The organism is Petralouisia muris, from assembly GCF_004793545.1.
Lineage (GTDB): Bacteria > Bacillota > Clostridia > Lachnospirales > Lachnospiraceae > Petralouisia > Petralouisia muris.
In genome coordinates this window covers 1-57,671 of the sequence record NZ_SRYA01000008.1, presented here as the reverse complement: position 1 = coordinate 57,671, position 57,671 = coordinate 1, and the positions used below count along the sequence as shown (strand labels likewise).

Below are 57,671 nucleotides of genomic sequence, written 5' to 3'. Positions count from 1 at the left end.
AGCATTCAGAGGCGGGGAGCACCTAGGCGGGGAACCAGAATCTATTTATATGCCTGTGAAATGGAAATGCGCCTTCGGCCTATACGTTCAGCTTATCCGTAAACGCTGCGCTCCACGGCGGGCACTGGCGCCTGGAATGCATGAAACACACTTGGGCTTATCCCAAAATTGCACAAAAAAATCCATTCTACCCCAGGTATGGAATCCGCAGCACAGCCCGGATGAAACTTATGAAATCCCGATGCGCTTCAGCGCATATGAAATAAAAGAAGCGTCAGAAAAGAAACTTGGATTATAATGGCATATAACGAAATACCCCCGCCAGCTTTCTCTATGTACAGACCCATTGAGCCAACACTCGGGAAAAGTTCAGTTTTTTCAAATCAGTGGGAATTGTTCATCGCGGGGCACATAGGGGTTCCCGCCCAGGCGACTGCCGGCAATCGCAAAAGATTGCCGGCTCTCAGCCTGAATCTGATCCGCAATTTCCTGACAGAATTGTATTTTTTCTATATTAGTCATAAAACTATTTCCCCTCTGCATTATATCGGTATTCCGCAAAAGCAGGATTCATATAGCTCTTGGTATATTCCACAATGTTATAATCCTTATCCGCTCCCTGATACTCCAACATATACACAGCCGTTCCCCGCTTCACCTGCAGGTGTTCCGCCACCTTCCCGCTGGCGTTGCAGACAATCAGGCGGATGGTAAAATGAATGGGCAGACGCCCTTTGGCGTCCATATAATCATACAGCGACACTTTTCCAAAGTCCATTTTTTCCACGTCTTCAAAATAATGCCGGGGCAGATAGGTATACTCCACAGCAAATAACGAGCCATCCCCCAGGCGGACGCGGTGCAGACCCCAGACGGACTGATCCTCCGAAAGCCCAAGCTGGTAATTCAGAAACCTGCTGCCGCAGATTTCCCCACTTCCAAGCACCTGATTTGTCAGCTCCACTCCCATCATTTTCAGCATGGCCGTAATGCCCACATTACTTCCCTGAAGGGCGTCATTGTAGTCAATTTTCTTACTGTCCCGCTTTGTCACGTAAGTGCCGGAACCGGGCTTTCTCACCAGATAGCCCTCTTCCACCAGCTTCCCCACCGCACGCTTTACAGTCATCCGGTTGACGCCGTAGGTTTCCGCCATCTTCCGTTCGCTGGGAATCATTTCCCCCGGAAGAAAACTGCGTTCTTCTATTTTCTTAATAATAATATCCTGAATCTGTATGTACAAAGGCATCCTGTAATCCATATGCCACCCCTTCTATTTTCTTACTGACGTCCAGCATTCAGACATCCAAGTTCATCCCTATGCCGTCTTTCCCATTTCTTTCCTGGTATCGGCATTCAGACATCCAAAATTATTTCCACCCCTTAAGCGCCTCTTTCATTTTCTGCTGAATCCGCTCATTCCCCTGCTCAAAAGCAACCCAGTCCTTGTTCATCACCGCATGGAGAAACTGCAGGATATTGCCCTGGGCGTCGTATGTAACCCCCTCCTTCATCACCAGTGTAGTTCGCTGGTCCACCTGCAGCGTTTTGGCTTCAAACTCATCTGCATACACAATTTCCACCACCTGTTCCTCCCGTTTAGGAACCCGACCGTACTCTTCGGACAAAATCTGAAACAGAGAACGTTCTTCCAAATCATATTTCATCAATTTTCCCGCCACGGCCTCTGGCACATAGGCATACTCAATTGCCACTGGGAACATTTCTTCTCCCCTGCAGATATTACGGACCCTTGTGATCTTATTTAAAACGGTTCCAATAGGCAGCTTCATCTTCCTGGACAGGCTCTTATCCACCTCCACAAGCTCGAACGCCAGCAGCTTATTCTCCTTATCCATGCCCAAATCCTGGGCCTTCTCACTGAAAGACTGAATCTGGCACAAATCGGTGCGAATGCGCCCATGGCCCATATAATGGCCGCTTCTGGTTCGGTTTTCAATGATTCCCTCTTCCTCTAAAATCTGGTATGCAGAGCGCACCGTTACCCTTTGGACGCCGTATTTTTCCGCAAGCTCCCGCTCTGAGGGCAGCTTATCCCCCTCTTTCAGATTTTCTTGTATAAAATAAAATTTCAGTTCATTGGCAAGAAATTCATCCTTGTTCAGCAGTTTCATATCCCTTTTCCTCCCTAATGGAATCAATATACCAGATTTGGTTCTCTTTGGCAACCTGTTTCACCGAAAATTATACCAGATTTCTAAATGATTTCGCACATTTTGAAACAATGGGAACCCGTTGGCAAATCGTTTGGCTCATGGGTATAACTATCATTATACCGTGCAGTAATAAAAAATACAATTACCACCTCCGAAACAAAATCACGCCCCATCCATGCTGTAACGCCCGTTCCATCCATGTCAAAAAGGGAAACCTGCCTGCAGATTTCCCTTTTTGATAATTATTTTTTATCCACTTTTTTGCTTCTCAAGAACCTCCCAAAGCTGATCCAAATCCTCAATCTTAACATCCGCCCCACTTTGGGAAAAACCAAACCGTTCCTCTTTTTTGGCCGCCACAAAAATCCCTGCTCCTTTTGCCGCCTGTATACCATACGGCGAATCCTCAACGGCAATGCACTCTTTTGCCGTAAGTTCCAGCCTTTGAAGAATACGCAGGTAAATTTCCGGATTTGGCTTACTTTCCTCCAGTTCCGCTCCGCTTTCCACTACGTCCACAAAAGGCAAAAGCTCCGTTTCTTTTAACGTTTTCAAAATATCCTTCCGGGAAGATGAGGAGGCCACTGCAATTCGGATTCCCTGGGATTTCAATCTGGAAAACAAGGCGGCAGCATATGGATTTTTTACATCATTTGAAGAAAAACCCTTCCTTTCGCAATAACGTTCAAACCATTCATACAAATTTTCCCGCTCCGGCAAAGGTTTCCCCAAACGCTGCCACCACAATTCCAGATTTTTCCGGTAATTCTGGGAGGAAATTCCTGCCATGCCGGCAAGCTCCTCTTCAGACGCTGTTACCTGATGTTCCCGCAGAAATCCCCGCAGCCATTCCATATATACCGGCTCACTGTCAATGATGACGCCGTCCATGTCAAAAATTACCGCTTTTATCATCTTAGTATGCAAACTGACGATAATATCTTCTGAATTCCAGGCTGTGGCCGGTATTCAGCTCATAGTGAATTGCCAGACGCTCAGTCAGGATTGCCGTAATAATCATAGGTGAGCAAATCACCCGGAATTCATCGTCGATTCCTTCCAGCGCAAAGTCTTTGGTGTCAATAATCACATGCTTTTTAGTATGTTTTTTTACAAACCGCTCTACCCTTTCATCCAGAGGCCGGTATTCATCCTCTCCGATAATGACAAACACCGGAACCCGATCGTCCACCAGCTCCAGAGGCCCATGGAAGAAATCTGCAGAGGTCACCGCCTTAGTTCTCACCCACTGCATTTCCTCTAAGATACACATAGTAAACAGATAAGTTTCTCCCCAGAGAACGCCAGACCCGGTAAACATGGTATAGGGCTCATGGGCATAGGTTTTGGCAATCTCTGCCGCCTGAGGCTCAAACTGCTCCCTTACCTGCACCAATACTTTGAAAATATTTTTCATCTGGTCTGCCCATCTGTCATACTGAGGGAATTCTCCCCTGTTCTTCAAAATCCGAAGCATAACAAAATAGTAAATCAAATAGGAATGCTCGCAGTCCCCGCAGGCATTGTAAATAGGATTTGTCAAAAGCTCTGCCAAAGGCGTTGTGGCGTCCTTGGTAAATCCGTATACCTTCCAGCCATTGCTTTTGCACAGCTTTACTGCATCCAAGATTTCCTTGGTATCACCGGAAGCTGATGAAGTAAAAAATAAGGTCTTATCGGAAAGATGCCTTCTGTCCTTAATCATAAATTCTGCTGCATTTTCAAGGTAAATGGGGAAATCTGTGTATTTCTTTGCCACCTCAATCACCGGATACCACTCTGCCCAGGTGCCTCCGATTCCCAACATGCATACACTGTCATACTCTTTGGCTGTCAGTTCGTCCACAACTTTTTCAATTTCACCTCTTAATGCGTAGGTTTTTTCTCCATCCTGTAAATATTTTTCCATTTTGAAATTTCTCATTGCCATTTTATGATCCTCCTATTATCTATCCATTTTTTCTATATATGTAAACTTTTTCCTAACTCTAACGCATCTTCTTTGCGGGATGCAAATTATTTTTATTCACTTAAATTCCTGACGCTTCAGCGTCTTCTTCCTGCAATGCCATCCATCCGAATGGCATTTTCTTATACCCCCAAGAATCCAAGCCCTGCGCCGGCAATGCCGAAGGCCAGGAGAATCAGCATAATGATCAGCGGATTCATTTTCTTTTTCAGCATCCAATAAACTGCGCCAAACAAAGCCAGTACAGGAAGCCCCGGGAAAATTCCGGTGAGCACATCCTGCAGGGTAGAAGCCTCCTCCCCGCTTCCGATCTGGGTGATAAAGTTGATCGCCGTCATTTCCATGGTCATGGCCCCCACAACCATCATGCCCACAATGGAAGCCGCTTCCATTACGCTGTTCATCAGGCCGGATGATGTAAGCCTGGCAATGGACTCACTTCCCAGCTTATACCCCAGAAAGGTTCCCAGATACCGGAGAATATAGTGGGGAATATTAAACGCCAGCAGGAACAAAATCGGCCCAAGAATATTGCCTTTCATGGCAAGGGCGCACCCAATTCCTGTTGCAATGACTCTCAGTGTGCCCCAGAAAAATGCGTCTCCGATTCCAGACAGCGGCCCCATCAAAGCCGTTTTTACATCACTGATAGCTTCCTCGTCAAAATTCTCCTGGGTGGCATTGGCCTCTTCCATAGCTGCGCTGATTCCCATTGGAAATGTGCTGATATAGGGCGTAATATTATAGACTGTCAAATGCCGTTTCATGGCGCGGGACAAATCTTCTTTTTCCGGATACAATTTCTGCAGAATTGGCAGCATTGCAAAGGTAAATCCCACATTGCCCATACGTTCGTAATTCCAGGAATGTTCATATGGAATAGAACGCCAGAACACTTTTTTTAAATCCTGTTTCGTCAATTTGTTCTTATAATCGCTGTGTATGCTAAAACTCATCAAAATCACCTCCCGGTTCTTCTTCTGCTGAAGCTGCCGTTGGCTTCGGCCCAATGATTCCGAACATCACCATAATCAGCACCAGACAGATGGAAAAAATTGCCACTCCTGTGGTAGTTACGCCTAGATACGCCACGAGAAAGAACCCGAGAAAGAAAAATGGAGCCACTTTCTTATTCATCATGGTCTGGGCCAGCATTGCAAATCCAAGCGCCGGAAGCAGCGCCGCCGTAATATCCATCCCGGTCTGCACAAATTCTGGAATCCCTCCAAGCACCTTTGTCACTGCATCCGCCCCGAAATAAAAGGCGATGGGAATGCAGATAATTCCCCAGATATTCTGCATATACCCGGCAATCAGCATATCCCTGGTAAACGCCTTCACATTGCAGTTTTCCGCGTCCTGGTCACATTTGTGAATAAATAAAAGCATCAGCGGCTGTCCAAGCCCTGTATTCACCGCCAGCATTACAGTTGCAATGGGTATTCCCAGAGTCAGCGCAGCTTCTGGCCCCGCCCCTGCCTGAATCGCCAGGGACACCCCAAGCACCGTTCCGGAAATCAAATCCGGCGGATTATAGGCTCCAACAGAAATCGCCCCAATCATTGCCAGTTCCAGGGTTGCCCCCATCATAATCCCTGCCTGCATATCTCCCAGCACCAGCCCCACCAACGGACCTAACACGATGGGACGCTGCAGGTAGCTGGTTCCGGTCAGCCACTCGGAATAGCCCAGCAAACCAATCAGGAATATCAATATCGTTTTAACAATCATTCCTTTTCCTCCTTATTGTCCACGCTTTTTGCGAGGTCGCCCTAAAACAGCCCTTCACACTTAATCTTTTTCTCTGCAGGAACCATCTGGATAAATACATCCCATCCTTTTCCCAGCAATTCCTTCACCAGTTCCTCTTCCGCCGGAAGCAGGTGCGCACTTTTTCCGTACTGCTTCGTTCCTTCCCGGTATGGGGTATTGCCGATGTTCAGTTCTTTTTCCCCGGAAGCCTCCATAATTTCTCTGGCAATCTCCAGATTTTCACAGATAATAAACAGCTTATATTTCTCTGTCACCCCGCTCTGCAAAGCCTCCACCGCCTCTTTTGTGTTTTTGATAACCACCTTCACTCCGGCCGGCTTTGCAAGCTTCAAAGCATTCATCCGCAGGGGATCATTCTTTACTGTATCGCTGACCAGCAGCAGGCAGTCTGCGCCAAGCGCCGCCGTCCAGGAAACTGCCACCTGTCCATGCAAAAGCCGATAATCAACACGTGTCGCTTTAATCATTCCTTCGTCCTCCTTTTCCAATACACAATTCCATAACGCTTCCCCACCCCTTTTACTTCCATTTGTTTTAACTATTTTCTGGCTAAAATTCTTCGTCCTCCAGCTCTTCTTCCCCTGGATTTTCACAAGAAACCATACCCGCTCTTGCCTCCTGCAGCGCCTCTTCAATCACCGTTTTTGTATCTGCCGCCGGGTCTGACAGCAGCATTCCAATCACCAGAACCAGAGAAATTCCTGTGATCACATGCACCCGTTGATCCCTTGTCAGCATCACTGCGTTGTTGTTGACGCTGCCGCTCATCAAATCCGTCATAATCACGATTTCATCCTCCGGAAATTCCTTCAGGATTTTCTGAAATTCCGGCATAGGGTCCTGGCATTCATCTGTATAGGCATTGATACAGATAAAATTCTCCTGAGGCCCTGCAATCAACTCGGCAGTGGAGCGGATTCCTTCTGCCATTCTCCCATGGGTTGCCACTACATATCTGCGCATCTTTTGCTCTCCTTTCTATTTCTTTTCATATAATTTTCTGTTTTGCAATGTATTTTTTCTTCAAACTTCTCAAACAGCGGATGGCATTTGAACTGGTTCTTTTCCATTGTCACCACTGCTGCAATATATTGAAACAGCACAACAGTAAACAAAGGCGTCACTTCATTTCTTACCGGAATCTCCACGCTGCATACCCGCTCTGAAAATTCCGTCTTTTTGTTGGTGACCATATAAATTTTGTCCGTCACCAGTCCGGTTGCTGCAAAAATTTCCTGCATCCGGTTATGCTTTTCATTGGCGTCAATAAAAAACACTGCATATTCCGGGGTAAGCTGCATATTCGGCCCATGGATGTACTCTTCACTTTCATAATATAATGCAGGAATCTTAAGAGTCTCACCGAATTTCAGCGCCGCTTCCCTTGCCGCTCCCATGCCTGCGCCGTCACTGATGATTATGGCCTTTTCCATTTCCAGAAATTCCCGGTAATATTTTCTGGTAAACAATTCTGCCTGACGGTACATTTCACTGTTTGCCCGGCAGCTTATCCTGATCTCCTCCAAAAGCTTTTGATATGCCCCATCCTTTAGTTTTCCATTTGCCTTTCCCACTTCTAAAGCAAACAGCATCAGATATTCCGTCAAGGTGGAAAATCCAAGGGTCACATATTCAACGGTCTCATTCCCCACGCCGTACTCAATGAAATAATCTGCATCTTTCTGCAATTCCGCTTCCAGGTTACCCGTCAGCACAATTGCCAAAGTCCCATCCTCCCGCATTCCTTTTACCGCCTGAATCGTATTGGTGCTGCAGCCGCTTTGGGAAATTGCTATGCAGAAATATTCTTTTGCCTCTTCCCTCCGGTAATCCAGATACTCTGTGGGGCTTATCAGCAGCACCCTGCAGCCAGAATATTTTCTTAGAAAATTCTCTGCAGCCATTGCCCCGTTCAGGGAAGAACCAGAAGCAATGATGCAAAGATCTTTCCTTTCGCTCTTCCGATACAATTCGGTAAGTTCCGATAGAAGCTCATTTCGCCGTTCCAGGTTCTGTTCCATTCTCCATCCGGAAATTTCCACATAATATCTCATGTCCTTTTCCATCGTCATTCCTCCCTTCTCTTTTTATTTGGTTCTTTAAGTAATCCACTTGTTGATTTTATTGTACCACAATATTTTAATTTTGCAATACCAATTTTTGGAATTACTATACCACATGAAAATTCATTGGTAAATATGCACAAAGCCATGGTATTTTCTAGTATTTCCTTTTCTTTTTCGGTATATTTATTGTTAATTTGGTTCTATAAATCAACAAACTGGTTCTTTTTCAGATACCAATTTTGTGAAAAATGACACCAGTTTTTCTGATTGAACCAGCTGCTGCAAATAAAAATATCCCGCGGAATTCCGCGCTTTAGAGCACAAGATTTTCCACGAGAATAATCATTCTTTCAGAAAATCACAACAGCAGATCCATCTGGACATATTGATACAGATAATGTAAAATAATTTTGATACTTTCCAATCTTTTAAATACTAAAAATTCGGATAAATTTCAGGCGTTTCCTTATTTTTAAGTGAGGTAAAAATGAAAAAATTAATTTATATATGGGTAAACAATTACCGAAACATCGTCATTCAGCAAGGATACCAGCTTTCACCAGAATTCTTTGTCACTGTTACCGTTTTGCCTGCATCGGAACCAAATCTGGAAATCAGCATTACAGACAACAGGAGCAATTCACTGAAACATTTCTATGGTTCCAATATTTCCTCTGTCATTGCTTTCGTTGGCAAAAACGGAAGCGGGAAAACTACTGTATCAAGAATGTTATTGGAATATTTGCCGGACGGCGTATTATCCAACGACAGCTTGAATCATCCGGAATTTTTACAATCCTTACATATGCAATCAAACTGGGATCACAGGGCTTTGTATATCCTTTATGACGATGAAAAAGAAACTATCTCCATTTGTCCAAACGATGTCTCTATTCAAAAAATAAACGCCGACAAAATTGAGGCTAAAATATTTCAGTCAGAAGAAACTCTGCAGGAATTGTCTTCCGCTGTTACATCAGGAATCTATTTAACAAATGTGTTTAATCCCAGTGAATTTTTTGAAACATACCATAGATTAGATTTAGGAGACGGCAGAAAAAGATTCCAACAGTCTTATTCCCCTGCTTTCCTGTTAAAACACGAATTGGAAGAACAGACTAAAAAATTATACGGCTATCGTTTTAATGAAAGAATATATATAAACATCATCCAAAAATACGCAGAAAGCCAAATGAATTCCCTGACTTTCGCCTATTTGAACAAACAAGCCTCCCTCTTTTTAGAAAGTTACTACAGCATTCCTGACAAAATAAAAAACGAACTGAATGTTTATCAGGAATTTAGGCTGGATGTGATAGACTTTGGAACCATCAACGAAGTTAACCCATACTTAACAGAGGGAAAATTTAACGACTCCTTTGAACGTTTAGAACCAGCAGCCCAGCTTTTAATCCACCTGAAGACAATTTATACTTTTTTCAAAGTGAACCTTCCTCAAAATATTTTTATCCAATTATATTTTAATATGCTGTTGGAAGTATATGGGGTAGTCTATAGATCAGACAAACCAATAGAACAAAAAATAGACGCTCTTTTGTCCAACAATATATCTGAAATAGATAGTGACATTTTAAACGAAATCAACACTTTTCTATCTGAAAGTGAACTAAAAACAAGCGGCTGGGCAACACAAATAATTGATTTTATTAATTTTTTACTGTATCAGGAAACCTGCGCCGAACAGGAAAAAATAACAGCGGACATCGGAAACCACTCTTTTAAGGAAGAAAAGCTTCTAAACTGGTATCACGGCGAATTAACAAAAGAAACATCCTTCGTCAAACGGAACCTTATTTTCCGATGGAAACCCACATCCTCCGGAGAAATGTCCATGGCAAATTTATTCGCTTACCTGCATGATGCCATGCAGAATTTAAAACCAAACGAACCGTCCAGGAACGTGCTGCTTATTTTTGACGAATTAGACTGCTACCTGCATCCCAAATGGCAGCAGTATATCGTAAATATGCTATTTGAACAATTGCAATACTATGAATTGTTTACATTTCAAGTAGTAATTACTTCTCACTCTCCGATTATATTGTCCGATATCTGTAAAGACAATATTTTAAAATTCGATAAATTTCAGGCACAGCCTGCAGAAACAAAAACCTTTGGCGCGGACATTTCCCAGCTTTACTATAATTCCTTCTTTATGGATGAAGGGGATATTGGTGAGTTTGCAAAAAAACAAATTTCAGAGACAATTGCATCATTAAAACAAAATGATCTGGCAGAAGAACAGAAACTGCTCTTTATTATTGATAATATCGGGCAGGACGTCATCCGAAAGCAATTACGCCAAAAATTCCAGCTTTTAAAACGCCAGAATAAACATACTACTTTGGATGAACGAATTAACGCATTAGACGCAGAAAAAAGAGAAGAGGTTTTAAATCATCTCAAAAATCTGGAAAGGCAGGTGAAAGAAAACAATGATTAATATTAATCTTGCTCCAGGCAACTTAACAGAATTACTGAAACATCATGCCAATTACATAAAAGAAACAGTTCCCGATAACTGGGAAAAGATGGTGGGAAAGCCTGTAGATAAACAACGGGTAACGCCACAAGAACTTGAGGAAATAGCGTCTGCAACAAACGAACATTTATCTAAATTCCATACCGCAAACCAAAAAAATCTGTTTCTGGAAAATATTGTTCAAATATGCACAACAAAGGATTTAAATACATACGCAATTCCCACTGAAACACTCTTTCCAACAAATACAAACAGATACCGAAACATTTTATTAAAAATAATCGGATATGATAACTTCAGTAAGGGAATCCCTCAGGAAGAAAATACAAACGGCATATCCTGGAACAGGCATATGCTTATTGACAAGCTCAATGTAAGAGTTTGCCCATATTGCAACCGACAGTACATCACATCATTTTATAAAAATGATGTGAGCACAGCAACGGCAGATATTGATCACTATTTTCCTAAATCCCAATACCCTCTGCTTTCCATGAGTTTTTTTAATCTGGTGCCCAGCTGCACTGTCTGCAACTCAAGGCTAAAAGGGGGCAAAACCATAAACCAGGAAAATAAGCATTTACATCCTCTTTTCGATGATTCCGACTGTCTCTTTTTTTCAACCAACAATAATACACTGGAGGAACTCTACAATTTTCCAACATCAAAAACTGAAATTAAGGTAACGATAAACCAGGAAAAAGATCCTGCTGCTCAAAAACGGACAGGCAATTCCATAGAAACGTTCCATCTTTCGGAACTGTACTGCGCCCATACTAAGGAAGTAGACACAATCCGAAAAAATATAAATCATTTTTCGAAAGAATATTTTAATAATATTTTTCAAAAAAATTACGGAGAGCTCTTCGAAACATATGAAGATTTTGAAAAGGTAATCTTCCACTTTAATTATATAGATGACAGCGACGAACCCCTGACAAAGTTAAAAAAAGACATTTACCGCCAACTTTTTTTGAATTGACAATTCCCCAAAAATATGCCATACTAACACCATAAAACCCCTGGAGTGTGTTTGAAACATCCTCTGGAGGAGTGGATTTTTCAAGAGCAATCTTTTTTCGCCACACAATCGCATTACGCAATTGTGTGGCTTTTTTTATGTCATAGAAAGGTGTTGCACCATTTTCTATGACATCAGAAAAATCCGTACATTCTAACGATGGAGGAAAAATTTATGGACCAGACATTTATGAAAGAAAAAAAGATCCTGCCGCTGGTGCTGTCTATGTCGCTTCCCATGGTAATTTCCATGGCGGTGAATTCCCTGTACAATATTGTAGACAGCTACTTTGTGGCAAAGTTAAGCGAGGACGCCATGACCGCACTGGCCCTTGTCTATCCCATTCAGAACTTAATCAACGCCATTGCCATCGGCTTTGCCATCGGAATCAATGCCTGCGCCGCATTTTATCTGGGCGCCGGAAAGCAAAAGCAGGCAGATAAAGCAGCCACCCAGGGAACGCTTTTGAATTTTCTCCACGGCGTTGCGCTTACCATTTTATCCATTGCCGGAATGCCTGCATTTTTGAGGATGTTCTCTTCCGATGAAGCCATAATCCGGCTTGCTCTCACCTATGCCAACAGAGCTTTCCTGTTTGCTGTATTTATTACCCTTGGGCTGTCTTTTGAGAAAATTTTCCAGTCTGTGGGAAGGATGCAGGTTTCCATGTTCTGCATGATGTGCGGTTTTATTGTCAACATTGTGTTAGACCCGCTGATGATCTTCGGCATAGGCCCTTTTCCCGCCATGGGCATCGCAGGAGCCGCCTATGCCACAGGAATCGGACAGTGCTTTTCCCTGGCTGTCTATCTTTTGTTTTACTTTTTTCAGCCAATTCCCGTGAAAATCAGACGAGACGCTGCAAAACCCGACAAAGAGGTGATTTTGAGAATGTATTCCATTGGAATTTCCGCCACACTGAGCATGGCGCTGCCTTCTCTGCTGATTTCCGTATTAAACGGCATTCTCTCTGCTTTTTCCGGAACCTATGTACTGGTTCTTGGGGTTTATTACAAATTACAGACCTTTATTTACCTGACTGCCAATGGAATTATCCAGGGTATCCGTCCTTTGATGGGCTATAATTACGGCGCCGGGGAACAGGGACGCGTGCAGGAAATTTACCGGATTTCCCTGAAATTAATCATGGGCGTTATGCTGATTGGAACTTTACTTTCCTGGATCATTCCCGGCCAGCTGATTGGGCTGTTTACTTCCAATCCAGAAACGGTACAGATCGGCGTTAGGGCCCTTCACATCATCAGCCTTGGCTTTATTATATCTGCTGTTTCCGTCACCAGCTCCGGAGCTTTGGAGGGACTTGGAAAGGGGACTCCGGCTCTATTGATCTCACTGCTTCGGTATACTTTGGTCATTATACCTGCAGCCTTTTTCTTCAGCCGGTTTGCCAAAGCGGATGGCGTATGGTACGCTTTTTGCTTTTCTGAATTTGTGACAGCGGGCTGCTCTTTGGCAATTTACCGGCGGGCTGCGGCCGCATAAACGATCGAGAATCTGTAAACCTTATGCTATAACGTTAAGATACCTGACAAGTTATACGAAAAATTTAGGAGGACATCTATGAACAGAACTTTGGCTTATCTGGAAGAATACAAAAGCGAGCCAAAAATGACCGGGGTTATAAAAAGGATCTTTACGAGTCATGCGGCGTCAAGGAATATTGTTAACTTAAAATACGGGGCTGTCGGGAAATGACAGCCCCTTTCATATAACGACTATTTTTTAGCCATTCTAATTTTTCAGACTTTGTTTCATCAGCTCATAAGCTCCCCGTTCCTCAATCACTTTTAAATTCTGCGCCACTGCATCACACAGCCCGTTCATTTTCGTCAAATCCTCTCCCCAGAATTCCTGATTGGAAAGAACCTCTTTCACAAGGGTTTCAGCATCATCTTTCTGATGTCCGTGAAAAAACTCCAGTACAGGCCGCTCATCATTGATTCTGTATTCTTCCTCTCCCCGGTTTCCATAAAATCCGCTGTCGTCCAGACGGCTTCCTCTGTAAAATGCCAGATAGAACGCCAGAGACGCCGTAATGCATATCGGAAGCTTCTGATATTTTTCCACATATCCTTTCAGAGACGGCAGCACCCTTGCCCGCCACTTGGATGTGGAATTCAGAGAAATTGCAAGCAGCGCATGATCAATAAAAGGATTATTAAACCGATCGGTCACTGCCTTTGCAAAATCCATCAGTTCTTCCTCCGGCAGCGTCAATGTAGGGATGATTTCTTCATAAATCGTCCGATTCATAAATTCCCGAATCACATCATCCTGCATACAATTTCTGACAATATCCTGCCCGGCCAGATACGCCCCCAGCACCATGGAGGTGTGCGCGCCATTCAGAATACGGACTTTCCGCTGTTTATAAGGCTTGTGATCGTCTGTAATCAAAACCGGAAGTCCGGCCTCCTCAAAAGGCAGCTCCTTTTTCAGGCTTTGGGGCCCCTCTATAACCCAGAAACCGAAGATTTCTCCAGTATCAACGATGTTGTCCTCATACCCCAGTTCCTCACAGATTGCGGCTGCTTCCTCTCTCGGATATCCCGTCACGATACGATCCACCAGCGTGGAGCAGAAAATATTCTCCCGCTTCACCCAATTGATAAATTCCTCACCCAGCTCCCATTGCTGTGCATACTGGAGCACACATTTTTCCAGTTCTTTTCCATTATTATCAATCAATTCACAGGAAAGAATCACAAATCCCTTTCCCGTTTCCTTCCCAAACGCCTGATATCTGGCATAGAGGAACTGAGTCAGCTTACCGGGATAACTGGAAGCCGGCTGATCCGCAAACTGGCAGGACTTATCATACTGGATGCCCGCTTCGGTCGTGTTGCAGGCAATAAAGCGAAGCTGCGGATTTTTCGCGCATTCCATGTATGCATCATAATCGCTGTAAGGATTCAGGCATCGGCTGACACTGGAAATCACACGTTTCTCACTGACCTTCTGCCCCTTCTCGCTTCCCCGCAAAAACAGTGTATACAGCCCCTCCTGTTCATTGATAAATTCACGGATTGCATCGCCTCCGCTGATTGGCTGGACTAATACCGCCTTTGCGTGAAACTCTGCTTTTTCGTTCATCACATCAATGAAATAGTCCACAAACGCCCTTAAGAAATTCCCTTCTCCGAATTGAAGAACGCGCTCTGGCGCATCTTCCAAAAGATATCCTTGATAATTTAATTCCTTTAATGTTTGATAAGATAATTTTTTCACGTTTTTCCTCCTTCTGCCATTATAAAGTCACTCCCTGCTTAAAAATCGCCATATCATGAAATCCTGCTTCTTCCGCCTTTACCTTTCTGCCGGAAGCCACCTCCAGCACATAGGAAAATAATTGTCTGGAAACCTCTTCCAGGGTACGATCCTCTGCAATTACTCCGCAGTTAAAATCAATCCAATTGCTTTTTCTCTCTGCAAGCTGTGTATTGCTGGAAATCTTCACGGTAGGCACCGGAGATGCAAAGGGCGTCCCCCGGCCGGTGGTAAACAATACGATATGCGCCCCTGAAGCCGCAAGGGCTGTAGAGGCCACCAAATCATTGCCCGGCGCACTTAGCAGATTCAGCCCCTTTTCCTGGACTGGCTCACCGTAAGACAGCACCCCGCTCACCGGTGCGCTTCCCGACTTCTGGGTACAGCCCAGAGACTTATCCTCCAGAGTAGTAATGCCGCCTTTTTTATTGCCGGGAGAGGGATTTTCATAAATGGTCTGATGATGGGAGGTAAAATAATTCTTAAAATCATTAATCAGGCTTACCGTCTGATGAAACAATTCCTCATTCCGGCATCGGTTCATCAGCAGGGTTTCCGCACCGAACATCTCTGGAACTTCCGTTAAAATCGTAGTGCCGCCTTTGGAAATCAGCAAATCCGAAAAACCTCCCACTGCCGGATTTGCAGTGATGCCGGACAAACCGTCCGAGCCGCCGCATTTCATGCCAATCACCAGCTCGCTGACAGGAATGGGCTCTCGCTGAAAACTTCCTGCATATTCCGCCAGCTGCTCCACCAGCTTCATTGCTTCTTCGATTTCGTCCTCACACTCCTGGGCAGCCAGGAATTTTACCCGTTTTTCCTCATACGGCCCAATATATTTTTTCAGTTCCTCAATATTGCTGTTTTCACATCCAAGCCCCAACACCAGCACTCCGCCGGCATTAGGATGATTGACAAAATCCGCCAGTATCTGTCTGGTGTGCTCCTGATCCTCTCCCATCTGGGAACAGCCGTAGGGATGAGGAAAGGCCACAATTTCCTCTACGGAGCCTTTCACATATTTTTTCGCTCTTTTCTCAATTGCCTGCGCTACATTATTTACACAGCCCACCGTGGGGATAATCCAGATTTCGTTGCGGACGCCTGCCTTGCCGCCGCTTCTTCGGTATCCTTCAAAATACGCCTCTTCTGTTGTTTCCATCCTGATTTCCTGTGGCTGAAACCTGTAGTCCAACACCTCTCCAAGCCCGGTTTTTACATTATGGATATGGACCCAGGCTCCGGGCAGAATATCCTCTTTGGCCCTCCCAATGCTGTTTCCATATTTGATGACTTCCGTTCCCGCCGGAATTTTTTCCAGTGCAAATTTATGACCCTGGGGAATTTCTTCCCTTAATGCAATGCCCTGCCCGTCGATTTGAAATTTCCTTCCTTTTTCCAGAGGCAAAAGAGCTACCGCAACAGAATCCTTCGGATGAATTTTGATAAATTCTCTCATAGGCTTTACTCCTTATCATTTTTAACCGTTCTGCACATCTTGCCATTTTCCCGCAGTCCGCCTGACAAATGCGCAGAACAGATTGTATTAGTAGAACAAATCTACCAGGGCTGTCGTGCAGAAAGGCACATAGGTCAGCAGCAGCAATACCACAAACAGCAGTATGTAAAAGGGCACCGATTCTTTGATAAAATCTTTGGTCTTGCATTTGGTAACGCCGCAGGTAACAAACATCAAGGTTCCCATTGGCGGTGAAAACGCCCCCAATGCGTTATTAAAAATATACACCATGGCAAACTGAATTTCATCTATTCCATAGCTTGCCGCCACCGGAGCCAGCAATGGAACCAGAATAATCATGGAAGCATTGCCTTCAATGAACATTCCCACAAGAATCAGGAAAACATTTACCACCATCAAAAATACATATTTATTCTGAATGGCCGCCATCATCCATTCCGTCAGCTGCTGGGGAATCTGTTCTTTGGTGAGAATCCAGGAAAATACCGCCGCCGCAGATACAATCAGCATAATGGATGCGGTAGAGGTAACGGTTTCCTTCAGCGTCGCCAATACATCTTTCCACTTTAATTCCCTGTAGGCAATTCCCAGAATCACCGCATAAATAATCGCCACCGCGCCTGCTTCCGTTGCCGTAAATGCGCCAAGACGGATGCCTCCGATAATAATAATCGGCAGGCACAAGGGCAGAATTGCCGGTTTCGTGGCTTTGCCCACTTCTTCCATTGTAAGCTTTTCGGCGCGCATAGGCTGATAGCCCCGCTTCTTTGAAATCACAGCCACCAGAATCATTTCAGCGATACAGAGGATTGCCCCAACCCCGATACCTGAAATAAATAATTTTCCAATGGACACATTTGCAATGCAGCCATACAGAATCATCGCGATTCCTGGCGGGATCAAAGGCGTAATCATGGAAGACACAGCCGTCACCACCGTGGAGAAAGATTTGGAAAATCCTGCCTTTTCCATTTCCGGAACCATCATTTTCGCTTCCATGGCAGCATCTGCCAGGTTAGAACCGGACAGTCCGCCCATCAGGGTAGACAGAAGCACATTTACCTGGGCAAGTCCTCCAGTCATCCGCCCAGTCAGCATGGAACAGAAATTCATAATACGGGAAGTGACTCCGGTATAATTCATTACAATGCCTGCGCAAACAAAAAATGGAATTGCCAGCAAGGAAATGCTTTCCACTCCGGTAATGGACTGCTGGGCAAACACCGTTGGATTTGCATAGGGATTCAGTACAAAATAAACTGCCGACGCCGCCAAAACTGCAAGGTAAACCGGAACCTTCAGAAACAAAAATATCAGCATTAATATAGCACAAATTGTAACAATTACGGAACTTGGCATAATCACTCTCCTCCTTTCTCTTTAACCGCAAAATATCTGGAACTGAAATAGCTTACAATCATCAGGATATAGGACACTGGCGCAATCCCGTACTGCACCTGCATCGGAATTCCCAGCATGCTGGTAGTCCTTCCATTTGCAATAAATACATGCAAAAACCGTATGCTGCAATAAAATAAAAACCCCACAACCAACAGAACAATCACATCCACCACATATTCCATGGCCTTCTGAATTTTTTCCGGAAACATTTCCACCACCATTTCAATGGCTACATGGCTCCCGGTCCGGAAGGCTGCGCCTCCTGCCGCAAATACAATCCATACCATGCAAAACAGCTGCAGTTCTTCCATCCAGGTAAAGGGCTGCCCCACCAAATAACGCATAATTACCCCAAGAAATGTCAGAATGATCAGAACTGCCAATGCAGCCGACGCCACAATAATGTCCAGATTCATGACAATTCCTTTCACCGAAATCTTTTTCTCCATCCGTTCTCTTCTCCTTCCTCTATACATATCAGAATTAATACATCAGGCACGCTTCTGCTATTTTCTCAACACTCAGAATTATTTTCCTATTTCTGCTTTTACCTTTTCATACAAGCCCTCAGACCATCCGAATACATCTCCCTGGCTGTAAAACGCTTCCGCCTTTTTCTTAAATCCATCCATAACCTCCTGGGAGGGTTCTACCACTTCCATGCCCTCATCCATCATCATCTGCAGATATTCATCGTTGGATTCTTCCACCAGTTCATTGTTATAAATCCCAGCTTCTTTCGCTGTGGATATCAGAAGCTCCTGCTGCTCTTTGTCAAGCCCCTCAAACACTTCATTGCTCATCACCCAGGTAGTAAAATTCAGCACATGGGCGTCCATAATCAGATATTTTGCCACTTCATGGAGCTTTCTTCCGTATAATGTGGCAAGAGGATTTTCTGCACCGTCAATGGCGCCTGTCTGCAATGCCTGATACACATCCCCCAAATCCATTCCGGTAGAGGTTGCTCCCAATACGTCAAAACCAATGGACTGAAGCTGATTTCCGGGAACACGGATTTTCAAACCTTTCAAATCCTCCACAGTTTCAACCTTCTGTTTCGTCAGTGTATGCCGTTCGCCGTATTTCCAGTTGGAGGTTACGATTTTTAAGCCGCGGCCCTCTAACTCTTCACACTGTCCCTGATACCAGTCGCTTTCAATCAAATCCCAGCACTGTTCCCAGTTATCAAACAGAAACGGCCCGAATACAATACCGAAATCTTTTACCCCGTAATCTGCATAAAACGCGCCGTCTGCCAGCGTAATATAATTTTCCCCAAAGGTCATGCCGTCAATCAGTTCATTTTTGCTTCCCAACTGGCTGTCCGGGTACAGTTCCAGACGGATGGACCCGTCCCCCTGCTCTTCCACCAGCTGCTGCCATTTTACCAAAGCCTGGCCGATGGGCTCGGAGATTGAATTCTCGAATCCAATCTGCAGGATAATCCCGTCTGAATTGGCCGACATGGTTTTCCTTACATTCACCAGCAAAACCGCCACAAGGGCCGCTGCCAGAAACGTTCCCCCAATGGACAATATTTTTCTCTTCTCCACGTTTTCTCCCTCCTACTTTGGATCTGCAAAATGAATCACTACCTTCAGCTTGCTGCCGCCGAATTTATCAAACTCTTCAAATGCTTTCGCCGCTTCCTCCAGCGGATACTCAGATCTCTTTGCACTGTCTTCAGAGTCTGGATTCATCACAATCTTTTCTAAATCAACCGCTCCGCTTTTTACCAAATCAATCAATTCCAGGAAATCTTTTTTCAATGCGTTTCTGGAACCTAAAATCTGCAGTTCCTTTTTCTGTATCATCGTAAAATTAAAATCCAGATTGGTTTTTCCAACGCCGATTAACACCACACGTCCTCCGAAGGCCGCTGCGTCAATGCAGTTCTGGAAGGTGGAAGGAAGGCCCACCGCTTCTATACAGACGTCAAATCCGTGATGATTTCCGGTGACGGACAGCGCCTTTTCCAGAAACGTCTCCGCTCCATCATTCTTGATCACGCCTGCAAGCCCGAAGGTTTGGTAAGCATATTGAAGCTTCTCCTTTGCCACATCTGCGATATAGACTTCTCCGCCCTTTGCCTTTGCGGCAACTGCAGCCAGCACGCCGATGGTTCCTGCTCCGATTACCAGTACTTTGTCGCCCTTTTTGATATCCGCCCGCGCTACGCCATGGTAGCTGATGCAGAATGGCTCAATCAAAGCCAGTTGTTTGGGGTTCAGTCCCTTCCCGTCATAAATACGCTCCACCGGCATAGTAATGTACTCGGAAAAAGCTCCATCTCTCTGTGCGCCCATAGTTTCATTGGATTCACAGCAGTTCAAAAGCCCCCGTTCACAGGAATAGCAGCTTTGACAGTTGAAGTAAGGATTGCAGGTTACCACCATTCCCTCTTTCAGGCCCTTGTCATTCTCTCCGATCTGCACAATCTGGGCCGAAAATTCATGGCCTGGAATGCGGGGATATCCTGCATAGGCAAAGGTGCCCCGGTAGGTTCCAAGGTCGCTGCCGCAGATTCCTCCGTAGAGCACTTTGAGCAATGCTTCCCCTTCTTTCGGCACAGGCAGTTCAGATTCCCTGATTTCCACTTTTCCCGGCTCCGGAATTAAAATTGTTTTCATAAGTTCTCCTCCTTTTGTTTTGTTGTATACAACAGTACTACCAAAATATATTTTAGTCAATGCTTATTTCTATTTTTACGTCAAAACCATCATTATATACAATTTTAAACCCTGGTTTTTAGTACAAATGACGAACAACTTCCTCATTTTTTATATTGTTGTATACATTTATTTTTTTATTTTCCCCTTATAATAATTGATTTTTAAACAATTACAATATTAATTATAAAAAATTGTGTTAAAATTTTATTTTTTTCGCCTTTAATGTATACATTATTTCAACCGATGAACCTTTGCTGCATTTGATGTATACAACACACTTGTTTTCTGGTATATTTAAGATATTTATAAGCACTTGTTACTCAAAAGCATGCTTATTTGCCAAGTGATTTGCTATTCTTCTTGATATAGTGACAACTTGTTGGCAAATCATTTCCGCAATATTTTAATGAAAACAACAGAAAGGAGATCTTCTCCAATGCCCAGAGAAACACTGAAGCATCAAGCCTATAATATTATCAAGGAAAAAATCATCAACTGTGAATACGCACCAGAAATGGTAATTAACGAAGAACTGATCCAAAAAGAAATTTCCGTCAGCCGCACTCCCATCCGGGATGCGCTCAGCCGTCTGGAGCAGGAAGGGCTTGTGAAAATACTGCCCAAAAAAGGCATTTATATCCCCAACATCACCCTGGATGAAATCAATATGCTCTACGAGGCCAGGCATCTGATTGAGCCCTATTCTGTACAGCATTACGGAAACAAAATTCCAAAAGAAACTTATATGAACTATTTCAGACAATATGAGGCCTATTTAAATAAGCCATCAGAAACCGCTTATTCCTTTGAAGAAATGGACGACAAATTCCACCGGATTTTTATTGACGCTTCTGAAAACTCCTACTTCCTCAGCCTGTACACTGCCATCGAAAGCCAGATCCGAAGAACCCGGGTGTTAACCGGAATCATGCAAAAAGGCCGGCTGAAACCTACCGTGGAAGAACATATGACAATTGTGAAAGCCACACTGAAAGGAAACTGGGCTGAGGCAGCGGATGCGCTGCGGTATCATTTATCCCAGTCTAAGGATATTATTTTTGATTATATTTTGCAGCAAAGCAATTGACAGAAGAAGAAGGCTGTGGGGGAATGAAATTTTTACACAAGATATCTTGCAGAAAATCTGTCATTCCCCGACGCAAACTCACTCCCTGCCAATCAGCACTTTCTTTCCCGATTGTAAGAAATTTTATAATTTTCCGCCAGTCAATCTTTAATCATATCTTCAAACATAATCCGGACTTCCCGGTTGGTCAGCGCAAGATGATAAAGAAACCGCCCTGTTTCCCTCTGGAAGACTGCCCTTTGATGTCCGCAAAGGTAAGAAAAATCATCGGATAACTCCCCTGCAGATTACGATATCGCTCTTCTTTCCAAGTTTTGTCAACGTAAAATGCACCTTTTCTACCAGCGATTTATAATCCTGGTTTCCAATTGAAATGGCCTGTTTCATAATATGCACGCCCCTTTCCGCAATTGATTCCATAAAAGCATATCATATTTGTCTTCATCTGCCAATCAGGAAAGGGAAATAAATTCAAAGACACAGGGCTGTGGAGAAAAACCAACATTTTCCCACAGCCCAATAACTACAGCAGTTCCTTCAAAATCTTATTTACCATCCCCGGATTTGCTTTTCCTTTCATGGCCTTCATGGTCTGCCCCACCAGAAATCCAATGGCCTTCTCCTTTCCATTCCGGTAATCTTCCACAGACTTGGGATTGTCTTTCATGACCTGCAAAATGGCGTTTCTTAATTCTCCTGCATCATTGACAGTTTTCAAGCCCTGCTTCTCTACATAGACAGCCGGATCGATGTCTTCCTCAAAAATTTTTTCAAACACTTCTTTTGCCACCGTTCCATTAATGCTGCCCGCTTCCGTAAGTTCTATGAGCTTCGCCAGATTTGCCGGGGCAAAACGAATGTCTTCCGGCTCCATGTCCTGTTCTTTTAACAGACGTATGGTCTCGCCCATCAGCCAGTTGCTTACCTTTTTAGGCTTTTTGCAAAGCGCTGCGGCAGCTTCAAAAAGATCCGCCAGATGCTTGGAACCTGTAATGATCTGAGCGTCATACTCCGGCAGGCCGTATTCTCTTTTGTACCGTTCCATTTTCTCTGGCTGAAATTCCGGCTGACGGGATTTAATTTCTTCCACCCATTCCTCGCTGATTACCAGGGGAACTAAATCCGGTTCCGGAAAATACCGGTAATCCTGCGCGTCCTCTTTGCTGCGCATGGCATAAGAATATTCTTTGAGATCGTCCCATCTTCTGGTTTCCTGAATCACCTTTTTTCCTTCCTCCAGCAAATCAATCTGGCGGTTTTTCTCATTTTCAATGGCTCTTGCTATGGCTTTAAAGGAATTCAGGTTCTTCATTTCCGTACGGGTTCCAAATGCTTCCACACCAACCTCCCGCACTGACAGATTCACATCCGCCCGCATGGAGCCTTCGTTTAATTTACAGTCGGAAGCCCCAAGATACTGAATCATCATCCGCAGCTTCTCCAGATAGGCAATGACTTCTTCCGCCGAACGCATATCCGGTTCAGAAACTATCTCAATCAGGGGAACGCCGGAACGGTTATAGTCCACAAGGGAACAGTCGCCCCGCTCATCATGGATTAATTTTCCGGCGTCTTCCTCCATATGAATCTCATGGATCCTTACAGCCTTTTTCCCTGCGGAAGTCTCAATTTCCACGCTTCCATCTCTGCAAATGGGCAGATATAACTGAGAAATCTGATAATTCTGGGGATTATCCGGATAAAAGTAATTCTTCCGGTCAAATTTACAGTGCCGGGTAATGGAACAATTAGCGGCAAGCCCTACAGCCATGGCATATTCCACCACCTGTTTATTCAGCACGGGAAGGGAACCAGGCATTCCGGCGCATACCGGGCAAGTATGGGCATTGGGGGCTCCTCCAAAGGCTGTTGAACAGCCGCAGAAAATCTTTGTTTTTGTGGCAAGTTCCACATGGACTTCCAATCCTATCACGGTTTCATATTCTCTGCTCATGCTCCCACCTCCTGTTCCGACACAGATTGAAACATATTTTTTTCTTTCAATCCCTTGATGCCCTGTTCTGCCGCCGGGCTGCTTTTCCATTCTCTGGTCTGCTCATAAGCGTATGCCGCCTGCAGAATCTTTTTTTCCTGAAAGCAATCTCCAATCAACTGCAGGCCGATGGGCAGACCCTTTGCATCCAGTCCGCAGGGCAGGGTCATGGCAGGCAGCCCCGCCAGATTTACAGAAACGGTATAAATATCTCCCAAATACATTTTCAGCGGGTCCCTTAAGCTTTTTCCGATTTCTGGCGCAGTGGTGGGCGCTGCGGGACCAAGAATCACGTCATATGTTTCAAACGCACGGTCAAAAGCCTGCTTAATCAATGCCTTAGTGCGCAATGCTTTCAAATAATAAGCGTCATAATAACCGGAACTTAACACAAAGGAACCCAGCATAATTCTCCGCTTTACCTCCGGGCCGAACCCTTCGGAACGGGACTTTTTATACATCTGGTGAAGCCCCTCGAATTCTTTGCTGCGGTAACCATATTTTACGCCGTCAAACCGGGCCAGGTTGGAACTTGCTTCGGCACAGGCAATGACATAGTAGGCCGGAATTGCATATTCCACCAGGCTCAAATCAAATTCTTCTACAAGAGCGCCTTTCTCCTCCAGGGCCTTTGCCGCTGCCAGGACAGAAGTTTTCACATCCTGCTCCAGTCCCTCTCCCAGATAATCCCTGGGGATTCCGATTTTCATTCCTTTTATCTCATCTTTTAAGGCAGAAGTAAACTCTGTATCCTCCCGGTTCAGGGAAGTGGAATCTTTGCTGTCATAGGAAGCAATGGCTTCTAAAATGGCCGCACAGTCCGTAACGTCCTTTGCCACCGGGCCGATTTGATCCAGGGAAGAGCCGTAGGCCACCAGCCCGTACCGGGAAACGGTTCCGTAGGTTGGCTTCAGCCCCGTTACGCCGCAGAAGGAGCTGGGCTGGCGGATGGAACCGCCGGTATCAGAGCCTAACGCATAAAAACATTCCCCTGCCGCCACTGCCCCACAGCTTCCGCCGGAGGAACCGCCTGGCACATGGTTTAAATTCCAGGGATTTCTGGTGATTCCAAAGGCAGAGGTTTCAGTGGTGCTGCCCATGGCAAATTCATCCATATTGGTCTTACCCAGAATCACCGCCCCTGCTTTTTTCAAATTCAAAACTGCCTCCGCTGTGTAAGGCGGGAGAAAGTTTCCAAGGATTTTGGAACTGCAGGTGGTAAGCATTCCTTCCATGCAAATATTATCCTTGATGGCTGCAGGAACTCCGGCCAGCGGGCCTGTCAGCTCCCCGCTGTCAATTTTTTTCTGCACTTCGCCTGCCTGTTTCAGCGCTCCCTCCTCATCTAAGGTTACATAACTGTTTATCTCCGTTTCTACGCTACGAATTTGTTCCAGCGACGCCTGAACTCCTTCGGCAACGCTGATTTCTTTTTGTTTTATTTTCTCCGCAAGCTGCACTGCAGTAAAAGTTCTGATTTCTTTCATTGGCTTTTCCTTTCGTCACTCTACTGTTTTGGGCGCCTGATAACTTCCGTCTTTCACTTCCGGCGCATTTTTCAGCATGTTTTCCCGGTCATTACCATTGGTAACCACATCTTCCCGGAATACGTTATTTACTGGAAAGACATGGGACATAGGCTCTGTTCCTGCAGTATCCAGCTCATTCAGCTTGTCGATATAATCAAGCATTTCCTCCATGTCTTTCTTGGCGTGTTCCTTTTCTTCCAGGGACAATTCCAGCTTCGCCAGAATTCCCACATACTCAATGGTTTCATCAGAAATTATATGTTTGCCTTGCTTCTTTTCAAGTTCTCCCAATGGCTGTTCCTCCTATTCTCTGAATTGCACATACTCTTTCTCATTCGCTTAATTCTTGAATTGCACATATTCTTTCCCATTCGTCTAATCCCCGAATTGCACAGACTCTTTCCCATTTGCTTAATCCCGGACCTTAATATGCACTTCCCGAAGCTGCTGTTCCGTCACCTCACCTGGGGCGCCGCACATCAAATCCTGGGCATTTCCATTCATGGGAAATGCAATCACTTCCCGGATATTTTCTTCTCCCCGCAGCAGCATAATCATCCGATCAATTCCCGGCGCCATTCCTGCGTGGGGCGGCGCGCCAAACTGAAACGCATGGTAAAGGGCGCCGAATTTCTGTTTCAGGACCTCCTCATCATAGCCTGCAATCTCAAATGCTTTTATCATCACCTGCAAATCATGGTTTCGGACTGCGCCGGAGGAAAGCTCCACTCCATTGCATACAATATCATACTGATATGCCAGAATTTCCGTCGGGTCTGCGGTTTCCAATGCTTTCAGCCCGCCCTGAGGCATGGAAAAGGGGTTGTGGGTAAATCCAATTTCTTTTGTCTGGGCGTCCCGCTCAAACATGGGAAAATCATTGACATAGCAGAAACGAAAAGCGTTTTTCTCCAGCAAATCCAACTTTTCCCCCAGTTCCGTGCGCATCATTCCTGCAAAATATGCGGCTCTGGCTTCCCGGTCTGCCATAAAGAAAATGGTGTCTCCCACTTCCAGTCTGGCAAGGCTTCGGAATTCCTCTTTCAGCTCCTCTGGTATGAACTTGTCAATGGGGCCTTTGTAGCTGCCGTCCTTTAACACTTCCAAATAACCAAGTCCTCCCATACCGATTTCCGTGGCAAATTTCAGTAATTTCCCGTGAAAGCTTTTGGACATTTCCGCATGAACCCGAATGGCCCGCACCGTTTTTCCCAAAAAGGGCTGAAAGGTGCATTTCTGGAAAAATTCTGTCAGATCCAGAATCCTCAGAGGATTTCTCAAATCCGGCTTATCGGTGCCGAATTCCAGCATTGCCTGTTTGTAGCTGTAAACTGGATAAGGGGCTTTTGTCACTGCACTTCCTTCCGGTGCAAATTTTTCAAATACGCCGGACAAGACTTCCTCGCCTACCTGGAATACATCTTCCTGATCCGCAAAGCTCATTTCAAAATCAAGCTGATAGAATTCTCCCGGCGACCGGTCTGCTCTGGCGTCCTCATCCCGAAAACAGGGTGCAATCTGAAAATATTTATCAAAGCCTGACGCCATCAAAAGCTGCTTATACTGCTGGGGCGCTTGCGGCAGCGCATAAAATTTTCCTTTGTATTTCCTGGAAGGCACAATGTAATCTCTGGCTCCCTCTGGGGATGAAGCGCAGAGGATGGGCGTCTGGATTTCTAAAAATCCAAGCTCTGTCATTTTCTCCCGCAGATAGGAAATAACCCTGGAACGGAACACAATGTTGTCCCTGACCTTCTGGTTCCGCAAATCCAAATAACGGTATTTCAGTCGGACATCTTCTCTGACCTCCCGGCTGGTCATTATTTCAAAAGGCAAAGCTTTGTATACATCGCCTAAAATCTGGATTTCCTTTGCTTCCAGCTCAATAGTTCCCGTGGGAATCTTTGGATTGTAAGTGTCCTCATCCCGCTTTTCAATCAATCCCTGAATAGAGACTGCCTGCTCCTTGCGAATTCCTTCCAGAAGCTCTCCATTGCGGATTACAATCTGCATCACCGCATACATATCCCGCAAATCAATAAAGGATACACCGCCATGATCTCTGATATTTTCCACCCATCCGGCTACCCGCAATGTTTTTCCGATATCCGCTTCGCTTACCTGCTGTAATGTGACCTCTCTGTAACACATGCTCATAATTCCCACTCCTTTTATTGATATCCATGTTTTATATTCCGAAAAATCCAGAGGATTTTTCATCAATGCAACGTCTCAGGCTCCTGAAAAGATTCCATGCACACAAAAAACCCGGAATACAAATGTATTCCGGGGCGAATCTCTTTCAGAATCCGCGGTACCACCCGCATTGAGAACCGTTTCTGCTGCTGCAAACATTCAGCGATTCCCATCTCATAAAAACGAAAAATAATTGATATTACCTTCCAGTTTCTGATGCTTAACGCGCACAACGTACTGACCTACCTGCTCCGGCTTCTGCCCGCCAAAAACTGTCGCTTATCCGTTCCGGCTTCTGTTCGCCAAAAACTGTCCTGCTTATCCGTTCCAGCTTCTGTCTGCCAAAACTACTCCGGTTCGTGTCTGGCACAGAGCCATTCAGTCAGTCTGCTCCAGAGTGTTCCCTTTGTTTTCTCTTCCAAACAGCGCTCTCAGTCGGTGACGCCATATTCCTGTCGGCCTCTGAAAACAAGAGTCTCCTTCATCGCTTTAATCTGTTAATGTTTTTTAGTTATGGGTAATCTTAGCACATATTATTCCATTTGGCAAGAAAAATTTTATTTTTCCCCATATTTTCTTCTCCCCAGCAGAAAAATCTGCCGCTAAATCAAACAGCACCTAAACAGCTAAATTTCTTTTGCCTGCCGCTTCCCTTTGTTTTGCCGTGTCATTGCCAAATCAAAGGCGGAATTTACTTGCCTGATCGTTCTGTCTGCGGCTTAATTCCACAAGTCCCTGGGTATCCTCCGTGCATTCGTCAATGGTCTGGGACAAAAGCGTCATGCTGGCGCTGGTTTCCTGTGTCGAAGCCGCATTCTGTTCTACCACACTGGCAAGACTATTGGCAGAATCCGTAACAATCTCCTTCAGAGAATTCAAAATTTCTGTCTGTCCGCCGATCTGCCTTGTAACCTCTTCTACCATGGCAACTTCCCGTTTCAGGCTCTCAAACGCCACCCTGGTCTCCTCCAGGCACTTCTGCTGTTTCTGGACATTGTTTATCACTTCCTGCATCTTGCTGACGGAAACCTCTACATTGCCCACCAGTTCTTTCACAATCCCTTCAATCTCCTGGGCATTGCCGGAAGATTCCTCAGAAAGATTCCTGATTTCCTCCGCCACAACCGCAAAGCCCCTGCCTGCCTCTCCGGCTCTGGCTGCCTCAATGCTGGCATTCAAAGAAAGCAGATTGGTCTGGGAGGCTAACCCTTTGATAATCTCTATGGTCTTATTGATATCGGCCGCAGAATCATTGTTTCGGTTGGTCTGCTCAGACACCACATCAATGGCTTCTATTGTCGTTCTGGTAATCCGATCCAGCTCCTGAATGCTTTCCGAAGCTCCGGCGGAATGTTTCGCCATGGCGGAAACTGCTTCCTCCAGCTTCTGCACGCCGCCTTTTTCCACCTCAATCACACCGCCCAGTTCTGTGATCTTCTCATTCATCGTCTCTGTTTCATTGGCGCTGTTGGTAGCTCCCTGGGCCAGATCATCAATTGCCTGATTGGTATTCTGAATGCTCTCTGATATGTATCCGAACTTCTCACTGAATTTCTCGCTGCTCTGGTTCAATGTCTCACCAGTCTGAATCACACTGCCAATCATATTTGCCAAGGACTGGCGGACATTTTCCAGAGAACGGGCCATCTCTCCAATCTCATCGCTTCGTTTGCGCAAATCAGGGCTGATGGTAAAACTCAAATCTCCCGCAGCCACCTGATGGAGATGGCCTTCTACAACTGTAATCCCTTTGGTAATCCGCGTCCCGCTTAAAGCAGAAATAGCCAAAGCTGCCAAGAGCATTACAACTGCCGCAATGCCATAAATTGTCAACATACCTGCAAATTCCTTCTCAATCGCCGTTTTCCTGCTGTCAATCTTTTCATTCATTTCATCCACATAGTTCCCGGTAGCAATTGCCCAGCCCCATGGCTCGAACATTTCCGTATAGGCAATCTTAGGCGCAACCGTCACTCCATCTGATTTGGTAAAATAAAATTCGTTATATCCGCCGCCGGCTTTTGCGGTGGAAACAACGCTCTGGGTCACTTTCACGCCGTTCTGATCCGTCAAATCATACCGGTTGGTGCCCTCCTGTTCAGTAAGGATCGGATGCATTACCAATACATGATCTTCTCCGTCAATCCAGATATAACCGGAATCATCATCCCGGTAACGGATGTGGCGGACAGCTTCTGCGGCCCTTGCCTTCGCTTCCTCTTCTGTAAATTCGCCATTCTGGCTCCTGTCATAATAACTCTGCACCAACGATATGGCTCCTTGCACCTGGGACTTAATCTCCATGGAATAACCGTCATTCATAGTCTCTTCATACTGCTCTGAAGATTCATCCATAGACTGTTTTAAATAATGGACTCCTAAAAGCGCCAGTCCAATTGTCGGAATGGAAACCATAATACAGATGATGGAAACCAGCATCACCGTTAAACTTCGGTATCCCTTTGTCTTTGTCGCCTTCTCAGCTTTTTTCTCTTTCATGTAACCCCACCTTCCGATTTCTTTTACTTTTCACAGTAATACTTTTATTATACACAATTTTCCTCCGAAGTCAATGAAACGGCATGATAAGTTCACTTTTCTATTGATCTTGACACGAAAATATGATATAATATTGAAATATAAATAATCTGTTACCGGATAGGAAATGTGAAAGCATTCGGTACGCATCGTTAGATCTTAGAAGATGCGTATGCGAGTGCTTATTTTTGTTTTGGAGGCCTTGATAATAAACAGATTAGATAAAAGAATTTATTAGTGGTTCATCAGGCTATTATGATATGGCGTCTGATGCAGCGTTAAGCATATTATTTTCGTTACGGTTAATTCTTCCTGCCGGGCCATAAAACCTTCGAAGATATTCCATCATACTGGCTTCGGAAATCACCTGGCGGGAAGGCATACGCAGATATCTGAAATCTGATACCTGGCTCTTCCCTTCACATTTCAAACACAGCATCTGGATAATCCCCATGGAAAAGGCTGCTGTTTGAGGGGCGGACGGCATACCCAAACCGGACACCACACCGCTCCTGTCAGACGCAGCCGCCTGGGTGATAACGTTTTACAATCTGATAATTATTCAGCGCCCAGGTAAGATTCCGGGCAATCCCTTCTGCCGTGGATGAAAAATATATGCCGTTCTGATTTATTTTTTCCTGGCACATGGCAAGATTCCTTGGGTTCCCGCAAAAGGCTTCTTCATTCTTTCCAAGTCTGCCTGGATCTAATCCTGCGTCCGCAAAGGCCTGACGGACGGTTTCATAAGTATTCTTCTCATTGGGAGAGCCAAAATTATAGACGCCGCCTAAAAGCTCAAATGTCTTCTCAAGATTCTTTACTACTTCGCTGACATCTGTAATTCCCCGTCTGTCGTGAACAGGAAATTTTATGATTTCTGCGCCTGCTATTTGTGGAAGAAGGGTACGGAAGAGATCGCCGTGTTCCCCCTCCCGTCCCGGTTTCGCATCATACATCCAGGACAGCCGCAGCAGTACGCAGTCCGGATTGATGTTCAGGCATTCCTGCTCTGCTTTTAATTTTTCCCGCCCATATAAATTGCCAGGACAAAGCTCCTCGTCTTCACGATGGGCCTGACTCATGTCAGACTTCCGTTTGGATTCCGCTCCGGTAAAATACGCCTGATCGGAACTGCACAAAATACATTTCGCATTGATTTCTTTCGAGGCTTTTGCAAGATTAATACTGCCTGTTACATTGATGTTCCATGATTGTTCCGGCTCTTTTTCACACATTCCCACGTCCGACATAGCTGCGCAGTGAACGGCGAAATCCGGCTGATACTTCCTGAAAAAAGCAACTGTGCCGTCTGCTTCTGTAATGTCCATTTCCCCATGGGTGGGCGCAAATACCTCGTATGTTCCAGTATAGAAATCAACAATTCTTCTTCCCAGAAAACCGGACGCTCCGGTAACCAGCATTTTCTTCATTTTCTACCTCCCGCCAGGTTTGCCTGCAGATTTTTTCTATTTTGTTCTTTTGTTTCCTGCACCAGATCTATCTCCTGGCACTGATACGGTATAGGGCCGAAACTTTTTTGAAACTGCTCCTTTCGATTATCTACAAACCCGGGCCTGACAATAAGATCTGAACTATTCTGATAATACACATCTAAAATCTTTTGCAGCATCAACTGAAATCCCATTGCGCGTTTCTCTGTATCATATTCAAAATATAAATAGCGGGCTTCTTTCTTTTCCTTCACGTTATCTTTATACAATCCCCATTCTGCAAGGGAACCTACAAAGTCCGCCATTTCATCGTAACAAAGCAGTTTTCTTCCATTGTAAACTTTCTCCAGCTTGTCGTATGTCCTTTTCCCTTTTTCTTCTTTTGTCATAGGAGTCTGATTCTTTTCCCCATATTTATCTTCTATGGAAATTAAAGCGGTAAATGGACTTTTCGCTTTCTTCCCATTTCCCAACTTGTGGGGACACAGCCTCGCTGCATGCAGCAAGCTTTTCGCTTCCGGTTTTATATATTTTGGACTCAGATACTTCTTCACAGACAAGATAGCCGCCACCCCTTCCGGCGGTACAATGACACTGTTTCCAAACCGCTGATACACCGGATAATGAGCGGTATCATATACAATAATATCCAATTGACCGGATACTTTATGCGCATCTTTTTTTCTGGATCTATCATTTTTCCCGCATAAAACTGCAGGCCGCAGAATAAAACCGGTCAATACTTCCAAATCTTTCGGCAAATAACGTTTCAGATATTCCCGCACCAAATGCTCCACATATCTTCCGTCTTCCCCTTTGTGGGCAGCCCCGCAGTCTTTCTCCGAGGGAATCAACGTTTGAAATTGTTTGTAGGTTTCCAATAAAGCGTCCATTTCTCTGGACCAATATTGTTTAATTCGATCATCCGCCATTTTGCATTTCTCCTAATTCTTCCTTCTGGCAATTTCCCGTTTCCGCTCTTCTTGCGCAATGATAGCAAATGAAACATTCTCAATCAGCTTCAGTATACGCATTAAAATCCAATTTTGATTGTCTGTCCTTCCACATAAACTCCCTCTGAGCGCGTCAGGGACAGTTTCTGATCGGCAGAAAATCCAATGGTTTCCCCATCCCGCAGAACTGCGCCTTCCTCTAAAATATATGCGGAAATATCCATCATCAAATCATAAACTTCCGAAGCCGGCTGGCTGCTGCCAACCACTTCCAGTTCATCTTTTCCGAAAGAACGCAGTCCGTTGGTCCAACTGCTGACCCCCTTTTCATCCTGATACAGACCCACAAACACCAGATTTCCCAACGGCAGTTCTCCCTCTTTCATCACCATTGCCATCTGAATAAAGTGTTCCGGCAGCCATACTGTGCCGCAGTCATAGATTCCCAGAGCATTGGGTGCTTTCAGGCAGGCGCAGGCAATTTTTACAAAAAGCTCTCCCGCTTCCAAAGGCGCCGCATCCCTGCCTAGTACAGCCACCAACAAATGCGCTTTATGGTTTTCGGCTGCGGCAACAGACTGTTCCCGGGTCATAAAGTTACTGTTGGCCCAATATTCTGCTTCGCCATTCGGAACCTTCATATCCATTAACCCTACTGTAACCATCATTCCCTCCACTTCAAAAGCAATGGCGTCCTGTTTGCTTTCCGGACGTTCTAGTTCTTCCGGGCATTCAATCCCCCAGTCTTTTTTTAAGGCTGTGCGGAATTCTTTTTCATCAAACTCTGCCGCTGACAAAAGGACAAATCCTAAAAAATCTCCGCCTATATGCTCTGTGCCCTGATTTCCTTCCTCCTGCTCTTTTGCACGTTCCATCCAATACTGACGGATTTGTTCTACCATTTCTATGCATTTTTCCTGGGCTGTGGAAGGATCATAGGGTTCCATTTCACTGTAAATATGGCCGCAGTGTCCCAGGCTGTCCCCTTCATAGCCTCCGCAAACCGCCACCTTCCATGAACCTACAAACGATTTTTTAAATTTGAAAATATAGTAATGCAGATCGTGCAGATCAAATTCTCCTGCTATCTCCAGCTTTGCAGGCTTTTTCCCCAGTTCTTGAGGATGAGACAACCATTCCTCCATTACTGCCTGGGCTGCTTTCCTCTGTTCGTTCATTTGTTTTCCTCCCAATCATTTTCTCTGAATTTTCCTTTATCTGCAGACATAAACCAATTCCATGATTCCGTTATACGTCTGGCTGCGCACCAACCGGAGTTTGATTTCATTTGGAATTTCCTCAAACAGGCGAATGCCGGAGCCTAAAATTACAGGTATCACAGAAATATAATATTCATCAATCAAGTCATTTTGGAGTAAAGGCTGAATCACATTGCTTCCGCCGCAAAGCCATATTCCTTTTCCCTGATCCTGCTTTAACTTTCTGACAATCTTGCATGGATTGTCCTGCACAAATTTTATATTCTCTGTGGAAGGCAATTCTCTGTGAGTGATCACATAGCTTGTCAATTCCTGATAAACCCATTCTTCTGGCGACAACTCTGTTGCAACCTGATGATAAGTATTCCATCCCATAACAACTGTGTCAATATTTTTGACAAAATCAGAATAAGTATCTATATTTTCCGCATCGCTGCTTTGTCCGTGAAGCCAATCTACGGTTCCGTTACGATCCGCAATATAGCCGTCAAGGCTCATTGCAATATAAAGGGTAACTGTTCTCATTGTTGTTCACCTGCTTTCTTGTTCTATGCACATGCCAAAACAGCAGTGGGTGCGCCGGCATTGGCTGAAATACTCTAAATGGATTGGATGGCTGCAGTTTATGATTCCCTATCAGCTCTTTTCAAATAGGTTTCATATTTTATACACCATAATTCACCCCACTATTCCACAACAGAATTTACAATAATTCCCACAAATGTTCATTCATTGTATTGTATATTTTCCTGTCCTCAGCAGAAATATCAAGTCCTGCATATTTACCAAACGTAAACAGCATATCCATGATTTGTTCGGGTTCAAACTTCGTCCGGTTTTTTATCCACCCTTTTGTGACTCCAACTATCTCATGTGCCGCTAAATTCCGCACCTCCCGCTCCACAGTCCGTATGTTTTTCATTAGTTCCAGCACACGTTCTTCCTTACATTTCTGTTCCATTATTTTAAAAATCACAAAAGAGGAAATATTTGTATGATTTCCCCATCTTTCCTGAGGTTTGATCTTCTGAGTTCTCAGCTTATCCAAAGAAAGACAAAAGACGCCCTCCCTGTTTTTCTTACCAATATCCTCGAACCGTAATTTACAGTATTTTTTCAATACCTTTTCTGACAAGGAAAAAAAGATTGGCGTTATGTCCCTGATAAAATCCATATATTGTCTTTTCCAAAGCTTTGTCTGCATGGATAGCATATATTCATATTCCTTCATTTCTCTGTCCTGTACAATGGGGAACCAGTCAGACACTTGACATTTGCCCCGCATTCCATTGACAAATTTCAAGTTCAGTCTGTTGCGTTCAATTGCAAGATTCAAACAATCTAAAAATTGTTTCGAAGGCTGTACAGACAATGTATTCGCCATCATTTTTGCCGCTTCATAATCATAGACTTCCAGATACTTGTGTATATTTTCCTTACGGATACGATCTAAAAGATATTTTGCGTCAGACACACTGCAGCGATTTTCAAACCCTTCTTTCCTATCTTCATTGCATTCCCACTGTACAGCCAAATCGTAACTGTCTTTGTCCTCATGATATTTATTGCTGGATTTCTGAGGAGTTGACACCTGAATTGCCTGAATATTATTCCAGAGCATGGAAATAATCTGCAAAGAACATTTCATTGCAGGAGTTCCGGAAGAAACATTCAAGTATAATTGTTCTGGCTGATCCTTCTCCCTGATAGCGCTGATGATCTTTTCAAAGGAAATAATAAACGCGTCAAAAATCTGAACATTTTCCATGGTTTCATCACGGATAACTTCAATCTCACATTGCCACTCCATTTCTTCTTCCAGTAAACGGACAGCCTTACAATATCGATCATCCATATCATGATACTTACACATTTCTTTCGACAAATATAAATATATTTTATCTGGATGATAAACTCTGCAGATATGCAGCATTCCTCCATCTGCACAATTTGAAATGGGATCTGTGCTGCCAATCGCACTGAATAATACTTTCATTGTACCCTCCTTAAATTACAATCACATCTTCGGTTTCTATATCCATATTTTTTCCAAAAGCTGTTACCTGCCCGCTGCCAATTATTTTATATACCTTAACACTATCACAATCGTCTATATAATTGGGTATTTCCCGCAGCAATTTCTGATATTTCCTTTTGGGAATTTTTGCTTCAAAAGCTGATTTCTGAACGCGGAAGCCGTAACCCTGAAGATATTTCGCCAGTTTTATCCGGCGTTTATTGTCTACAATATCGTAAATAATCAGAACAAATACTTCATCTCTTGCCACTTTCTCATCAATCTCAAAAAAATAATTTTCCATATGGCCTCCCAATAATAATCTCAAACCGTAAAATTTATTCTCTCATCTCAACCATATGGGATGATACATAAAGGCATCCTCATTTTCTATAGCTTTGGTCAATTCATTGATTTGCAGATCAATTGCTTGGCGAAAAGTAACCGCATAATCAATATAATCCAGATACTGAGTTGCTGTTTGCATTTTTTTCTCATACTTTTTCAAAAAAATATTCATTCCTTCTGTTGTTAGATAATAACCAGGCTTATCTCTGTTGTGAAAAAAATGTTCCGTATGTATTTCATGCCCATTTACAAGACTCATAACCAGAGAGTCTACAAGAGTTGCTCTCCACTCTTCCATCATATCGCTTGCCAACGTAGGATGCTTTTCCCTGTCACTGTGAATAAACCCAAAGTATGGATTCAAGCCTTTATTTTCTAATCTTCCATAGATTTCATTCATTAAAATAGAATATCCTAAACTCAACATGGAATTAAATTCATCTCTTGGCGGCCGTCTGCTTCTGCCCTTAAAAGCAAATTCTTCATGAACTACTCTGCTTAACCCATCGAAATACAGTTTTGCAGCATTGCCTTCATATCCCATAATCTCAGTAATGGTTTCACAATTTCCAATTTTTTTCAAGGATTGGCGCATACGCACCAAGAGATCTTTTACATCTTTTTCTTCACTTCGTGCATACCGTCTCAGTATAATTTCCTGATTGTGAATTTTTCCGCCGACAATACTTTTGGCTAATTCCAGGGAAAATTCCGAATCTGCCAAAGCTGCCTGCTTTCTCTGCCTTTGTACATTTATATGATTTGTAGACTGCAGCCTGCCAAAATAAGAACCACCTTTGGAATAATACGAAATATTGATTCCACGTTTTAAACATTGCACCACACATTGAGATGTAATTTGCACACTGGTGAATATATAAATTGCTTCTAAATTTTCCACAGGGATTTTTCGAATGGCTTCTTCTCCATATTTAACTACTATATAATTTGCATCATAATTGATATGGGCACCATTCGAATTTACAAACAAGTAACTCATTCTATTCCCCCTTATCGTATTGTATCGAAGTGTCTCGGTATAATTTTCTTAAAAATTATACCATAGATTCATTCGTTCTGAAAATAGTTCATTCCAATGTATTTCATTGTTTATCTGGATTTGTAAACTATTATTTTCTAATGCACATTCGTTTTTAGGAAAAATATTATAAAACTGATTCTGTCCACTTTAAAGGTCTTCTTATTTCTAATGCAAAATCTGAGTTTCATATTTAGGAAAAACAGTAATTTCGTTTCCCTTTTGGGGGCTTCTTATTTCTAATTAAATGGAAACCGGAAGTGAAAAGCTCCATAATTATGTTTCCGTCCTCTCCCGGAAGCTTCTTAATTTGTATTAAATCTGAAAAGTCAGCAAAAGGCGCATGACTGCTGGTTTCCGTCCCCTTCTGGGGTCTTCTTATTTCTAAATTATAAGCAGAATTATGCCATATGCCCTATATGCGGAAAGTTTCCGTCCCCTTCCGGGGGCTTCTTATTTCTAAATTAAGTTTAAAATACACAAGAAAAAATTTTTTTGGAAGGTTTCCGTCCCCTTCCGGGGTCTTCTTATTTCTAATGACCTTGAAAGAGTTTTAAATTTCCCTTTTTCTTGGGTTTCCGTCCCCTTCCGGGGTCTTCTTATTTCTAATAACAACAAAACTTAAACGAAAGGCAGGTACATAGCGTTTCCGTCCCCTTCCAGGGTCTTCTTATTTCTAATTGACATTTGAAAAATTAAAAAAAATCGGAACAATGTTTCCGTCCCCTTCCGGGGTCTTCTTATTTCTAATACGGTATATATCTTTATACTGTGTCATATTGGGGTTTCCGTCCCCTTCCGGGGTCTTCTTATTTCTAATAACAGCTCACAGAAGATCTGTTAAGTACTGCTTATCCTTGTTTCCGTCCCCTTCCGGGGTCTTCTTATTTCTAATGCGGTAACAATATGAGTAAGCACACAATCACAATGGTTTCCGTCCCCTTCCGGGGTCTTCTTATTTCTAATAATTCTGGAAGCATTAAGCAAAAAAGAATTTGAAAAAGTTTCCGTCCCCTTCCGGGGTCTTCTTATTTCTAATTGTTCGCTGTTATTGGTTCGTTGCCGTTCCTTTAAGTTTCCGTCCCCTTCCGGGGTCTTCTTATTTCTAATGGCTACCACACCCCACAGGTCACGGTTTCAGAATCAGGTTTCCGTCCCCTTCCGGGGTCTTCTTATTTCTAATACAGGGAGTATTCAACCATTATTGAAAAAAGACACAAGTTTCCGTCCCCTTCCGGGGTCTTCTTATTTCTAATCCCATCCGCCGCATCCCAGTAAAACCAACACCTCCCAACATGGTTTGCGGCGGAAAACTTTTTTCTCTATTCCTTCCCTTTTTTCCTGCCCAATCAGCCCAAAATTTCCAGTAAAATCAGGCAGCGGGGCAAATCATTGACATTTCGTTATTTTCGCACGGCACAATCCCATCTGATACCGTTTTCCTTCATAATAAGCCACTTTACAGATATGCGGTGAAACGCCTCGCTTTCTATCCAAATAATGTTTATGATTTTCCGGTACTCCAGTCGCCTTGAAAAGGTTCACCACCGTCTCCACTCCTTCTTCTTTGCCAAACAATGGATAAACTTCCGTCTTTGTCACAAAACCTGTTCCTCCGCCTAACCAGACCGAATCCTCAAATGGCATGTCCATATCCGGATATTTTCTCAGAAAACATTCATAATACATCTCTCCAAAAAATGCCAAAGCCTGTTCTAAATACTCTTTTGTAATCCCACAAATACTTGAATCAATGGTAATCGTAACATGAATAACGGTTCCCGGACGCAATGCCTCACGCAATACATTTAATTTTTTCTCTCTGCCATCTGCATGTAATTCTGTTCTCTGACACAACACCAACTCTTCCACTGACAAAGGCTTACTGTCACTAACGATCATTCCCGCCATCGCATCGTTCACCGCATGTCGTGGTTCTTTTTGAAGTCTGTTCAATGTTCTGTAGCAAGCATATTCCATTGCAGCTGATTCCCTCTTGCAAATGTTCCTATTCCTTCCTTTATTTCTCTTAAGCGCGCCTGAAATATCATTTTTTATTTGCTTATATTTTTCAAAATCATGTGCGATATCATATGCCAGTAAAATCGTTCTGAGCATTCCTTTCACAGAACTTCCAGGCACATAAGGCATGCCATATGCGTCCTTTACAAATTCCAAAACAGACAACTTACTGCGGGAATCAATCACTGCATCTTGACATTCCAGCTGGTAACGGACGCATTTCTGATATTCTTTTTTTAAAACCTTATTCTTTTCCAACCACTTTCCCACATCATCCCGACTGTTCCCCAACATAAATTTCTCATACTGGGACATCAAATTTTTCCCATTTAATAGCTGACACAGCTTTGCCATATCCATTACCGATATCTTTTTTTCCCATGGTGAAAAAGCATATTCTTTTTTTCCTATTTCTTTTCCGCTTCCGATATATACTGGCCCTGCCGCTGTCAATTCCAGATCATACGTTTTCAATATATTGCTCAAGAAATCACCTCCAGAAACATGGGCTTGGCATACCGATACACTGGATGTGAGCCTCCGTCGCTGACATCATATATATCCCCTTCAAACCGTTTTCTAAAGCAAGAACCCGCCTGCATCACATACATATCACGTTTTCTTAATTGCTCCTTAGCGTATGTTTCGGAAGCAACAAATCCGCTCCTTTTTAACAACAGGTACCCTGCCTGTTCTAAAGCCCCCTCTAATTCTTCTTCTCTGGGAAGACAAACAGATAACGCCATAAATGCCGCTCCTTCCTGCGCTTCGTCAGGACGCTCCAAATTCTTTGAGTTCTTTTCTCCATCCACCATCATTTTTCCACAAGCCAGACGACATTGCAACTCTTTAAGAACATTCTCCCGTTTCAATTGATATCTCCCCAGGCCAGCATTTCTTTTCCCGCCAATCCCTGACAACTCTAACGAAGCAAGTCCAGTTTCCAATAACTGTATATCCTCTTCAGATTCCCCTCCTGCTATGATATACAATCCATTCCCAGAACAAAAATGATAAATTCCAACCCTATAGGGCTTTGTTTCTTCCATGCCCCGAACTGCCGCACTGGTTTTGATCTCCCTATATCCCAAACTTTCCTGAAATCGGTTAAATTCATGAATTACATCTAATTTCCCGGCAATATAATCCTCCCATTTATCGGCTGGAACATAAGCCAGCTTTTTATAAGCTTTTTTCAATGTAGAATCTCCCCTCTGTTCCTCTGTTTCTATTTTCAACACAGGTTTGGGCAGATAATATATATTTTCGATATAAGGAAATGCATCTGTTAAGCATATCTTCCCTTCTCTTGCTCGGCTGACCAACTGTTTTAACTCGCGCGGCCCCTGTTTGATGCACTCCTGACACAAAGCAGAGAATAATGTATCTGCACACAAAGTAAATCCTCCATGTTCCAGAGAATTTTCTCCAAAATGCACCCCTGCCGTAAAATCAAACTTATAAATTCTGTACTCCATCCCTACACACCCTTCAACAATTTGTTGCACTTCTCCAGAATATTATCCGATATCTCCCCAATCACCACATCTGCCGCCAGAGCATGAAATTTAACTTTTCCATATCCTCTGGAACCATTGCCACCCAGATAATCGTACTGCAATAATTTCAGTCCCTCCGCCAACACTTCAAAATCTTCCAGGATTTCCTCTTCTTCTGCCACTTCATAAATAAAATCCAGATCAAATTCAGATCCCCGGATCACACGCTCAATCTGTCTGGGATTGGCAACTGCAGTAATCCGATCAATAGTATTTTCAAATTTTACTTCTGTAAGACTCTGCAGCCCCTGCTTTCTCAGTTCTTTTTCATTGGCAAGCATCATATCGGATATAATAATACGGCTTCTTTTTACCTGCCCCTTTTTGGCAGAGCCAAATACTCTTGTAAGACGTTCATTGTCATCATCCGGCTTTCCGGCAATTCCCTCATTGTATGCCTTCGCCAGCAGCGCACGCATTTTCCCTTTTAGGGAACTCCCTGGTATCATAGGGCGATTGGTGCCTGCATCTTTGATCACTGGAGCATCCACTGCTCCAATAGCTGCAAATGCAGAAGATCCTCCAATATGCATTCCTGTTACCACTTCAATTCTTCCTGTAATCTGTATTTTCGCATACATGTAATTTCCTCCTTAATTATCCTTTCCACCATAAAATCTGTGATAAGCCACCAGAGCTTCCATATATCTGCTGAACAACAGATAATTTTTCTTACTGCCGCCTATCTCACTGATACATTTCAACATGTTTGTATCCTCCACAAATTCTCTTACCACAGGTTCTCTCCCGGCTTCATACAAGACACGCACTTTCAGATAATCAATTCTCCCACACAGTTCGTCGTTTAATTTTTCCTCTTTGCAATCCATAACCTCATTACAGATATCTGCCGTCATAGATAGAAGATTCCTGATTTTTGATGTGGTTACCATAGGCTTTTTTTTCTTCGTTTTTTCATTTATTTTATTTTTATGTAACTGAATTGCCGCCTCCGCTTTCTCCACATAATTTTTTTCCGTGATTATCATTCTGTTTCCTCCTTCTCCCGTATCTTATATGCATATAAATTAATTGCTGTCTTTAACTGTCTGCAATCTTTTTCCTGTTTGATCCACTGGTACATTTTCCTGGAAAATTCCTGATACTGCGCCTTTTCTTCCTTTTCCGCCCTTTCCCCTGGTTCCATCCTGGCCAGAAGATACACAAACCTTGCCAAATTAATTTTATCCTCCTGTCTGCGCACCAGCTCAAGCAAATGATAGAGAAAATTTTTACCGCGATCTTCAGATTTCTGGAAAAAAGCTGCGATTGTCCGATACTTTTCTTCGATAACTTCATCCAAAAATACTTCCCAGGAATATGTGCCATCACTAACTTTATAAACCTTGCCTGTTTCCTGATCCAATTCCTCATGGATTTTCCCATCCGGTAAAAACGTTATGGCATTCTTACCCGGTATCATTTTAGATTCATCTTCCAGTTTTGCCGTTTCTCCTGCGCTTACATGAATTGGAAATTTAGGTTGATACAGTCCAATTCCTGTCGACAAAGATAAGGTTCCCTCCGTAAATTTTTTAAATTCCTGCCGGATATCCACTGCCAGTTCCAGAATATCATCCCAGGCTCCTGCCAGAAAAAGATCGTCTCCTCCAGAATACACCACCGCAGCTTTCCTGTTCTTTTTCACTTTTCCATCCAGAGAATACCGGGGCTGTTTCAATATGATATTGATATAATGCCTGAAAAACAAAGATAACTGCCTGGATAAAACTGCTGTCCTGGTCAACGTCACATACCGATTCCCATATTTTTCACTTTCAAACCCTGATACAAAAGCTTTGCCCAGATTATCCACATCTGCCCGGAGAATCCCAATCCTTTCTATTCCTTCTGCCTGGTTTGCCAGTTCTTCAAAAGTCTCTCCGGTAGTATAATTCCCCACCCAAATCTTTGTGGCAATATGCTTTCCGGAAAACATCTTATTCTTACCATATGCCCTGACATAGCCTGGATCTTCTGTCATCCGCTTCCGTAAACTGTCCGCATTTTCCGCCGCCAGACAGACGTCAAAAGGCAACGGAAGCGCCTGTTTCTCCTTCGTTCCTGTAATAGAAAAGAAATCTGTATACAAAATGTCTTTGGACATATTAAGTATAGATGCGCAAATTTGGCAAATCCCCTCTCCTGTCAAATGATCTATTCTTTTACATACCTTGCATTCTCTCGTATAATCTGCATTTCGCTTTCCATTCAGCTTTCGGATCTGCTTCGCATCATACCGGGCTGATTTTTTCCTGGATATCTCATTGCTGACAGACTTGAAAATTTCTGCATATGCCCCAACAGGCTTATCCTTCAATGCATTTCCGCTGCATGCCTGCCATCCTGCAGCCACATACAAAGAAATGTCAAACTGTTCTAACATCCACTGATTCAATTCCTGTTCAAATTGTAAAACTGTTTCTATGGTTTTTTCCGTATTTGCTAAAAGCAGGTAACAATGTCCTCCTCCCGCATAAATTAAATTTGCCCGTGACAATTCCAACCGTTCCAAAAGCGTATCTATCATATGCTCCATCATAATTTCCAGATAAAAAGAGCGGGCCCTTAAATTCTTCAGCGCCCCCTCACTGTGTATCGTATAAATAAAATTCTGAATTCCTGAAATATCCATGGAAAACAGAAGAAAAGCATTTTCTTTCTGAAAATCACTGCCATGCAGAAACAAAGAAGTTTTGTAACTTTCTATCTGCTTTTCATGCAAATAGTCAAAGATACAAGAACTCAAGGCCGCTGTCAATTTCAAATGATCATAAAGTGAAATATCCGCCAATTCATCTTTTGCTGTGGATGAAGGCACCAGGCTGAGATTTCCTTCCAGAATTTCCAGTAACGAATTTACATACTCTGCCTCCCAACGTATTCCCTTAAAATTATCCATAAGTTTCTGTTTTATCATCAAATAAAAATGCTCATCATACAGCTCTGCCTGCTCTGTCGGATAACTCATAGTCTCTTCTGGATTCTGGGTCTGTGAATAATACATCTTCTTTTCATTGCCATTTAAAATATTGAAAACAGATTCCAGAGCAACTTCCCTGACAAACCCTTTTTCCCCACTCTCATTCTTCCTGCGATCAGCCGAAGCCGCAATATTATCTGCCAGATAGGTGATATAAGCAAAAGAATTGTTGTCAATCCGGGCGGCGCCCAGTTCCGCACCATGATGGTATCGGACAGAATCCAAAACTTCTTTTTCCTTCAAACCCACTTCTTCCTTTAAAAATTCATATCCGCTGATACTGTGCTTTCTCCCATCTCCTTGTCGGTAGATTACTTTTCCAATATCGTGAAGCAAGCCTCCTACAATTAACTGTACTTTCTCCTTAGTCATCCTTTTCTCCCTTCTATGAGCTTAACGGCTCCCATTCCCATTGCAGTTTTGATTCCAATTCCCGTGTATTCCCCAAAATGAAACAGAAGATTTAAAAAATTTACCATCGCCTGCGGCCCACTGACTTTTATTTTCATCTGTCCCATAAATGCAGGAATCCGTTTTCCATGAACAGAATAACTGCTGCTGCGAAGCTGATATTGTACAATTCTGCTGTATTCTAAAAGTTGTTCTAAAACTTCCCCACTTTCCACAGTCTCATCGTCGGATGCTGCATCATATTTTTTCATCAAACTTTGATAGATCAACTGCAAGGTAGGCATACAAACGTATTCCCCCTGACTCTTAAAAGCAGTTGGAGTTTGGAAGGACACCTGGATATACCGGTCTGAGTTTTCAAAATAATATTGTTCCATAAATTCTTTTTTTTCAATCTTAAAAAGCTGTTTTTGGACAACAGACACCTTCCATTTGTCATCTTCCATATAAAAATCCGAAAACCGTTCTTCCTGGAAAGGAAGCATGATTTCCTGAAATGCTTCCTCATTGGCTGTACAAATATTCCAGATATTTCTCCCATTCAGATTCGTTATTGACTGACTGTAAGGATGCAGACCTGTCACATGTAATTTTGCAGCGTACTCCTCTCTCACTTGCTCCATCAATATTCCCTGAAGTATCACCGCTTTTTGATATGGAATGAAATCATTTTCTTCTGTTTTCAATTCCATCTTCAAATTTGCTAACATATTGTTTGTTCTCCTAATCTTTCAAAAAATCTCAATTCCAGAATTCAATATCTATAACGATCCAGAATTTACCAGCCTTATCCATTATACCTCTTTTTACTTCCCCTGTCACCCTTGAAGATCACCTACCTTCCTCAGCAAATAAAATAATACAGTCCTCTCATAATTTTTCATAACGGGATATGAGATTAAGAAAAGAATGGACACAACGCTAAAATATTTCTGGAGTGCAAGCTACGGCAGTATCTATCCCGCGTTAAGTGATTTAGTTCAGCGCGGATTGGCTGTGAAAAGGGAGGATTCTGAGAGTAAAAGAAGCAAGCTGATTTATACCATAACAGATGATGGAAGGAACTACCTGAAAAAATGGCTTACACTGCCTGTCCAAAAAGATGAACTCCATTATGAAACACTGCTGAAATTATTTTTTGGAAATGAACAGGGCGCCCAACAGGCAATCTCGCATATTGACGCCTTTCAGGAAAAAATTCAAAAAGAACTGCCTTATCTTTTGGATGCAGAACAGATCTTACAGAAAAATCTGGATCAGGATACTGCCCACAGATACTATTTGCTTACTGTGAAGTTTGGAATCAAAACCTACCGCACTTATTTCGAATGGTGCGAAGAAGCAAAAAAAAATTCTGATGGAGGATGGAGCGTGAATGTATGTTAGGACATTTTGGTTTTTCATATTTGGGGCTGATATTTTTATTGCTGCTGTTTATTCCCAATATCCTGTGGGTAGGCAAACAACCCCAGGGATATACTGCTCAAAATGAAAATAAATTTTTGCTGATTTTGGAGCGAATGGGAGAAGCGCTGACAACAATCTGCGCCTTGATTTTTAAAGATTTTAATTTTCATGGCTGGTCCTGGCAGCTGATTGGGGCCCTTGCATTAATGATAATGTATGAATTATGGTGGATACGCTATTTTCAAAGCGAACGGAAGCTGTCAGACTTTTACAGCAGTTTCTTAGGGATTCCCCTTGCAGGAGCAACATTGCCTGTCATTTCTTTTTTCCTGCTGAGCATATACGGCCGAGTCATATGGCTGACAGCCGCTGTAATCATCCTGGGAATCGGACATATCGGCATCCATATACAGCACAGCAGAGAACTTAGAACATCAAATTAAGAAAACAGGCAATGCGCTGAGCTTCAATTTCCAAAGCTGTACGCATTGCCTTCTATCTTCTGCCGCTTATGTTCCATTCAGAAATTACTGAACCGCCCGGAACGCTTCTTCTAAATCTTCGATAATATCGTCAATGTGCTCTGTTCCAATGGATAAACGAATGGTATTTTTGAAAATCCCCTGTTCCGCCAGTTCCTTCTCATTTAATTGAGAATGGGTGGTAGACGCCGGATGAATGGCAAGGGATTTTACATCTGCCACGTTTGCCAACAAGGAAAATACTTCCAGATTGTCAATAAAATCCTTTGCGGTGCGGTCATCTCCTTTGATTTCAAAGGTAAAAATAGAACCGCCGCCCTTTGGAAAATATTTTTGGTATAATTCCTTCTGCTTTGGATCTGTGGAAATAGAAGGATGATGTACCTTTTCTACCTGCGGATGGTTATTCAGGTATTCTACCACCTTCAATGCGTTTTCCACATGCCGTTCTACCCTTAAGGAGAGTGTTTCTAACCCCTGCAGGAAAATAAAGGCATGGAAGGGGGAAAGAGTTGCTCCCGTATCCCTTAAAAGAATCGCACGGATTTTCGTAACAAACGCTGCCGGCCCTACCGCCTTTGTAAAGCTTACTCCATGATAGCTGGGATTTGGTTCTGTAATAGAAGGGAATTTTCCAGATGCTTCCCAGTCAAACTTTCCACTGTCTACAATCACGCCGCCGATAGCCGTTCCATGGCCGCCGATAAATTTCGTGGCAGAATGCACCACAATATCTGCGCCATATTCAATGGGACGTACCAGAAATGGAGTTGCAAAGGTACTGTCTACCACCAATGGTATCTTATGGGCATGGGCAAGCTTGGCAATCGCTTCGATATCGCTTACATCAGAATTGGGATTTCCAAAAGTTTCTATGTAAAGAGCCCTGGTGTTTTCCTGGATTGCCTGTGCAAAATTATTTATGTCTGACGGATCTACAAACGTAGTAGTAATTCCATACTCCGGCAATGTATGCTCCAGCAGGTTATAGGTTCCTCCATAGATGTTGTTTGCCGCCACAATATGCTCCCCGTTTTTGGCAAGATTCTGAATGGTATAAGTAACTGCTGCAGCGCCAGAAGCTACTGCAAGGGCGGCTACTCCTCCTTCTAACGCCGCAATTCTCTGCTCAAAAATATCCTGGGTTGGATTGGTGAGCCTTCCATAAATATTTCCTGCATCCTGCAGGCCGAACCGCGCAGCCGCATGATCTGAATTATGGAACACATAGGAAGAGGTTGCGTAAATGGGGACTGCCCTTGCATCGGTCACTGGATCTGCCTGTTCCTGCCCTACATGCAACTGTAATGTTTCAAATTTTAATTCTCTGTCTTTGTATGCTTTTTTGCTCATAACGATCCGTTTCTCCTTTTTCCTTATTTCATATCTGTTTAGTGGGTTATTTATTTGCATATACTATACCCTATATTTCCCAGTAAGTCAATAGGGAATTTATTTTTCAGCCTCTTTTTCCTGCGAAAACATAGCTTCATCACAATTATTCATCGTTCTGTATCCCATAATTTTCCAAAAAATGATGCCTCACTCCCTGTTCTTTGTAGGCAATTACGGTGCTCAAATTCACATTTTCCACGCTTCGAAAAATATTTGCTTCTACAAAAGGATTGATTTTCTTTAATTCTTCAATGAGCCTTTTCACTTCCAGCCGTTTTGAAGTGGTTTCATTGTCTGGCAAATTAGCGGCACAGGCTTCTGTAAACCGGCAGGCGCATTGCAGAAATTTCAATCCATTATAATCCCGCCAGTGTTTGATATCCGCTTCCCGAATATAGTACATAGGGCGGATCAGCTCCATTCCCTCAAAATTCGTACTGTGCAGTTTGGGCATCATAGTCTGTATCTGTCCGCCATAGAGCATTCCCATCAAAATCGTTTCAATCACATCATCATAATGGTGCCCCAGCGCAATCTTATTGCAGCCAAGCTCCTGCGCCTGATGATAAAGGTGCCCCCGGCGCATCCGTGCGCAGAGATAGCAAGGAGACTTCTCGACGTCATATACCGCATCAAAAATATCTGATTCAAACACAGTAATGGGAAGGTCCATCTTTGCTGCATTGTCTTCAATCATCGTCCGATTTTCCGCCAGATATCCCGGATCCATCACCAAAAATTCCAACTCGAAGGATACCTTTCTGTGCTTTTGTAATTCCTGAAACAGCTTTGCCATCAGCATGGAATCTTTTCCGCCAGAAATGCAGACTGCAATTTTATCCCCTTCCTGTATTAATTCATAATCCCGGACTGCTTTTGCAAAACGGGAAAATAATTCTTTATGAAATTTTTTTTGAATGCTTTTTTCAATTTCTTTTGCCTGATTTATCGCTTTTTCCATAATAGCTGAACCTCGTTATACAACAATTTCCAGCGCATTGCACAGAAATGGCATGTCTAATGACTCACCGGGCAATGCGTCGGCTTCCATATTATATTCTTTTCCCCCTAAAATGGCAACAGCCACTTTTGCATCTTCTGCAAAGCGGCTGCGGCTAACATACAGGTTCTATTTTTCTTGTCCATCTTTGTACCAATATACTTTCAACGTTATCGTTCCATCTTCATTCCGTGTAAATGTTTCTAGATATGCCGCTTCTGCATCTGCGTCATTTTGTTCCAGATCTTCCTCTTTCCAACTTGCGATACAGGACGCCATCCTGCACAAATTCTGAATATCCGCCGCTCATGGTCACTGCGTTAAAAAAGCTGGGATTCTGCCCTTTAATCAAAGGGGATACGGCGTCCTGGCTTTGAAACGCTGCTGCAAGCCCCTGATCCTCTACTTCTTCTTCCACGTTGTCCGTGGTCAAATATTTCCATGCTGCAACTGCAGTTCTGTCTCCTTTGCTTTCCTTACAATTTGCTGGTTTAACCAGTAATCCGTTTCTTCTTCTGGAGAAAGGACCCGCCGTAACAACTGTTCCAGATTTTTATCATCCTTTTCTTCTATCAATTCTTCCATTCCTGCAATTCGATTCCGCCAGGCGTATTTTCGTTTTCTATTTTTCCAAATGCGCAGTACAATGGAAACCAGGTAGCTTCCCGGATTTCCTTCCCAGTCCATTATTTCCTTCAGCTCTACCGCTTTCAGAAAGGTATTCTGGTAAAGCTCTTCTGCCTCCTGTTTGTTCTGGGTAAACTGGCTGCAAAATGCATAAACATTTTTTCTTTTGATTCGCGGAATTTACTTTTTTCTGGATATATTATATACTGTGACATAGAAAGGATGAGAAGAAATGAATACGATAAAAACTCCCATTCTGGGAAAAAATGTCTATCTTGCGCCTGGCGCCATTGTACGGGGAGACGTCACCCTTGGTGATAACTCAAGCGTCTGGTTCAATGCAGTGGTACGTGCGGAAGCTGGAGCAGCAGTAATTGGAACCGACACGAACATTCAGGATAATTGTGTACTCCATGTGGATCATGGCGCAGATGTCAGCATCGGAGACCAGGTCACCATTGGCCACGGAGCTATCATTCATGGATGTACCATTAAAAGCAATACTTTAATTGGCATGGGCGCCATTATTATGAATCATGCTGTCATTGGGGAAAACTGCATCATCGGGGCTGGAGCCTTGATTACCCAAAACACAGTGATTCCTGATAATTCTCTGGTACTGGGCAATCCTGGAAAAGTAATACGTTCTGTAACTAACGCTGAAAAAGAAAATATCAAACATAACGCCGCTTATTATAAGGAAGAAGCGGCAGCTTATGCCAGACAACCATGAGTTCCGGCATAAGCTTGCTTTCCCAAAAACTTTTATTGCAAATGCTCTCTTTTTATTTTTGCAAGAAGCCCTCCACAGCCTGCTACTACGTCTTCGTAAGTTTTTTCAAAATCTCCTGTGTACCAGGGATCTGCCACATCCCTGGGGTGATCGGTGTAATCTAGCAGCAGGCTGACTTTGCGCTCTTTATCTTTCCCTACGATCCGGAGTATATTTTTGTAATTCCAATGATCCATTCCTACGATGTAATCATATTTCTGGTAATCACTGCGTTGCATGCGGATGGCGTATTTTCCTGCTGTGGAAATCCCCTCCTGGGCCAGCCTGTTTCTCGTGCCGTGGTGGACTGGGTTGCCAATTTCTTCCATGCTGGTGGCTGCGCTGGCGATATAGAACTCGCTGGCGATGCCTTGTTTTTCTACCATATCTTTCATTACGAACTCGGCCATTGGGCTTCTGCAGATGTTGCCGTGGCACACAAAAAGTATAGAAATCATAATATTTTCCCTCCTAAAATGCCGTGATTTGCCGTGTTTTGGGGACTTTTGCACTACCTGTAAAATCCACATAAAATCTTCGAAATGTGGTACATTACGCAAAATAAGGCAAATCGGTGCAAAATGTAATAATGAGTAGTAGTCAAATGGTAGTCAATTTTACGGTTGCAGACTACCAACCTTTTAACGGTATTATCGTTAAAGGGGTTTCAAAGGGTGTGCATAGTTTAACGATAATACACAGTAATACTTCAAACCCTTTTATTATTCAATCAGATTATAAATATGTTTCTTTTACCTTTTTTGCTGCATACTGCAATTCAGGATATACATAAGATTCATCAATCCCCAATGTACATAACTCTTTTAGAATTTCCTTCTTTTTCCTCTTATCAATTATTATGCTGCAAAATTCCCTTTTCATTGTTTCTGAATCAATATTTTGAAGTCCACTCTCAAATTGAAACCTTTTCTTCAGCGGATTACCCCAATCATTTACTATTTGCTCCCCTATCGTGCTCTCTTTATAATAATCAAAAAGGAGTTTAATTGAACGATGCGTAACATAAAAATCTCTTGAATCAAAATCAAGCGGTCTAACAACACCATTTGGATACATTTTTTTTAAAGGTTCTTTTTCTACCATTTCTAAAATTTTTCTAAAACTATCATCTCCCCAATGATCACTATAGGCCTTTCTTCCTCCAGACACATACAATCCAAAATGGTCAAATAATTTATTAGGGAATATCATAAATACTGCCGCTTGCCTACGAATTCTCTCATTCCAGCAAAAAGGGTGCGCAACCAAGAACCTATAATCCTCATTTCGATACAATGTTTGTAAATATTTTTTTGGAGATATACTTAAATCATCTAGCCATACATCTTCTTGATAAAAGCATTTATAAAAGCCACAAATTTCTTCAATAATTGGATTTTGGGCAACATTAACAAACGCTCTATGGCAAACCACTCTTGCATCTTTCGCACCTATAAATTCATTGCAAGCAAAAAATAGTGCAATTAAAGGATTTGTTGTGAAATCCAAAAGCCGTGTAGGTAATCCGTAATGTTGCATCTTTGATAAGATTTCAAAATTAGTGTTTAATTCCTGAAAAGCTTCTGGTCGTAAAGCAAGAAAACTATTTACTAAATTAAATTCCTGCCCATCACTTAATTCCGAATACCTTCCAAGATATGGCATGAGTTTCCATTCTGCATCTGACATCCCACGATAGATTATTTCTCCCCCAACAAAATTTTCAAATTTTGTTTTGGACAATAATTCAACAATCCTCAAATAGTCAACTACACTTTTTACTCGAAAGGTTAGATGTGGATAATCTTCATTATTACTTTCAATAATACAATCACCCAATTTTTTATACATTCTGCGTGATTTAATATCTGCAATAAAGGTTCTATTATTCGACATAATCCATCCTTTCCTTAATATCCTACGCTCGGCAATTTTTGTTTATAGCCTTTCCACTTACTGCTGACATACTAGCAAAAACAATCTACACTAAATCTTATTATACCATAACATCTGTATTTTTCCACGAAAAAAAGAAACCCCGGATGGCATTTCTGCACCCAGGGCTTTATTTTCATTCCTCGTATTAGATTGCTTTGAACATCTTCTGGCTAATCGGTTTTTCGCCCGCTACCTTCTCAACTTCTTTCTTGGCCGCCTCCAGTTCTTCCAAGCGGATCATTTCGTCCTTGGCATCATCAAATCCAAGATGGGTATAAGTATTCATCGTAACCGAGATGTCCGAATGCCCCATAAGGTACTGTAAGGTTTTGGGGTTCATTCTCGCCCTTGCCATATTGCTGCAGTAAGTATGCCTGCAAACATGGGGTGTAATGTTCGGCATCTGTATCTTAAAGATATCATTGTACCTCTTTACTGCGTGATTGAAGCGGTGCTGCCAGTGCATTGCCACCTCTGGCATTCCATTCTTATCCCGGAAAAGAAATCCGCCATAACCCTGAACTATGATCTCCGGCAGGTCTGTTGGCCTGTCCTTGATGATTGCCTGGAACATTTGGTAGACATCATCGGTCATCGGAAGTTTTCTTGTTCCTGCATTGGTCTTTGTTGCCTCAATAACATACTCTCCCCACGATGTTCTCTGCAGCTGATGGTTAATATCAATCACCCTGTTCTTCATATCCACATCCCTGAGGGTCAGCCCGCAAAACTCTGAAATCCGCATCCCTGTGTGGAAAAGGATATAAAAGACTTCATAATACTTGCAGTATACATTATCATCATGCACAAACTTAAGGAACTTCTTCATCTGCTCCTTGGTGATTGCCTCTCTTGTTTTTTCATCATTATAAATGACCCCGGCAAGCTGGAATCCAAATGGGTTCTTTACAAGCATATCGTCATCAACCGCCATCTGGAAAGCCGGGCGGAGAACTCCCCGCACCGTTTTGATGGTGCTTGAGCCTTTCCCATCCTGCTGCAGCTTGATTAAAAATAATTTTGCATCTGATGTCTTTACCCTGCTTATCTTTCTTGAGCCGAATTCTTCCTTTAAAAGGATGTTCTTTACAAATCCGTAATTCATAAGCGTATTGGGTTTTACCCCCGTCCTTGTTTTCAGGTATCTTTCCACCAGTTCGTTTACTGTCATATTCCTGCCCATCGGGTCAAGCAGCGAATCCAGATCCCTGCCGATTTCCTTTTCAAGTTCCCGGAGGGAACGGCATGGAGCCTTTCCGGCTGGCTGAGGATCTGTAGGCTCCAGTCTCCAGCTATATACGAAGTGTGGCTTCCCGTCAACATGATACTTAAACTGGTATTTTCCGTTTGCCCTGATCGACTCCCCTTTACGAAGGATTCTGTGTTTTGAGTCTCTTCTTATCGATGTACCGCTCATCTCTTGCTAACGCCTCCTTTACTCCAGGCTGTGCCAGGTATTTCTTAAAATCATTCTTAATGATAAGTTTGCGTTCTCCATACATAGCCATAAAATCAAATGTGCCTCCTTCCAGAAGTTTATAGAACTTTCTCCTGCTAAGCCCAAAGAATATAGCCGTCTCTGTCGGAGTCAGGAAATCCTTATCTTCAAGTGTCGGTTTTGCCATTGTCTCACCTCCAGTGTTTTGCTCATACCATATATCACTCTAAAACCCTGAAATAGCAACTACTATTGGCAGATGAATGCAATTTATATCGTAGAGGTTTCCTGTAAGAACTCCTCAAATTTTGTGCGGATGATAAGATATCTGTTGCCACTCAATACGGCAAAGGAACTGGTGTGTTCTTCAGCCAGCCTTCTCATTTTCTTGATGCCGATGCCAAAGTATGCGGCTGCTTCTTTAATCGATAATGTGTACTTCTCATTCATTGGTATCTCTTTCATAATTCCCTCCAAATCTGTCCCTGATATAACACTCATGCGAACAGTACTTCCTGTTTTTATTGCCATAAGCCGTAAAAGACTTCTGGCAGCACGGACATACATATTCATAATTGGCTTTGCGGTTAACTTTATCGAGATTCTGATTCCACCATTTGTTTCTGCAGCGGTCTGAACAGAATCTCTTTTCTTTTCTCCCGGATGACTGCACAACAGGGATGCCACAGCAAAGGCAGAAATGTTCTGCTGCATCCATCAGTGCAGGCGTTTCAACCAATCCACCAAGTCCGTGTCTCCTGCAGTAGGTTTTTATGGTATTGATGCTGAGTCCAAGTGCCTCAGATATCTTTCCGTAGCTTAATCCCTCTGCCCTTAACCTCTCTATCTGTTGTCTTTGTGTATCGTTCATTGTATCCACCTCCATCAAACCTGAAGGGAATAACTTTTATGGTTTCATCGTTATGATGTTTTCCCTTCACAATCCCACGGACATTAAAATCAAAAATGGGCGTTAGAATTTTTCCCTTCTAAATGGGTTAGTAAGGAAAGCCAATACTTTCCTGTTTTCTGTGAAACATTTTCCCTCCACAGATGGGAAAATCTATAACCCTTACAATCCTCCCAATTACAAAACAAATAGAAATGGACGAGAAAATCCACAAAAAAATAAGGCTGAGCCGATAATTCACCAACCCAGCCTTCATATAGATAAACCCTATTTTAATTGAGCATTTCATTGACCTTCTTCTGAATGGCAGAATAATCATATCCGGCAGCCGTAAGTTTCTGCTTACGCTCCTGTCCGTTGCCCCAATCTCCACGGATGACTTCTTTTGCAATCTCGTCTGCCGATTTGGCACTTGAGGTCTTTGGTGTTTCTGAAACTGTATCCTGAACGGTACAGTATGACGGATTCCCAAGCCAGATCCAGCCTGCCCCACTCTTAAGTCTGCCCCATCCATCGTTCACTTCCATAATGGTAAATACACCCTTGCCAGTCTGCCCTTTAACTGTTCCATTCATGGAAGGTTCTGAACGATAATTCAAATCATCAATGAGAACCTTAACTGTAAATGGGGCAGCCGGGAAGTTCGTGGCAGTATCTGATGTTGATGGTTTAGGTGCAGGTGTTCCCAAAACATCATACTGTGTCAGATTCCACTTCTCAATAATGGAGCATAATTTCTCCACATAAGTAAGCGAAGTCGCATAGCCTCCATCCTTAATAAGCTGTGCCACAGCCTTGTAATCTGTCATGCCTTTAATTCCCTTATAACGGAGAACTTTTCCATTCTTTGCACCAAGAAGATATGCCGAATGGTCTGCAATCGAATCTTCCACGCAGGAATACTTTCTAAAATCCGCTGTAACGGTTTCATATGTACCGTCTGCATTCTGCTCCTGTGTTTTCTTGGTATAAACAGAACTGCCGTCCCATGCAGACCCGCCCCAGGAATTTCCTGAAAGAGACCTCTTCATGCCAAACATATTATTGGCATTTTGTCCGAGTTCGCTCTTTCCATAACCACTTTCAAGAATGAATTGTGCAGCAGATACAGATGCAAGAATACCACTCTTCTTCATATCCTCACGGCACAATGCCCCGATGATAGGGACTGCATCCTTTTCAGAAAGTCCTGCAAACACACCCGCCTGTGTTTCAGCCTTTGTCTCTGCCTTTCCACCCATCTGCTCTTTTACAGCTTTACGGAAGGTATCCATTGTATATCCCATACCAAGCTGTGACCACAAATGCTCCGGGTCACCGTGATTCGAGGCGATGCCCCGGCTATGCCCTTCCTTATGGCTGATGATAACTCCGTCAACCGCGGGATCGAGATTATACTTCCTGCATAGCATTGCAAACAGTTCCACGGCAGCCTCATAGGTTCTCTTTGCCACCGCCTTTGCTGTATCCGTATCGCTGCACTTAAATGCCGAACCACCCGTATAAGTAATACACCCCGGCTCACACATTTCTATACCGATATGGGTATTATTTGCCGAACCATTGATAGATGAACCACAGTGCCATCCTCTATGGTTCCAAGGGAGAGTCTGATACACAGTTCCATCATTCCCATCAATAAATCCGTGGACGCAAGCCCGGTCAAACGACTCATTGTTCCATGAAAGAATAAAGGCCGATGCACTCGGCTGGGGGCAGCCAACCGAATGTAACATCAGCCCTTTCACAGTAATTTTCTGCCCCTTCTTATAACAGGGGTTATTTGTCATGATTGATTCTACAAGATTCATATTATTTCTCCTCACTTTCATCAGACTCGCTTCGTTTATGCAGCTGTTCCAGAACATCCTTCATTTTCTGAGGGATAGGCAGTCCAAGATGCCCTGCATTCTCCAAAAGGCTCACTCCCTCATTAGAGATATAGAAAAAAATAATCGCCGTACGGAGTACGCACCCCGTCCCGATGATTTCCATGTCCAGAATGTTTGCGATCCCCACAAGCATAAAAATCAGCACCTTCCGGCATATACCCTTAAATCCGACCCCGCTTGAAAGCTTTTTGTCCGCCACGCCACACATAACTCCCGTAATGTAATCGATAACCACAAACGCTATGAGTGCATACAGCAGACCATCACACCCGCCAAGAAACCACCCGAGCCATCCTCCGACAGCAGAAAAAACAAACTGGACCATATTCCAAAATCCTTTCATAACGCATTCCTCCTATCTCAATATTTGAAATTTGTCAATATATCTCCCGATATATTTTTAAATTTATATATCATCATCCATAAATGGATGTAGTTACTGGTAAATAATGTTCTGCCGATGTATATCCATATACTTACCCTATCAGTTCTCGCTGGGTCTGTGCCCTGACATTCCTTCATTCTGCTTTATGGATAAAGGCACGGGGCAGACTTGTGCTTGATTGCTGCCTCGTTGGGCTGATGGAGGACTCATCCTTGTCCCCGTGCCATTACCGGCTTATTCTTTTCTCATGCAGCCGCTTTCAGCTGCTCCCTGCGGACAGGTCCGAAGACCTTCCCCGGATCGTAGTTTTCTTTCTTTTTTGCAAGCGCATGGATCAGCGCCAGTATCTTCTTGCTGACTACGATCAATGCCTGCATCTTCCTCAGAGGGGCTTCCTCCCTCGTTTTCAGGTAATGGTAAAGTTGTTTCATCTCGTCATTTGTCGCTACCATTATCAGCGCCATCTGGTAAAGCACGCTCCGCAGATTCTTTCTTCCACGTTTGGATATCTTTGTCCCGCTTTTGTTTTTCCCGGAACTGTCCTCTACAAGGTTATAGCCTGCCATTCGGCTCATCTGGCGTGGGTTCTCAAATCTTGCCGGATTGCCAAGTTCCCCCAGACATGCCGCCAGCGTCACAACTCCTATTCCTTTTATGCTTAGCAGGAATCCCGCATAGTCTGTCTTCTGTAATGCAGCTTCCATCTGTACTTCCAGTTCTTCCGCCTATTTCTCTAAAAGCTCCAGTTCTTCCAGCATAAGCCGCAGTTTCAGCCTTGCCGCTTCCTCCCCGTAATCCACCCCGATGGATTCCTTTGCCGTCTCTATAAGCTGTGCTGCCTTCTTTCTCCCAACGGTTTTCTTTACTGCCTTTTTTATCTCATCCGTAACCCCGTCTTCCCCCAGTTCAAGGATGAACTTCGGAAACGGGCACGTCTTTAATATATGCCGGGACGCCTTTCCTGAAAGGGGACATTTAAACACTTCTTCATACTCCGGGAAATACTCGTCCATTACCGCCGTGATGGTATTCTTTAATGCATTCTTTCGCTTGTTCAGCCCGGTTCTGGTGGTGGACAGTCCTCTCAGTTCCGCATAGACGTCATGGGGCAGGTACAATTCAAAATACCTCCCGTCTTTCACCAGCTTTGCAATCGTCAGCGCATCCTTTTTGTCGGACTTCGTCTGGCTGTTGTCATCCAGTTCCTTCGCCTGTTTTGTTGCATATGGGTTCACCAGAACAACTTTTATCCCATCCTGTTTCTCAAGCCAGTTCGCAAACGCTTTCCAATAATGTCCTGTCGGCTCCATCCCGACAACGGCCTTTGCAAAATTTTCTTTCTTGCATATCTCCCGGATCCTTGCTAAGATAGTCTCGAAGCCGCCTTTGCTGTTTTTAAATTTCAGGGCACGGTCATGCTCTATGCCCCTGAAATCAACAAACCTTGCCCACTGGTAGTTTTTAGCAATGTCCACGCCAACTACGAGGGTGTCTGTTGTGATTGCGATTACTTTTTGTTTCTGGCGGTCTTCGTACTTTACTTTCATTGTTATAAAATCTCCTTTGTTTTCTGATGTATTAAGTCGCGAAACTCATATACATCATACGGGGAGATTTTATTTTGTCAAAGTTCAATTTTCATTCTCTATAGGAATGCTTAAATTTTTTATAAAAAAGTGTCTTCGACACTTCAGCCCCCTAGCCCCCATTCATGGGGGAATTA

General features: G+C 43.3%; 57 protein-coding genes, 1 pseudogene and 1 CRISPR repeat array. Of the genes and pseudogenes, 8 read left to right on the top strand and 50 right to left on the bottom strand.

Going from position 1 to position 57,671, the window contains the following annotated elements; translation table 11 throughout:
* Nucleotides 1-378: 378 nt before the first annotated feature.
* The 10 genes from E5329_RS29630 to E5329_RS05240 form a co-directional block, all read right to left on the bottom strand.
* Nucleotides 379-522 (bottom strand): hypothetical protein, encoded by a 144-nt coding sequence (locus E5329_RS29630; RefSeq protein ID WP_168356529.1) that lies wholly within the window; start codon nt 520-522, stop codon nt 379-381.
* Between the two features lie 4 nt (nt 523-526).
* Nucleotides 527-1,261: a GntR family transcriptional regulator gene (locus E5329_RS05280; RefSeq protein ID WP_135988551.1), complete on the bottom strand. Its 735-nt coding sequence runs from the start codon at nt 1,259-1,261 to the stop codon at nt 527-529.
* 109 nt (nt 1,262-1,370) lie between these two features.
* Nucleotides 1,371-2,135, bottom strand: a complete 765-nt coding sequence (locus tag E5329_RS05275) for a GntR family transcriptional regulator (protein WP_135988550.1) — start codon at nt 2,133-2,135, stop codon at nt 1,371-1,373.
* Nucleotides 2,136-2,426: 291 nt separating this feature from the next.
* Nucleotides 2,427-3,092: an HAD family hydrolase gene (locus E5329_RS05270; protein ID WP_135988549.1), complete on the bottom strand. Its 666-nt coding sequence runs from the start codon at nt 3,090-3,092 to the stop codon at nt 2,427-2,429.
* Between the two features lies 1 nt (nt 3,093).
* A complete protein-coding gene (locus E5329_RS05265) occupies nt 3,094-4,107 on the bottom strand; it encodes an SIS domain-containing protein (protein ID WP_135988548.1) in 1,014 nt (337 codons plus the stop codon).
* A 161-nt stretch (nt 4,108-4,268) separates the two neighbouring features.
* Entirely contained in the window at nt 4,269-5,102 is an 834-nt protein-coding gene (locus tag E5329_RS05260) for a PTS system mannose/fructose/sorbose family transporter subunit IID (RefSeq protein ID WP_135988547.1), read from the bottom strand.
* Nucleotides 5,092-5,877, bottom strand: coding sequence for a PTS mannose/fructose/sorbose/N-acetylgalactosamine transporter subunit IIC (locus E5329_RS05255; RefSeq protein ID WP_135988546.1), 786 nt, complete (start codon nt 5,875-5,877; stop codon nt 5,092-5,094). Before E5329_RS05255 ends, E5329_RS05260 begins: the two co-directional genes overlap by 11 nt.
* 41 nt (nt 5,878-5,918) lie before the next feature.
* Nucleotides 5,919-6,386: a PTS sugar transporter subunit IIB gene (locus E5329_RS05250; RefSeq protein ID WP_135988545.1), complete on the bottom strand. Its 468-nt coding sequence runs from the start codon at nt 6,384-6,386 to the stop codon at nt 5,919-5,921.
* 82 nt (nt 6,387-6,468) lie between these two features.
* Nucleotides 6,469-6,882 (bottom strand): PTS sugar transporter subunit IIA, encoded by a 414-nt coding sequence (locus E5329_RS05245; protein WP_135988544.1) that lies wholly within the window; start codon nt 6,880-6,882, stop codon nt 6,469-6,471.
* A complete protein-coding gene (locus E5329_RS05240; RefSeq protein WP_168356528.1) occupies nt 6,867-7,985 on the bottom strand; it encodes an SIS domain-containing protein in 1,119 nt (372 codons plus the stop codon). Before E5329_RS05240 ends, E5329_RS05245 begins: the two co-directional genes overlap by 16 nt.
* A gap of 487 nt (nt 7,986-8,472) precedes the next feature.
* Between E5329_RS05240 and E5329_RS05235 the strand changes: the two genes are divergently transcribed.
* From E5329_RS05235 to E5329_RS30425, 4 genes are all read left to right on the top strand, one after another.
* On the top strand, nt 8,473-10,449 hold the full coding sequence (locus E5329_RS05235) for an AAA family ATPase (protein WP_135988542.1): 1,977 nt from the start codon (nt 8,473-8,475) through the stop codon (nt 10,447-10,449).
* Nucleotides 10,442-11,470, top strand: a complete 1,029-nt coding sequence (locus E5329_RS05230) for an HNH endonuclease family protein (RefSeq protein WP_135988541.1) — start codon at nt 10,442-10,444, stop codon at nt 11,468-11,470. The genes E5329_RS05235 and E5329_RS05230 overlap by 8 nt, the downstream gene beginning before the upstream one ends.
* Nucleotides 11,471-11,683: 213 nt before the next feature.
* Nucleotides 11,684-13,012, top strand: coding sequence for an MATE family efflux transporter (locus E5329_RS05225; RefSeq protein WP_135988540.1), 1,329 nt, complete (start codon nt 11,684-11,686; stop codon nt 13,010-13,012).
* A gap of 78 nt (nt 13,013-13,090) precedes the next feature.
* Nucleotides 13,091-13,225, top strand: coding sequence for a hypothetical protein (locus tag E5329_RS30425; protein ID WP_275443036.1), 135 nt, complete (start codon nt 13,091-13,093; stop codon nt 13,223-13,225).
* A gap of 36 nt (nt 13,226-13,261) precedes the next feature.
* Here the strand turns inward: E5329_RS30425 and E5329_RS05220 are convergent, their stop codons facing one another.
* The 6 genes from E5329_RS05220 to E5329_RS05195 all read right to left on the bottom strand — a co-directional run bounded on the left by E5329_RS05220 (nt 13,262) and on the right by E5329_RS05195 (nt 20,314).
* Nucleotides 13,262-14,758 (bottom strand): tagaturonate reductase, encoded by a 1,497-nt coding sequence (locus tag E5329_RS05220; protein ID WP_135988539.1) that lies wholly within the window; start codon nt 14,756-14,758, stop codon nt 13,262-13,264.
* Between the two features lie 19 nt (nt 14,759-14,777).
* Complete coding sequence (locus E5329_RS05215) at nt 14,778-16,259, bottom strand: UxaA family hydrolase (protein ID WP_135988538.1); 1,482 nt, start codon at nt 16,257-16,259, stop codon at nt 14,778-14,780.
* A gap of 87 nt (nt 16,260-16,346) precedes the next feature.
* Complete coding sequence (locus E5329_RS05210; protein WP_135988537.1) at nt 16,347-17,639, bottom strand: TRAP transporter large permease; 1,293 nt, start codon at nt 17,637-17,639, stop codon at nt 16,347-16,349.
* 2 nt (nt 17,640-17,641) lie between these two features.
* Nucleotides 17,642-18,130 carry a TRAP transporter small permease gene (locus E5329_RS05205; RefSeq protein ID WP_135988536.1) on the bottom strand — a complete coding sequence of 163 codons (489 nt, stop codon included), beginning with the start codon at nt 18,128-18,130 and terminating at the stop codon, nt 17,642-17,644.
* Between the two features lie 78 nt (nt 18,131-18,208).
* Nucleotides 18,209-19,237, bottom strand: a complete 1,029-nt coding sequence (locus tag E5329_RS05200) for a C4-dicarboxylate TRAP transporter substrate-binding protein (RefSeq protein ID WP_275443035.1) — start codon at nt 19,235-19,237, stop codon at nt 18,209-18,211.
* 12 nt (nt 19,238-19,249) lie between these two features.
* Nucleotides 19,250-20,314: a zinc-binding alcohol dehydrogenase family protein gene (locus tag E5329_RS05195; protein ID WP_135988535.1), complete on the bottom strand. Its 1,065-nt coding sequence runs from the start codon at nt 20,312-20,314 to the stop codon at nt 19,250-19,252.
* A gap of 478 nt (nt 20,315-20,792) precedes the next feature.
* Here E5329_RS05195 and E5329_RS05190 point away from each other — a divergent pair, with 478 nt between their 5' ends.
* Nucleotides 20,793-21,443 carry a GntR family transcriptional regulator gene (locus E5329_RS05190; RefSeq protein WP_135988534.1) on the top strand — a complete coding sequence of 217 codons (651 nt, stop codon included), beginning with the start codon at nt 20,793-20,795 and terminating at the stop codon, nt 21,441-21,443.
* A 264-nt stretch (nt 21,444-21,707) separates the two neighbouring features.
* On the opposite strand, the gene E5329_RS30420 is transcribed toward E5329_RS05190, so the two are convergent.
* The 20 genes from E5329_RS30420 to cas6 all read right to left on the bottom strand — a co-directional run bounded on the left by E5329_RS30420 (nt 21,708) and on the right by cas6 (nt 44,412).
* Nucleotides 21,708-21,830, bottom strand: coding sequence for a hypothetical protein (locus E5329_RS30420; protein ID WP_275443034.1), 123 nt, complete (start codon nt 21,828-21,830; stop codon nt 21,708-21,710).
* A 136-nt stretch (nt 21,831-21,966) separates the two neighbouring features.
* A complete protein-coding gene (gene gatB / locus E5329_RS05185; protein ID WP_135988533.1) occupies nt 21,967-23,397 on the bottom strand; it encodes an Asp-tRNA(Asn)/Glu-tRNA(Gln) amidotransferase subunit GatB in 1,431 nt (476 codons plus the stop codon).
* Complete coding sequence (gatA, locus tag E5329_RS05180; protein WP_135988532.1) at nt 23,394-24,923, bottom strand: Asp-tRNA(Asn)/Glu-tRNA(Gln) amidotransferase subunit GatA; 1,530 nt, start codon at nt 24,921-24,923, stop codon at nt 23,394-23,396. Before gatA ends, gatB begins: the two co-directional genes overlap by 4 nt.
* Before the next feature lie 15 nt (nt 24,924-24,938).
* Complete coding sequence (gene gatC, locus E5329_RS05175) at nt 24,939-25,256, bottom strand: Asp-tRNA(Asn)/Glu-tRNA(Gln) amidotransferase subunit GatC (RefSeq protein ID WP_275443030.1); 318 nt, start codon at nt 25,254-25,256, stop codon at nt 24,939-24,941.
* A gap of 120 nt (nt 25,257-25,376) precedes the next feature.
* Entirely contained in the window at nt 25,377-27,122 is a 1,746-nt protein-coding gene (gene aspS, locus E5329_RS05170; protein ID WP_135988531.1) for an aspartate--tRNA ligase, read from the bottom strand.
* Between the two features lie 717 nt (nt 27,123-27,839).
* Nucleotides 27,840-29,660, bottom strand: a complete 1,821-nt coding sequence (locus E5329_RS05165) for a methyl-accepting chemotaxis protein (protein ID WP_135988530.1) — start codon at nt 29,658-29,660, stop codon at nt 27,840-27,842.
* Nucleotides 29,661-29,952: 292 nt separating this feature from the next.
* Complete coding sequence (locus E5329_RS05160; RefSeq protein WP_135988529.1) at nt 29,953-30,153, bottom strand: hypothetical protein; 201 nt, start codon at nt 30,151-30,153, stop codon at nt 29,953-29,955.
* A 61-nt stretch (nt 30,154-30,214) separates the two neighbouring features.
* Complete coding sequence (locus E5329_RS05155) at nt 30,215-31,129, bottom strand: SDR family oxidoreductase (protein WP_135988528.1); 915 nt, start codon at nt 31,127-31,129, stop codon at nt 30,215-30,217.
* Nucleotides 31,126-32,082 (bottom strand): DUF6602 domain-containing protein, encoded by a 957-nt coding sequence (locus tag E5329_RS05150; protein ID WP_135988527.1) that lies wholly within the window; start codon nt 32,080-32,082, stop codon nt 31,126-31,128. Before E5329_RS05150 ends, E5329_RS05155 begins: the two co-directional genes overlap by 4 nt.
* 101 nt (nt 32,083-32,183) lie before the next feature.
* The gene (locus E5329_RS05145; protein WP_135988526.1) at nt 32,184-33,281 is read right to left on the bottom strand and encodes a DUF4261 domain-containing protein; all 1,098 of its coding nucleotides are present in this window, start codon (nt 33,279-33,281) and stop codon (nt 32,184-32,186) included.
* 36 nt (nt 33,282-33,317) lie between these two features.
* Nucleotides 33,318-33,848: a dihydrofolate reductase family protein gene (locus tag E5329_RS05140; protein ID WP_135988525.1), complete on the bottom strand. Its 531-nt coding sequence runs from the start codon at nt 33,846-33,848 to the stop codon at nt 33,318-33,320.
* A gap of 178 nt (nt 33,849-34,026) precedes the next feature.
* Nucleotides 34,027-35,319, bottom strand: a complete 1,293-nt coding sequence (gene csm6 / locus E5329_RS05135; RefSeq protein WP_135988524.1) for a type III-A CRISPR-associated CARF protein Csm6 — start codon at nt 35,317-35,319, stop codon at nt 34,027-34,029.
* A gap of 10 nt (nt 35,320-35,329) precedes the next feature.
* A complete protein-coding gene (gene cas2, locus E5329_RS05130; RefSeq protein WP_135988523.1) occupies nt 35,330-35,644 on the bottom strand; it encodes a CRISPR-associated endonuclease Cas2 in 315 nt (104 codons plus the stop codon).
* Nucleotides 35,645-35,686: 42 nt separating this feature from the next.
* On the bottom strand, nt 35,687-36,688 hold the full coding sequence (gene cas1, locus E5329_RS05125; protein WP_135988522.1) for a CRISPR-associated endonuclease Cas1: 1,002 nt from the start codon (nt 36,686-36,688) through the stop codon (nt 35,687-35,689).
* A 391-nt stretch (nt 36,689-37,079) separates the two neighbouring features.
* Nucleotides 37,080-37,983: direct repeats of the CRISPR family, unit length 36 nt; unit sequence GTTTCCGTCCCCTTCCGGGGTCTTCTTATTTCTAAT.
* Nucleotides 37,984-38,116: 133 nt separating this feature from the next.
* Nucleotides 38,117-39,235 carry a type III-A CRISPR-associated RAMP protein Csm5 gene (gene csm5 / locus E5329_RS05120; RefSeq protein WP_135988521.1) on the bottom strand — a complete coding sequence of 373 codons (1,119 nt, stop codon included), beginning with the start codon at nt 39,233-39,235 and terminating at the stop codon, nt 38,117-38,119.
* Nucleotides 39,232-40,227 carry a type III-A CRISPR-associated RAMP protein Csm4 gene (csm4, locus tag E5329_RS05115; protein WP_135988520.1) on the bottom strand — a complete coding sequence of 332 codons (996 nt, stop codon included), beginning with the start codon at nt 40,225-40,227 and terminating at the stop codon, nt 39,232-39,234. Before csm4 ends, csm5 begins: the two co-directional genes overlap by 4 nt.
* 2 nt (nt 40,228-40,229) lie before the next feature.
* Nucleotides 40,230-40,889 (bottom strand): type III-A CRISPR-associated RAMP protein Csm3, encoded by a 660-nt coding sequence (csm3, locus tag E5329_RS05110; protein WP_135988519.1) that lies wholly within the window; start codon nt 40,887-40,889, stop codon nt 40,230-40,232.
* Between the two features lie 12 nt (nt 40,890-40,901).
* Complete coding sequence (gene csm2 / locus E5329_RS05105; protein ID WP_135988518.1) at nt 40,902-41,297, bottom strand: type III-A CRISPR-associated protein Csm2; 396 nt, start codon at nt 41,295-41,297, stop codon at nt 40,902-40,904.
* Nucleotides 41,294-43,663, bottom strand: a complete 2,370-nt coding sequence (cas10, locus tag E5329_RS05100) for a type III-A CRISPR-associated protein Cas10/Csm1 (protein WP_135988517.1) — start codon at nt 43,661-43,663, stop codon at nt 41,294-41,296. Before cas10 ends, csm2 begins: the two co-directional genes overlap by 4 nt.
* Nucleotides 43,660-44,412, bottom strand: coding sequence for a CRISPR-associated endoribonuclease Cas6 (gene cas6, locus E5329_RS05095; protein WP_135988516.1), 753 nt, complete (start codon nt 44,410-44,412; stop codon nt 43,660-43,662). Before cas6 ends, cas10 begins: the two co-directional genes overlap by 4 nt.
* 172 nt (nt 44,413-44,584) lie before the next feature.
* Here cas6 and E5329_RS05090 point away from each other — a divergent pair, with 172 nt between their 5' ends.
* Both E5329_RS05090 and E5329_RS05085 read left to right on the top strand, forming a co-directional pair.
* The gene (locus tag E5329_RS05090; RefSeq protein ID WP_330571982.1) at nt 44,585-45,088 is read left to right on the top strand and encodes a PadR family transcriptional regulator; all 504 of its coding nucleotides are present in this window, start codon (nt 44,585-44,587) and stop codon (nt 45,086-45,088) included.
* Nucleotides 45,082-45,552: a hypothetical protein gene (locus tag E5329_RS05085; RefSeq protein WP_135988514.1), complete on the top strand. Its 471-nt coding sequence runs from the start codon at nt 45,082-45,084 to the stop codon at nt 45,550-45,552. Before E5329_RS05090 ends, E5329_RS05085 begins: the two co-directional genes overlap by 7 nt.
* A gap of 84 nt (nt 45,553-45,636) precedes the next feature.
* On the opposite strand, the gene E5329_RS05080 is transcribed toward E5329_RS05085, so the two are convergent.
* The 4 genes and pseudogenes from E5329_RS05080 to E5329_RS05065 all read right to left on the bottom strand — a co-directional run bounded on the left by E5329_RS05080 (nt 45,637) and on the right by E5329_RS05065 (nt 48,784).
* Nucleotides 45,637-46,944: an O-acetylhomoserine aminocarboxypropyltransferase/cysteine synthase family protein gene (locus E5329_RS05080; protein WP_135988513.1), complete on the bottom strand. Its 1,308-nt coding sequence runs from the start codon at nt 46,942-46,944 to the stop codon at nt 45,637-45,639.
* A gap of 145 nt (nt 46,945-47,089) precedes the next feature.
* Nucleotides 47,090-47,920, bottom strand: a pseudogene (locus tag E5329_RS05075) (tRNA 2-thiocytidine biosynthesis TtcA family protein); the annotation flags it as partial.
* Between the two features lie 295 nt (nt 47,921-48,215).
* Nucleotides 48,216-48,419, bottom strand: a complete 204-nt coding sequence (locus tag E5329_RS05070; RefSeq protein WP_135988511.1) for a hypothetical protein — start codon at nt 48,417-48,419, stop codon at nt 48,216-48,218.
* Entirely contained in the window at nt 48,416-48,784 is a 369-nt protein-coding gene (locus tag E5329_RS05065) for an RNA polymerase sigma factor (protein WP_275443051.1), read from the bottom strand. The genes E5329_RS05070 and E5329_RS05065 overlap by 4 nt, the downstream gene beginning before the upstream one ends.
* Before the next feature lie 61 nt (nt 48,785-48,845).
* Between E5329_RS05065 and E5329_RS05060 the strand changes: the two genes are divergently transcribed.
* Nucleotides 48,846-49,346, top strand: a complete 501-nt coding sequence (locus tag E5329_RS05060) for a gamma carbonic anhydrase family protein (RefSeq protein ID WP_135988509.1) — start codon at nt 48,846-48,848, stop codon at nt 49,344-49,346.
* A gap of 32 nt (nt 49,347-49,378) precedes the next feature.
* Here the strand turns inward: E5329_RS05060 and E5329_RS05055 are convergent, their stop codons facing one another.
* The 10 genes from E5329_RS05055 to E5329_RS30410 all read right to left on the bottom strand — a co-directional run bounded on the left by E5329_RS05055 (nt 49,379) and on the right by E5329_RS30410 (nt 57,495).
* Nucleotides 49,379-49,843, bottom strand: a complete 465-nt coding sequence (locus E5329_RS05055; protein ID WP_135988508.1) for a low molecular weight protein-tyrosine-phosphatase — start codon at nt 49,841-49,843, stop codon at nt 49,379-49,381.
* A gap of 277 nt (nt 49,844-50,120) precedes the next feature.
* The gene (locus E5329_RS05050) at nt 50,121-51,281 is read right to left on the bottom strand and encodes an FRG domain-containing protein (protein ID WP_135988507.1); all 1,161 of its coding nucleotides are present in this window, start codon (nt 51,279-51,281) and stop codon (nt 50,121-50,123) included.
* Between the two features lie 187 nt (nt 51,282-51,468).
* Nucleotides 51,469-52,740 (bottom strand): site-specific integrase, encoded by a 1,272-nt coding sequence (locus E5329_RS05045; protein WP_135988506.1) that lies wholly within the window; start codon nt 52,738-52,740, stop codon nt 51,469-51,471.
* A complete protein-coding gene (locus tag E5329_RS05040; RefSeq protein WP_135988505.1) occupies nt 52,691-52,948 on the bottom strand; it encodes a helix-turn-helix domain-containing protein in 258 nt (85 codons plus the stop codon). Before E5329_RS05040 ends, E5329_RS05045 begins: the two co-directional genes overlap by 50 nt.
* An 83-nt stretch (nt 52,949-53,031) precedes the next feature.
* Nucleotides 53,032-53,226 carry an excisionase gene (locus tag E5329_RS05035; RefSeq protein ID WP_135988504.1) on the bottom strand — a complete coding sequence of 65 codons (195 nt, stop codon included), beginning with the start codon at nt 53,224-53,226 and terminating at the stop codon, nt 53,032-53,034.
* Nucleotides 53,204-53,632, bottom strand: a complete 429-nt coding sequence (locus E5329_RS05030) for a helix-turn-helix domain-containing protein (protein WP_135988503.1) — start codon at nt 53,630-53,632, stop codon at nt 53,204-53,206. Before E5329_RS05030 ends, E5329_RS05035 begins: the two co-directional genes overlap by 23 nt.
* Nucleotides 53,633-53,943: 311 nt before the next feature.
* Entirely contained in the window at nt 53,944-55,482 is a 1,539-nt protein-coding gene (locus tag E5329_RS05025) for a glucosaminidase domain-containing protein (RefSeq protein ID WP_135988502.1), read from the bottom strand.
* A 1-nt stretch (nt 55,483) separates the two neighbouring features.
* Entirely contained in the window at nt 55,484-55,906 is a 423-nt protein-coding gene (locus E5329_RS05020; protein WP_135988501.1) for a phage holin family protein, read from the bottom strand.
* A 287-nt stretch (nt 55,907-56,193) separates the two neighbouring features.
* The gene (locus tag E5329_RS30415; protein ID WP_275443019.1) at nt 56,194-56,652 is read right to left on the bottom strand and encodes an IS110 family transposase; all 459 of its coding nucleotides are present in this window, start codon (nt 56,650-56,652) and stop codon (nt 56,194-56,196) included.
* A gap of 21 nt (nt 56,653-56,673) precedes the next feature.
* Nucleotides 56,674-57,495 (bottom strand): IS110 family transposase, encoded by an 822-nt coding sequence (locus E5329_RS30410; RefSeq protein WP_275443017.1) that lies wholly within the window; start codon nt 57,493-57,495, stop codon nt 56,674-56,676.
* Nucleotides 57,496-57,671 lie beyond the last annotated feature (176 nt).

Excerpts from the sequence above, each read along its gene's own strand:
- E5329_RS05215 (WP_135988538.1), bottom strand. The coding sequence starts at position 16,259 with ATGAGAGAATTTATCAAAATTCATCCGAAGGATTCTGTTGCGGTAGCT.
- E5329_RS05270 (WP_135988549.1), bottom strand. The coding sequence starts at position 3,092 with ATGATAAAAGCGGTAATTTTTGACATGGACGGCGTCATCATTGACAGT.
- E5329_RS05275 (WP_135988550.1), bottom strand. The coding sequence starts at position 2,135 with ATGAAACTGCTGAACAAGGATGAATTTCTTGCCAATGAACTGAAATTT.
- E5329_RS05190 (WP_135988534.1), top strand. The coding sequence starts at position 20,793 with ATGCCCAGAGAAACACTGAAGCATCAAGCCTATAATATTATCAAGGAA.
- csm3 (WP_135988519.1), bottom strand. The coding sequence starts at position 40,889 with ATGTATGCGAAAATACAGATTACAGGAAGAATTGAAGTGGTAACAGGA.
- E5329_RS05280 (WP_135988551.1), bottom strand. The coding sequence starts at position 1,261 with ATGGATTACAGGATGCCTTTGTACATACAGATTCAGGATATTATTATT.
- cas2 (WP_135988523.1), bottom strand. The coding sequence starts at position 35,644 with ATGGAAAATTATTTTTTTGAGATTGATGAGAAAGTGGCAAGAGATGAA.
- E5329_RS05060 (WP_135988509.1), top strand. The coding sequence starts at position 48,846 with ATGAATACGATAAAAACTCCCATTCTGGGAAAAAATGTCTATCTTGCG.
- E5329_RS30415 (WP_275443019.1), bottom strand. The coding sequence starts at position 56,652 with ATGGAAGCTGCATTACAGAAGACAGACTATGCGGGATTCCTGCTAAGC.
- E5329_RS05255 (WP_135988546.1), bottom strand. The coding sequence starts at position 5,877 with ATGATTGTTAAAACGATATTGATATTCCTGATTGGTTTGCTGGGCTAT.
- gatA (WP_135988532.1), bottom strand. The coding sequence starts at position 24,923 with ATGAAAGAAATCAGAACTTTTACTGCAGTGCAGCTTGCGGAGAAAATA.
- E5329_RS05210 (WP_135988537.1), bottom strand. The coding sequence starts at position 17,639 with ATGCCAAGTTCCGTAATTGTTACAATTTGTGCTATATTAATGCTGATA.
- E5329_RS05230 (WP_135988541.1), top strand. The coding sequence starts at position 10,442 with ATGATTAATATTAATCTTGCTCCAGGCAACTTAACAGAATTACTGAAA.
- aspS (WP_135988531.1), bottom strand. The coding sequence starts at position 27,122 with ATGAGCATGTGTTACAGAGAGGTCACATTACAGCAGGTAAGCGAAGCG.
- E5329_RS05045 (WP_135988506.1), bottom strand. The coding sequence starts at position 52,740 with ATGAGCGGTACATCGATAAGAAGAGACTCAAAACACAGAATCCTTCGT.
- E5329_RS05165 (WP_135988530.1), bottom strand. The coding sequence starts at position 29,660 with ATGAAAGAGAAAAAAGCTGAGAAGGCGACAAAGACAAAGGGATACCGA.
- E5329_RS05160 (WP_135988529.1), bottom strand. The coding sequence starts at position 30,153 with ATGGGGATTATCCAGATGCTGTGTTTGAAATGTGAAGGGAAGAGCCAG.
- E5329_RS05080 (WP_135988513.1), bottom strand. The coding sequence starts at position 46,944 with ATGAGCAAAAAAGCATACAAAGACAGAGAATTAAAATTTGAAACATTA.
- cas6 (WP_135988516.1), bottom strand. The coding sequence starts at position 44,412 with ATGTTAGCAAATTTGAAGATGGAATTGAAAACAGAAGAAAATGATTTC.
- E5329_RS29630 (WP_168356529.1), bottom strand. The coding sequence starts at position 522 with ATGACTAATATAGAAAAAATACAATTCTGTCAGGAAATTGCGGATCAG.
- E5329_RS05050 (WP_135988507.1), bottom strand. The coding sequence starts at position 51,281 with ATGTCGAATAATAGAACCTTTATTGCAGATATTAAATCACGCAGAATG.
- E5329_RS05020 (WP_135988501.1), bottom strand. The coding sequence starts at position 55,906 with ATGAAAGGATTTTGGAATATGGTCCAGTTTGTTTTTTCTGCTGTCGGA.
- E5329_RS05225 (WP_135988540.1), top strand. The coding sequence starts at position 11,684 with ATGGACCAGACATTTATGAAAGAAAAAAAGATCCTGCCGCTGGTGCTG.
- E5329_RS05150 (WP_135988527.1), bottom strand. The coding sequence starts at position 32,082 with ATGGCGGATGATCGAATTAAACAATATTGGTCCAGAGAAATGGACGCT.
- E5329_RS05140 (WP_135988525.1), bottom strand. The coding sequence starts at position 33,848 with ATGAGAACAGTTACCCTTTATATTGCAATGAGCCTTGACGGCTATATT.
- E5329_RS05235 (WP_135988542.1), top strand. The coding sequence starts at position 8,473 with ATGAAAAAATTAATTTATATATGGGTAAACAATTACCGAAACATCGTC.
- cas10 (WP_135988517.1), bottom strand. The coding sequence starts at position 43,663 with ATGACTAAGGAGAAAGTACAGTTAATTGTAGGAGGCTTGCTTCACGAT.
- gatB (WP_135988533.1), bottom strand. The coding sequence starts at position 23,397 with ATGAGCAGAGAATATGAAACCGTGATAGGATTGGAAGTCCATGTGGAA.
- E5329_RS05195 (WP_135988535.1), bottom strand. The coding sequence starts at position 20,314 with ATGAAAACAATTTTAATTCCGGAGCCGGGAAAAGTGGAAATCAGGGAA.
- E5329_RS05205 (WP_135988536.1), bottom strand. The coding sequence starts at position 18,130 with ATGGAGAAAAAGATTTCGGTGAAAGGAATTGTCATGAATCTGGACATT.
- E5329_RS05030 (WP_135988503.1), bottom strand. The coding sequence starts at position 53,632 with ATGAACGATACACAAAGACAACAGATAGAGAGGTTAAGGGCAGAGGGA.
- E5329_RS30425 (WP_275443036.1), top strand. The coding sequence starts at position 13,091 with ATGAACAGAACTTTGGCTTATCTGGAAGAATACAAAAGCGAGCCAAAA.
- E5329_RS05025 (WP_135988502.1), bottom strand. The coding sequence starts at position 55,482 with ATGAATCTTGTAGAATCAATCATGACAAATAACCCCTGTTATAAGAAG.
- E5329_RS05055 (WP_135988508.1), bottom strand. The coding sequence starts at position 49,843 with ATGATTTCTATACTTTTTGTGTGCCACGGCAACATCTGCAGAAGCCCA.
- csm6 (WP_135988524.1), bottom strand. The coding sequence starts at position 35,319 with ATGAAAGTATTATTCAGTGCGATTGGCAGCACAGATCCCATTTCAAAT.
- cas1 (WP_135988522.1), bottom strand. The coding sequence starts at position 36,688 with ATGAGTTACTTGTTTGTAAATTCGAATGGTGCCCATATCAATTATGAT.
- E5329_RS05085 (WP_135988514.1), top strand. The coding sequence starts at position 45,082 with ATGTTAGGACATTTTGGTTTTTCATATTTGGGGCTGATATTTTTATTG.
- E5329_RS05260 (WP_135988547.1), bottom strand. The coding sequence starts at position 5,102 with ATGAGTTTTAGCATACACAGCGATTATAAGAACAAATTGACGAAACAG.
- E5329_RS05145 (WP_135988526.1), bottom strand. The coding sequence starts at position 33,281 with ATGAACGAACAGAGGAAAGCAGCCCAGGCAGTAATGGAGGAATGGTTG.
- csm4 (WP_135988520.1), bottom strand. The coding sequence starts at position 40,227 with ATGGAGTACAGAATTTATAAGTTTGATTTTACGGCAGGGGTGCATTTT.
- E5329_RS05035 (WP_135988504.1), bottom strand. The coding sequence starts at position 53,226 with ATGAAAGAGATACCAATGAATGAGAAGTACACATTATCGATTAAAGAA.
- E5329_RS30410 (WP_275443017.1), bottom strand. The coding sequence starts at position 57,495 with ATGAAAGTAAAGTACGAAGACCGCCAGAAACAAAAAGTAATCGCAATC.
- E5329_RS05155 (WP_135988528.1), bottom strand. The coding sequence starts at position 31,129 with ATGAAGAAAATGCTGGTTACCGGAGCGTCCGGTTTTCTGGGAAGAAGA.
- E5329_RS30420 (WP_275443034.1), bottom strand. The coding sequence starts at position 21,830 with ATGAAACAGGCCATTTCAATTGGAAACCAGGATTATAAATCGCTGGTA.
- E5329_RS05240 (WP_168356528.1), bottom strand. The coding sequence starts at position 7,985 with ATGGAAAAGGACATGAGATATTATGTGGAAATTTCCGGATGGAGAATG.
- csm2 (WP_135988518.1), bottom strand. The coding sequence starts at position 41,297 with ATGATAATCACGGAAAAAAATTATGTGGAGAAAGCGGAGGCGGCAATT.
- E5329_RS05245 (WP_135988544.1), bottom strand. The coding sequence starts at position 6,882 with ATGCGCAGATATGTAGTGGCAACCCATGGGAGAATGGCAGAAGGAATC.
- E5329_RS05265 (WP_135988548.1), bottom strand. The coding sequence starts at position 4,107 with ATGGCAATGAGAAATTTCAAAATGGAAAAATATTTACAGGATGGAGAA.
- E5329_RS05250 (WP_135988545.1), bottom strand. The coding sequence starts at position 6,386 with ATGATTAAAGCGACACGTGTTGATTATCGGCTTTTGCATGGACAGGTG.
- E5329_RS05040 (WP_135988505.1), bottom strand. The coding sequence starts at position 52,948 with ATGGCAAAACCGACACTTGAAGATAAGGATTTCCTGACTCCGACAGAG.